The organism is Nonomuraea sp. NPDC001636, from assembly GCF_040298265.1.
Classification (GTDB): Bacteria; Actinomycetota; Actinomycetes; order Streptosporangiales; family Streptosporangiaceae; genus Nonomuraea.
In genome coordinates this window covers 733928-791252 of record NZ_JBEOZT010000001.1, presented here as the reverse complement: position 1 = coordinate 791252, position 57325 = coordinate 733928, and the positions used below count along the sequence as shown (strand labels likewise).

The window sequence follows — 57325 nt, the reverse complement described above, 5'->3', positions numbered from 1 at the left end:
CGCAGGTCGCCGGCGATCTGGTCGTAGACGGCCTCGGCGGACATCGTGCCCAGCGACTGGTCGAACAGCAGCCCTTCGGGCATCTCGCCGACGCCCATCTCGACCAGCCAGCCGTTGATCACGTAGTCGCAGGCGACGTTCCACAGGTACGGGTCGCGCATGCCGGCTCGTTCGCCGTGCCGCAGGGCGGCGTGCAGCATCTCGTGGGCGAGCACGAAACGCCATTCGTGCTCGGTGTGCGTGGCCAGCGGGTTGACGTAGATCTCGGCCGCCTCGGCGCTGACGGCTGCGATCGAGATGTCCCAGGCCCTGGCCAGCTCGGCGTCCGCGACGATCTTCATGCCCGCGGCCAGCGCGCCGAGCAGCGGGTACGACGACATGAACCAGCGCAGGGCGCCGTCCCAGGGGCCCTTGACGTGGCCTTCGGCGGGGGTGCGCGGCGCGCCGGCCTGGTCGAGCGCGGACGTGGCGGACCAGGCGACGCCAATCGCGAAGCCGCGCGGGAAGTCGAAGCGCTCGGCGTCCTCCTCGGTGCCGATGTGGAAGTCGGCCGGGCCGAGCGGCTGGAACCGGGGCGGGACGCCGGTCCTGCGCCACCGTTCGGAGAGCGTCACCTCGTCCTCCTCGGGCAGCTCGGCGGGCAGCGGCGCGGGGCAGTGTCCGATCTTGACGGTGCGCAGGAAGCGGTCGACCGCCAGGCAGCAGGCGGCGTGGTAGGCGGGGTCGGGCAGGTCGCCGTCGACGTCCTTGGGGGCGCAGGCGCGCGGGTCGGCGTGACCGAAGCCCAGGTGGAGCAGCAGGTGGGCGAAGACCCATGCCCACTCCTCGGCGGGCGCGCGGCGTTTGGGGTGGAAGGTGACGTCGCCGTCCTGGCTGACGACGGCCCACGTCTCGGGCGGCAGCCGGCCGTGGGCCGCCTCCAGCAGGGTGCCGTGCAGGCCGGCGAACAGCGGGTGGCGGTTGACGGTGGCCCAGCCGTGCATGACCTCGGCCCGCCAGGGGTCGGCCTTGGGCTTGCGGCGGATCACGAGCGGGCCGCCATGAGCCGGGGCACGTCCCTGCCGATCTCGACGAGGAACCAGGTGGGCAGCGCGGGCGCGCCGTCGGCGTCGTTGGCGATGACGAGCTGAGCGCATTCGAGGGAGATCTCGGCCAGCTCGACGAGCAGTGTCTTGGCGCGGAAGCCGAGGTCGCGGCCGCGGGCCGAGGCGCCGCGCTTGTCGGCGGGCAGCTCCTTGATCAGGCGGGCGCGGAAGGTCTCGGCCAGGAAGTAGAGCAGGTCCCGCTCCTCGGGGCGGCGCGGCCAGGGCGCCTCGCCCTTGAGCACGGCGTCGAGGTCGTAGGCGTGCCGGACGGTCCGGACGTAGGCGCGGAAGGCGGAGGCGTGGGCGGTGGTGAGGGTGCCGAAGGCGAGCATCGCGAGGGTCTCGTCGCCGACGTCGTCGCCGTAGGAGGTGAGCACGTCGGAGAGCATGTGCCAGGCGCGCGGCGAGGAGAACGGCTCCTCGGTCTTGGGCGGCGGGCTCCACAGGTGGTCGGGGCGCTGGACGAGGTAGTCGACGATCCAGGGGTGGATGCCCTGGGCCGCCGCCCACTTCAGCCAGTCGTCGGCCGAGGCGCGCAGGTGCACGTGGACCAGGCGGTTGATCAGGGCCGAGGCCATCGGGCGGGCCAGCGCGTTGTCGGTGGCCCGGTTGCCGGCGCCGATCACGACCGAGCCGGCGGGCAGCTCGTACGTGCCGATGCGGCGGTCGAGGATCAGCGAGTAGAACGCCTTCTGCACCTCGGGGGCGGAGGCGTTGAGCTCGTCGAGGAACAGGCAGTAGGGCTCGTCGCGGGCGATGGACTCCGGCGGCGCGAACCGGCTGCGCCCGCCGACCAGCTCGGGCACGCCGATCAGGTCCTCGGGGGCGAGCTGGGTGCCGAGCAGGGTCACGCAGTCGAGGCCGAGCGAGCCGGCGAACTCGCGTACCAGCGAGCTCTTGCCGATGCCGGGCGCGCCCCACAGGAAGACCGGGCGGACCACGGCGACGTGCAGCAGCACCTCAGGAAGCTGCGCCGGGGTGACGGTGACCGTTGCCTGCATGCGTCCAAGGGTGACGAAACGGGCGTGCCCGCGCATCACATTTAATCGTTTGCCCTGGTGGCGCCGCCCGCCCTACTGTCGGCGCCATGTGTTCCATGTTCTGCACCGTGTTCATCCGCATCCGCCGCGGCCGGGCTCTGGCCCGCTAGCGGACGGCTGACACCGCGCGTCCGCCGGCGCGCCCAGGGCCCTTCGAGACCTGTTCATCTCGAGGACCCGAAAGGGCAGTGCTGTGGCGCAGAACTTCGCGCACGGAAACTATTCACACACCCAGAAGAACGTCAGGAACGGCGGCGGCGGTCGTACGCCCACCGACCGGCTCAGGCGTGAGCTCTCGCAGAACTTCCTGGCCGACCGGCATGCCGTGGACCTGATGATCAAGGCGGCGGCCCCGGAGGGGCTGGTGCTCGAACCCGGCTCCGGGCCGGGGGCGCTCACGCTGGCGCTGGCCGAGGCCGGGGCGCGCGTGATCGGCTACGAGCTCGATCCCCGGCTCGCCGGGCGGCTGGCCTCGCGTACGCGCAACGATCCGCGGATCGAGGTGGTCAGGGGTGACTTCACGGCCGCGCGGGCGCCGCGTGAGCCGTTCGCGGTCGTGGGCAACATCCCGTACTCGATCACGTCCAGGATCGTCGACTGGTGCCTGCGGGCGCGGGAGCTGACCTCGGCGACGCTGCTCACCCAGCGGGAGTACGCGCGCAAGCGCACCGGCGACTACGGCCGGTGGAGCCTGGTCACGGTGTCGTCGTGGCCGTGGTTCGACTGGCGGCTCGGCGACACGATCGGCAGGGAGAGCTTCCGTCCCGTGCCGTCGGTGGACTCGGCGATCCTGCGCGTGCGACGGCGGCCCGAGCCGCTGGTGACCGATCGCGCGGGCTACCTGGAGCTGGTCGAGCTGGGCTTCGGCGGGGTCGGCGGCTCGGTGCGCGCCTCCCTGCGCCCGCGCTACTGGGGGGTGGACGCGGCGCTCGGCGAGGCGGGCGTGGCCCGCGACGCCGTCGTGGGCCACGTGCACCCGGACCAGTGGGTGAGCCTGTGGCGGCGGCTAGAGCGCCGTTGAGGTGACCTTCGGCGGGACGGCGCCGACCCTGGCCTGCGCCGTCGAGACGCGACGGGCCCAGGGCATCGCCAGCAGCAGCACCGGCAGCAGCACGATGGAGGCCCGTGACCAGTCGCGGTGGAGGTACCACCAGTCGTTGACGCTGAACTGCGTCATGTACAGGTAGCCGTAGGCGGCCCAGAAGGAGGCGCCGATGATGGCCGGCCAGGCCCACCTGGTCGGCCTGGCCACCAGGAACGGCATGAACCACAGCAGGTACTGGGCGCCGAGGCGGGGCGTCATGACCATGAAGACGAGCAGGATGGCCGTGGTCAGGTCGATCGGGTCGGCCCGCCGCCACAGCAGCAGGACGCCGATGACGCTGACGTAGATGAGCTTCGTGCCGAACGAGGCCAGCCCCGGCATCAGGGCCCAGTCGCCGCCGGTGAACCACGGGGTGTAGCCCCATTCGCCGACGATGGGGCGGATGTCCTGGATGGTACGGATGACAGCCGGGATCTCGTCGAGCGTGGTGCCCGCGAAGATCGGCGAGGTGACCAGGAAGAACACCGGGACGATGCCCGTCACGACGAGCGCGGCGATCCTGGCCCGCAGGTGGGGCAGGAGCAGCAGCATGCCGGGGATCAGCCAGATCGGCCAGCTCTTGGCGCACAGCGCGAGGCCCATGAGCAGCCCGGCCAGCATGGCGCGCCGCAGGTCGGCGCGGTCGTGGGAGCCGGGCATGAGGGCGCGGCGCAGCATGGCGACGGGGCGGCGCGCCGCGGCGCCGAGTCCGGCGGCGTCGATGGCCACGCCGGGACGGTCGGGCGCGCCGGGCCCGCGGGCCACCACGAACGCGGCCACGCCGAACACGAGCGCGACCGGCTCGACCTGGCCGTGGACGCTGGCGATGAGCACGGCCAGCGGGTTGAACGCGTACTGGAGGGCGCGCAGGGACGCCTTGGGGCCGCCGGCCAGCTTGCCGACCAGCGGGATCAGCACGATGTCGGCGACGACGGTGACCAGGCGGCCGGCGTACTCCCACGGGATGCCGAGCCACAGCAGGATGCCGTAGACGTAGGGGATGGTCGGCAGGAAGTGCCAGCCGCCCTCGCTGGCCAGCACCGGGTCCTTGCCCTGCAGCACCGCCTCGCCGGCGGGCTTGAAGCTCTCCATGAAGTCGACGGGTTGCCATGAGTCGATCGCGGAGGTGTACATGATCAGCACGCGGACGGCGATGCCGACGAGCACGGCGACGTAGAGGGGCGGACGCCAGTCGCGCCACTGCGCGACGAGGGCGAGGACGACACCGGTGACGAGGACGACCCCCGTGAGAACTGCGTAATCCATGGCGGCCCCTAGCCTGCCGTAACAATCTGAGTGCCGCCACCTGGGTTTCCAGTTCTTATCCCCGACATGCGGACACGTAACGCGATAGAACATGACTGTCTGTGTTGAACTTTTTCCATGGGGGGATCGCAGGTCAACCAGGCACTGGTCAGGCTCTATTTCGAGGTGAGGGACGGGGTCCGTGACCCGGTCGCGGCCTGGGCGAAACTCACAGGCAACTCTCAGGTCTACCAGGCGCGGCGCGGGGAGCGGCGCGTCCCGCTGGACGACGCCACGGCGGCCGAGCTGGCGGCGGCGGCGATCGTGCACACGGCGTCGGAGCACGGCGCGGACCGGGTGGCCGCGCTGGCGACGTCGCCGCTGGCGGGCGTGGTGGACGGGCTGGGCGGCGCGCTGCTGACCGAGCATCCGTGCGCGTCGGAGCAGGTGCTCGGGCCGCGGTTCACGGGGCCGGGGGCCGAGGACTGGGCGCGGGCGGCGTACGTGCTGCTGTGGGGGGAGAACAACCGGCTGGCCCGGACGGCGGACACGCCCTGGGTGATCGCCGGGCGGTACAAGGGCCAGAAGGTGGTGGCGATCGGCACCCATCCGACCCGGTTGTCGGACGAGACGCTGGTCGTGCGGCCGGGCACGGACGGCGCGCTGGCGATGGCGATGGGCCACGTGCTGCTGAAGGAGTTCTTCCTGGACCGGCCGCCGTTCGCCGCGCACGCGATGGAGCGGACTGACCTGCCGTTCCTGGTGCGGCTGCGTGAGCGCGAGGACGCGTACGTGCCGGGCGGGCTGCTCGGCCGGGCCTGCGACCGGCTCAGCGTGTACGGCGGCGAGGCGGTGCAGGTGCTGCTGCCGCGCTTCGATTTCGGGCCGGGCGTGCTGCGGCGCGGCGTGCCGGTCGTCAGGGACGGCGGCGAGCTGGTGACCACGGTGTTCGACCTGCTGCTGGCCGCCTACGGCGTGGCGCGGGACGGGCTGCCGGGGGTGTGGCCGCAGGGGTACGGGGACCGGGAGCCGTACACGCCGGGCTGGCAGGAGATCTACACCGGGGTGGCCGCCTCGCGGACCGTGAAGACGGCGCGGGAGCTGGGCGTGACGGCGGAGAAGACCGGCGGGCGGTGCATGATCGTGCCGGGCCGGCTGGAGACGCCGCACGCCGACACCGCCTACCGGGCGATGCTGGCGCTGCTGGTGCTGACGGGGTGCGGCAGCGGGTGGGCGCAGCCGGCGGGCGGCGCGGGGATCCCGCTGGTGCCGTACCTGTGCCTGCACGCCTGCGGCGAGGACCGCGCCGACGTGGGCGCGCTGAGCTGGGCCCTGTGCGAGGGCCTGTTCGCGCGCCGCACGTCGCGGTCGGTGCTGCTGGAGGCGGTGCGCGACGGGTGGCCGATGGCTCCCTCGCCGCGCGTGCTGGCCATCCCCCGGCCGATCTACCCGCTGCCGCCGGAGGTCGACCTGCTCATCGGCCCCGACGAGCAGTGCGACCTGGCGCCGCCGGACGCGGGCCTGGTGGCCGAGGCGGTGGCCCGCCTGGCCGGGCGGACGTCCCGGGCGGACCCGGACGGCACGCCGGCGGACGGGCGCATGCGCCTGCTGGTCGACCACGCCTGGATGCACGAGTACGGCGAGGCGCTGCCGACCTACCGTCCGCCGGGGTTGGGGGTGCCGCTCAAGCCCACCCAGCTCGTCCGGCCGTTCACAGGCCGTTGAGGTAGGCCCGGTGGCTCCTTGAGAACTCGAAGGCGTTGTACCTGTCCCAGTTGATCGACCAGGTCATCAGGCCGCGCAGGTTCGGGTAGACGCCGCGGGGCTTGTAGGTGCCGCAGTTGCTGCCCTTGGCCAGGCAGTCGAACGCCTTCTGGACCTCGGCGACGGTGGTGAACCCGTTGCCCGCGTTGGGCGAGGCGGGCAGGCCGATGGCCACCTGGTCCTGGCGCAGCGGCGGGAACACGTTGTTCGGGTTGCCCATGATCGGGAAGCCGGCCAGCAGCATGTCCGTCATGGCGACGTGGAAGTCGTGGCCGCCCATCGTGTGGTACTGGTTGTCCAGGCCGGTGATCGGGCCGGAGTTGTAGTCCTGCACGTGCAGCAGGGTCAGGTCGTCGCGCAGGGCGTGGATGACCGGCAGGTAGGAGGCGGCCCTGCTGTCGGCCGAGCCGTTCGGGCCGGGGCCGTAGAACTGGTAGCCGAGCTGCACGAAGAACGTCTCGGGCGCCATGGTGAGCACGAACTTGGCGCCGTAGCGGCTCTTGAGCGCGCGCAGCGCGGAGATCAGGTTGACGACGACGGGCGTGGTGGGGTTGGCCAGGTTCGTGTCGCCCTGGTTGAGGTAGAGGGAGTGGCCCTCGAAGTCCACGTCGAGGCCGTCCAGGCCGTACCTGTCGATGATGGCGGCGACCGACTCGACGAACTTGTCCCTGGCGGCCGTGGTGGTGAGCTGCACCTGGCCGTTCTGGCCGCCGATGGAGATGAGCACCTTCTTGCCCTGGGCCTGCTTGGCCTTGATGGCGGCGACGAAGTCCGCCTCGGGTTCGACGTTGGAGCACTCGGCGGCCGGGCACTGGCGGAAGCGGATGTCGCCGGAGGTCACCGAGGTGGGCTCGCCGAAGGCGAGGTTGATGACGTCCCATTCGGCGGGCACGTCGGCCATGCGGATGTAGCCGGAGCCGTTGGCGAAGGAGGCGTGCAGGTAGCCGACCAGGACGCGCTTGGGCAGTCCGCCTCCCCCGCCGCCGCCCGCGGTCGTGGTGCCGGTGGCCTCGGCGGTGTAGGGCGAGCAGTTGCCGGCGACGTCGCAGGCGCGGACCTTGAAGCGGTAGGAGGTGGAGGCGGCCAGGCCGGTGGCGGTGTGGCTGGTGGCGGTCACGGCGACCGGGGCGCCGCCGTCGCGGGAGACCTCGTACCGGTCCACGCCGACGTTGTCGGTGGCGGCCGACCAGGTGGCGGTGAGCGAGCTGCTGGTCGCGCCGCCCACGGTCAGGTTGCCGGGGACGGTGGGAGCCTGGGTGTCGCCGCCGCCTCCGCCGCCGGGCGCGCCGTCCAGGACGACGTCGTCGGCGAGGTAGGCGCTCTGGCCGTACCAGGAGTTGAGGTAGATGGTCACGGACGTGGTGGCGGCGCCGGTGGTGAACGTGGTGCGCAGCTGCGTCCAGGCCGAGCCGGGCGAGCCCCACGTCTGGGGGTCGGTGCCGCCGGTGCCGGTCGCGCCGAGGAAGACGTAGCCGCCCTGCACCCAGGCCGACAGCGTGTACGACGACGACGGCTGCACCTTGACCTGCTGCTGGCAGCGGGCGAGATCGGCGCCGGCCGGGGTGGCCTTGAGCGCCTTCGTCCCGCCGTGGACGGGCGAGGTGACGGCCGCGGCGCCCGCGGAGGCGCTGCAGGTCCAGCCGGTCAGCCCGTCCTCGAAGCCGGGGTTGACGGCGATGTTGGCCGCCAGGGCGGGGGTGGCGGTCAGGCCCGCCGTGCCGAGGGCGAGCGCGACCGCCGCGACGGCGGTGCGCCACCTGAAGATGCCGCTCATCCGGTGAACCCCTTGAAGATGTTCGTGAACTCGTAGCCGGACTGGGAGATCCCGCTGCAGGTCGGTGAGACCTGGCCGTTGGGGCAGCCGCCGTTGTCGCGGGCGGCCGACCAGAAGCCGACGAATCCGATGTGGTTGCTGCTGGCCCAGGTCAGGAGCTTGCGGGCGTCGGCCTGGGTGGTGGTCATGCCGGTGTCGTTCTTGCCGATCATGGGGGTGACGCCGAGCGCGCGCCTGAGCTGGGCGTCGCTCCTGGCCGGCCGGACGCCCTTCATCCGGCCCTCGTGCGGGGGTCTCATGCGGGTCCTTTCGGGGGGTGCGGACCGCGCGCCGGTGCGGCCCGCCACCGGGGGTGGCGGGCCGCCTCAGCGGGTCAGAAGCCAGCGGTGATCTTGGTGAACTCCCAGTTGTCCTGGGCGATGCCGCTGCAGTTCTCCGCGACGCCGCCGCCGGGGCAGGGGCGGTCGCGGTTGACCGACCAGAACGCGAGCCTGGTCAGGCCGTGGGAGTTGGCGTAGTCGCGGATCTGGGTCCAGGTGCTCTGGTTGGTGAGCTCCTGCTGGTCGGACAGGCCGTTCATGCCGGAGATGCCCATGTGGGCGTACGCCTGGGCGTCGGTCCAGCCCTGGGCGGTCTTCAGGGCGTTCTTGAGCCCTTCGGCCGCGTTGACGGTGTTCTGGTACATGTTGGCGCCGCCGCCGAAGTCGAACGGCATGATCGTGTAGTTGTCGATCGGCACCGCCAGTTCCTTGGCGCGGTTGATCAGGCGGGTGCCGTAGTAGGTCGGGCCGGTGGTCGCGGTGCCGAAGGTCACGGCGATCTTGACGTTCGGGTTGGCCGCCTTGACGATCTTGAGGGCGTTCAGGATGCGGTCCTGGACGGTCAGGTTCTCGAACTCGTCGGTGTTCTCGATGTCGAAGTCCACCACGGCCGGGCCGACGGCGTTGATGACCTTCTGCACCGCGCCGGCGAACAGTTCGGGCGTGGAGCAGTTCGGGCCGAGCTTGTTGCCCTGCCAGCCGCCGAAGGACACCTGCACGCTGCCGCCGGCCGCCTTGATGGCCGAGATGGCCTGCGCGTCCTGGCCGCCGGTCAGCGGGCGCTGCCCGTCCCAGGCCGGGTTGCAGCCGTTGCTGGCCAGGATGAAGGCCATCGTGAACGACTTGATGCCGGTCGCGCTCATCACCGTGGTGGGAGAGGGCGGGTCGCCCCAGCCGGTGTAGAGGTAGGGGGCGCCGGGCATCTTGCCGCCGGTCGGGCAGCCGGTCGTGGTCGCCGAGACGTCACGCCCGGCCGACTCGCCGACCGAGTTGTACGCCTTGACGGTGTAGGTGTGGCTCTGGCACGCGCTCAGCCCGGAGATCGTCGTGCTGGTCCCGGTGACCTCGGCCTTCTGGGTCGCGCCCTCGTAGACGCGGTAGCCGGTCACCGTGCCGGAGGAGGCGCCCCACGACAGCGCGATGCTGGTGTCGGTCACGGTCGTGGTGACCGTGCCGGGCTGGCCGGGCGCGCCGGTGCCGCCGGGGGTGGTCACGCTGAGCGCGTTGCTGACGCCGGACAGGTTCCCCGCGGCGTCGCGGGCCCGCACGGTGTAGGAGTAGGTGGTCGAGGCCGTCAGCCCGTTGTCGGTGTACGTCGTGCCGGTCGCGGTGCCGACCTGGGTGCCGCCGCGGTAGACGTTGTAGCCGGTCACGCCGACGTTGTCGGTGGAGGCGTCCCAGGCCAGGCCGGCGCTGGTGGCGGTGACGCCGGTCGAGCGCAGGTTGCCGGGCACCGACGGCGGTGTGGTGTCGCCTCCGCCGCTGCCCTGCTTCCACAGCGCGGGCACGTTCGGCGGCTCCCAGCCGGGCTGGGAGGTGTGCCCCTGGAGGGCCACGTAGTCCACGCCGTTGTAGGTGACGGCGGCGCCGGTGGCGTAGGCGGTCCACGGCGCCCAGGCGGCGGCCAGCTGCTGCTGGGCGGCGGCGCCGTAGGCGGTGGGGACGCCCGTGGCCAGGCCGGCCCCGGTGAGGGCGATGGCCAGGCCGGCCACCGAGCTGATCAGTCTGCTGCGTAATCTCATGGCATCCCCTGAAGGTGCGGCTTGACGGTCTTGGAGAAGGACCAGTTGTTGCTGGCGTCCCAGTTGATGGACCAGGTCATCGCGCCCCGGATGTCCGGGTAGGCGCGCGGCGGCACGAAGGATCCGCAACTGGTGCGCTTGGCCAGGCAGTCGAGCGCCTGGTTGACGAGGGAGGGCGAGACGACGCCGCCGCCCGCGGCGCCGGGCCCGGCCGGCAGGCCCAGGGCCACCTGGTCGGGGCGCAGGCCGTTCTCCAGCTGGATGCAGGCCAGGGCGGTCATGAAGTTGACCGTCCCCTGCGAGTACGCCGCGGACTGGTCGCAGCCGAGCATGGAGCCCGAGTTGTAGTACTGCATGTTGACGACCGTGAGGATGTCCTTGATGTTCAGGGCGAGCTTGAAGTACTCCATCCCGGTCGACTGCATGTCGATGGTCTGCGGGGCCATCATGATGATCAGTCCGCTGCCCGCCTTCGCGCGCAGCGACCGCAGGGCCTGGCCCATGTAGGTGGCGTTGAGGCCGTTCTCCAGGTCGATGTCCACGCCGTCGAAGCCGTAGCTCTGCATCAGCGCGTACACCGTGTCGGCGAACTTCGTGGCGGCCGCGCCGCTGGCGACCTGCACGCGGCCGGCCTCGCCGCCGACCGACAGGATGACCTTCTTGCCGCGCTGGTGCAGGGCCTGCACGTCGGCCTTGAACTGGGCGTCGGTGTAGCCGCCGAGCGCGGTGGAAAGGCCCGGGTCGACCGAGAAGACGACCTCGCCCGCGGTGGAGGTGGCCTCGCCGAAGGCGACGGCGACGACGTCGTACTCGTTGGGCACGGCCGACAGCTTGAGCTCGGTCGCGGCGTTGACGAAGTTGTGCCAGTAGCCGGTGAGGAAGTGCTTGGGCAGCGGGTCGGTGGTGCAGCCCGGGGTGGTGAAGGCCGCGGCGTCGCTGGGCGGGCCGTCGCCTGCCGCGTTGGAGGCGGTGACCGTGACCGAGTACGAGGTGCAGGCGGTCAGGCCGGTGAGGGTGTAGGAGGTGCCGGTGACGGTGGCCACCTGGGAGCCGTTGAGCCGGACCTGGTAGCCGGTGGCTCCGGCGACCGCCGGCCAGGTGGCCGTGGCGCCGGTCTGGGACGTGCCGGTCACGGTGACCGGGCCGGCCTTGCCGGGCACGCCGGTGCCGCAGCCCGTGGTGGTCGCGGTCACGGCGTCGCCGGCGGCCGACTCGCCCGCCGTGTTGTACGCCTTGACGGTGTAGGTGTGGCTCTGACAGGTCCCGAGGCCGGAGATCGTCGCCGTGGTGCCGGTGACGGTGGCCTTGACCGCGCTGCCTTCGTAGACGCGGTAGCCGGTCACCGTGCCGGCGGAGGCGCCCCAGGACAGGGCGATGCTGGTGTCGGTGCTGGTCGCGGTGGCCGGGCCGGGCTTGCCGGGGACCTCCACGGTCGTGCCGCCGCATGAGGAGCCGTTCAGCGTGCAGCCGGTGATGCCGGGGAAGTTGCCCGGGGCGCCGTTGAAGCCGAAGCTCGTGCTCGCCCCGGCCGCCAGCGGTCCGGCCCAGCTCGGCGCGGTGAACGTGTAGTGCTGGCCGCTCCTGGTCAGGACGGCGTCCCAGGCGGACGGGATGGAGAACCCGGCCGGCACGTCGAACTGCACGTTCCAGGCCAGGGGGGCGGTGGTGCCGTTGACGACGGTGACCTTGCCCTCGAAGCCGGACCCCCAGTCGGCGACCTTGACGAAGGTCGCGGTGGCGGCGGCGGCGTGGGCGGGCAGGGCCAGGAGACTCAGTGCGAGGGTCGCGAGCGCTAAGAAGATCGCGCGAAATCTCACTGTCGATTTCCGTTCTTCTGGCGTGCCGTACGGCTTGCACCGGGGGGTGAGAGCGCAAGCCGTACGGCACGGACCCGTGGAGGTGAGACACGGGCCTTTTCGGGGGGTGTCGGCGCAGGCCGGTGGAAAAGCAGGCGCGCGCGGAGCTTGCAGCGGCAGTCAGGGCCGGTGCGTCCGGCCGGGCCGCGTGACCGCTCCAGCGGCTGGGAAAGGGTGGGGGGGTGTGCACGCCCGCAGCGCCGGGGGCGTGGAAGAAGGGGCCGTTCGGGCGGATGTCTCCGCAGCTCAGCAGCGAGTCATGCGGGTGGCGAGCGAGTCATGGGCCATCCGATCCATGATTTCTTTTAGGAAAGTTTCCTAAGAGTTGTCGCGATCGTAGCCTTGACACCCTGTGCTTACAAGACCCAATCACGTGACGGCCGGTGACGTGCCGAAACGCCGGGTGCCACAGGCAACGGCAGCGCCCCCTCGCCCGGACCGGGGTCCGGGCGAGGGGGCGCGGCGGTCGGGTCAGGGCTGCTGGGTGATCTTGACGTCGTCCACGCCCGCCTCCACCAGGGAGGCCCCGGAGGCGTCGGCCGCGTCGATGAGGATGCGGACCGTCTGGCCCGCGTAGGCGGTCAGGTCGGCTGTCGCCACGGCCCAGGCGCCGTTGCGGTTCGAGGCCGCGCCGGCCTGCTGGAACACGGTGGTCGTGGTGCCGCCGACGACGCGGACCCGGAAGTAGTCCGCGCTGGAGGCGTTCGAGCCGTGCGCCAGGTACCACGACAGCGACAGGCTCAGCGTGCCCGTCGAGGGCAGCGTGATCGGCGGCGACTGGATCGAGCTGACGCCGCCGTCGAGGTCGTAGTCACCGGCCGCGGCGCCCGCCAGGCGGCCGGTCACCAGGTCGTTCGTGCCGCTGACCGTGGCGCCGAGCTGCTTGACGCCCGACGAGGTGGTCTCCTCCGGGTCGCCGCGCTCCCACGCGCCCGTCGTGGCGGTGTCGGTGCCGGACGGGTTCGCCGTCCAGCCGGTCGCCGTCTCGAACGTGTCGGACCAGACCGTCACCGGCGGCGTGCCGGTGCCGCAGTACTGGGACTCCTTGCCGATGATCCGGTAGACGCAGTCGGAGTACTCCAGGAAGCGCAGCACGGCCTCCTTGTTGCGGGTGGTCTGCGGGACGATCTGCTCGTCCGGCGGGTAGAAGCCGGGGCTCGCGCCGACCGGGTACATCTCGAACGTGAAGCTGAAGATCTTGTACTGGCCCCACATCCAGTCGTCGATCGTGCCGTCGGTGATGTAGAGGTCGCTGGACTGCTCGGGCGTGTAGCCGTTGGTGCCGGCCATGTTCTGGCCGAGGGTGGCGTGGGCGTCCCGGTCGTCCTGGGTCAGGCCGGGGGCGGTGTCGTTGAAGGTGTAGCCGTAAGGCCACAGGACCAGCTCGCTGTAGGTGTGCCAGTCGAGGTTCGTCCTGATCTGCTGCACGCCGCCGACGACCCGGCTGCGCACCCAGTCGGCCGCCGCCTTGACCTCGGGGGCCGACTCGGCGCTCGCGCCGCGGTAGGTCTCGCTGGAGGTCGTGCCCGAGGAGCCGCCGCAGCAGCCCCACTGGTAGGCCCAGTTGCGGTTGAGGTCGGTGCCGACCGCCGAGGAGCCGGAGTTCGGCTGCCGGTTCTTGCGCCAGGAACGGTAGGTGCCGCTGGCGATGTCGTACTCGCCGCCGTCCGGGTTGAGGTCCGGCATGATCCAGATCTCACGGGTGTTGACCAGGTTCGTGATCCTGGCGTCGGTGCCGTAGTTGTCGGCCAGCAGGTGCATGATGTACAGCGCCATCTCGACCGTGAGGTGCTCGCGGGCGTGCTGGTGGGCGGTGAACAGCACCTCGGGCTCGGCCTCGTCCGTGCCCACGTTGTCGCTGATCTTGACCAGGCGCATCGGCCGGCCCTCGTACGAGGTGCCGAACGTGCTCTGGCTCATGATCCCCGGATGGGCCGCGACCATGGTGTTGATCTCGGCCGTCATCTCCGCGTAGTTGTGGTAGCCGGAGTCCGACGGCGGGAAGTCGAACGTCCCGACGGCGTCCGGCGGCGCCGGGCGCCGGGCCTCCGTCACCCGGTAGCCGAGCCGCCTGATGGCCGCGATCTCCGCTCCCGTGGCGGTGACCAGCACCGAGTCCGGCTGCACGTCCTCGATGGCGGCGCCCGTCGCCGCCACGGCGCTGCGCTGCCGCGCGTCGGCCGGGCCGGAGACCCGGTACTGCTTGTTCGCCGGTGGTTCCGCGCCGGCCCCGGCGCCGGTCATGCCGGTGAGGCTGACCATGCCCAGGACCGCCAGCAGGATGAGTAATCGGCGTTTCACCTCGTCCTCCTCGCCCGCGCGGGACTGGGGGGTTTGACCCGCGCCTGAACTGAGAGTGAAGACGATGGGTGCCCTAGGAAAGGCCCAATTTTCCGTCGAACCGGATCAGGGCCTCTTCCAGCGGTTTCCTGGCGAGGTCGGGCACCTCGGCGTCGGGGGCGGCGTACCCGACGGGGAACAGGATGTAGGGCCGCTCGTTGGCCGGGCGTCCGCAGATCTCGCTGAGGAAGGCCATCGGGTTGGGGGTGTGGGTGAGCGTGGACAGGCCCATGGCGTGCAGGGCGGTGATGAACAGGCCGCAGGCGATGCCCACGCTCTCGTTGACGTAGTAGTGCTTGACCTTGTGGCCGCCGGGGCGCACGCCGTACTTCTCGGCGAAGCACACCACCAGCCACGGCACGACCTCCAGGTAGCCCTTGTCGGAGGTCGTCTCCAGCGGGGCCAGCGCCTCGCGCCACTCCTGCGGCAGCCTGCCGCCCTCGTAGTTGCGGCGTTCCTCCTCCTCGGCGGCCTCGCGGATGCGCCGCTTGACCTCCGGGTCGCCGATCACCACGAACTTCCACGGCTGCTGGTGCGCGCCCGACGGCGCGGTGTTGGCCGCCCGCACGGCCAGCTCGACGCACCGGTACGGCACCGGCTCGTCGCTGAAGAAGCGCACGCTGCGCCGCCGGTCGGCCAGCGCGTGGAACTCCTCCCCGCGCTTGATCATCTCGTCGGCGTCGTAACGTTCGGGCCGGTAGGGGACGAACGGAAACTGGTGCTCCATAAGATCCGCAGTCTCGGCACGACCGGCGGGTCTGACAACACCGCGCGCCGTATGCTGCCGATCTGACAGCCGAATCGGCCTTTGGGAGGCGAATATGCCGGCACGTCGCCGCGGGCTCGACGATCTGGACCTGCGCGTCCTGCGGCTGGTCGCCGACCGGCCGCGCAGCGGGCTGCTGGAGATCGCCCGGCTGCTCGGGGTGGCGCGGGGGACCGTACAGGCCAGGCTGGACCGGATGGCCGCGGAGGGCGTGATCATCGACTACGGCCCGAACCTGTCCCCCGCCGCGCTCGGCTACCCGGTGCAGGCGTTCACCACCCTGGAGGTCGAGCAGGCCGCCCGCGAGCACATCTCCAGGACCCTGGAGTCCATCCCCGAGCTGCTCGAAGCCTGCATCGTGACCGGACCGGGCGACGTCTGGTGCCGCGTCGCGGGCCGCGACAACGAGCACGTCCAGCAGGTGATCGACCGGATGCTGACGATCCCCGGCGTGCGCCGGAGCACCACCGTCATCGCGCTGTCGACCGTCGTGCCGCACCGGGTGCTGCCGCTGGCGGCGGCTGACAGGTAGGTGTCAGGCCGCTGCCAGCGCCCTCCGCGACCGTAGGGGCATGACATACGCGATCGAAGCGGAAGGGCTCGTCAAGCGGTACGGCGACAAGACCGCCCTGGACGGCGTCGGCCTGCGGGTCAGGACCGGCACCGTGCTCGGCGTGCTCGGCCCCAACGGCGCGGGCAAGACCACCGCCGTCCGCATCCTGGCCACCCTCGCCGCCCCCGACGCCGGCCACGCCACGGTCGGCGGGCACGACGTCGTCACCCAGCCCCGCCGGGTCCGCGAGCTGATCGGCCTGACCGGCCAGTACGCCTCGGTCGACGAGAAGCTGACCGGCACCCAGAACCTCGTGCTCGTCGGCCGCCTGCTCGGCCTGTCCAGGGCGGCCGCCAGAGCCAGGGCCGCCGAGCTGCTGGCCAGGTTCGGCCTGGAGGAGGCGGCGGGCCGGGCGGCGGCCGGCTACTCGGGCGGCATGCGCCGCCGGCTGGACCTGGCGGTCAGCCTGGTCAGCCGGCCCCGGATCCTGTTCCTCGACGAGCCGACGACCGGCCTCGACCCGCGGGCCCGCGGCGACCTGTGGGACGTGGTCAGGGAACTGGTCGCGGACGGGGTGACGGTCCTGCTGACCACCCAGTACCTGGAGGAGGCCGACCAGCTCGCCGACGACCTGCTGGTCATCGACCGCGGCCGGGTGGCGGCGAGCGGCACGCCGGCCGAGCTCAAGTCGCTGGCCGGCGGCCACCGGCTGGACGTCCGGCCGCTGCACGCCGCCGACCTGGAGAAGGCCGGCTCGATCCTCGGCGCCACAGCCGTGGACGGGCTGGTCAGCGTGCCCGTGCACGACCTGGCCGCCCCGCCCGACCTGCTCAGGCGGCTGGACGACGCCGGGATCGTGCTGGCCGAGCACGCCCTGCGCCTGCCCTCCCTCGACGACGTCTTCCGCACACTCACCGGAGCAAGCTCATGACCACCGCGCTCTCCCAAGGGCTGACGCTCGCCTGGCGCAGCCTGATCCCTCTGAAGAACAACCCCGGCCAGCTCGCCGGGCTGCTGCTCCAGCCCGTCTTCATGATCGTCATCTTCGTCTACCTGTTCGGCGGGGCGGCCGGCGGCGACCGGGCGGGCGCGGTGTCGTACATGCTGCCCGGCGTGCTCGTCCAGGTCGCGCTGATGGCGACGATCACGACGGGCATGAACCTGGCCACCGACATCGGCAACGGCGTCTTCGACCGGTTCAGGACCATGCCGATCGCCAGGTCGGCGCCGCTGGCCGGGCGCATCATGGCCGACCTGCTGACCCTGCTGATCACCATCGCCATGTCGCTGGCCGTGGGGTACGCCGTCGGCTTCCGCGTGCGGACCGATCCGCTGAGCGCGCTGGCCGGGATCGGCCTGGTGCTGCTCATGGTGACGGCACTGAGCTGGGGGTCGGCCTGGATCGGGCTGGTGGCCAAGTCGGTCGCCTCGATGCAGGGCATCGCCACCGCCGTGCTGCTGCCGCTCACGTTCGGCAGCAGCGCCTTCATCCCCGCCACCGACCTGCCGGGCTGGCTGACCTGGTGGATGGGCGTCAACCCGGTCTCGCACCTGGCCGGCGCGCTGCGCGGGCTGCTGGTGGGCGGCCTGGCGGCGTCCGACGTGTGGATCACGCTCGGCTGGGCCGCCGCGCTGCTCGCCCTCTTCGCCCCCTTCGCCCTTCGTGCCTACAACCGGAAGGTGCGGTGACCGGGCTCTCCTACGTGGTCCCGCGGGCCATCGCGCAGAGCTCGTCCGGCGGCAGGGCGGCGCCCTCGGCGAAACGGCGGTCGAAGAGCTCGTCGCCGAGCGCCTTCCTGGCCGCCGCGCGTCCCTCCGTGGTGTCGGGCGAGGTGTCCTGGGGGACGACCGCCGACGCCCCGCCGAACAGCACCGCCGCCCGTTCCTGGTCGCCCGCGGCCTGCGCCGCCAGCGCGAACCCGGCCAGCGTCATCGACAGCAGCGGCCGGTCCGGGCTGACGTCGCCGAGGACGTCGAGCGCCTGGCGGTGCCGGGCCAGCGCGGCCTCCAGGTCGCCGGCGCGGGCCAGCGCCCGGCCGTAGGAGGTCAGGTACACCGCCGTGATCTGCGGCACCCGGGGAGCCGCGGCCACGACGCCGTCCATGTCCCGGTAGATCGCCAGGCTGCCGGCCAGGTCGCCGCGCCGCTCCTCGTACGCGGCCTCGGCCAGGCCGAGCATCACCTGCGTCCACGGCGACGTCTCCTCGCCCACCCGGGACCTGGCCATGGCGAGGTCGGCGCCCGCGCCGTCCAAATCGTCGACCCGCAGGCGCAGCTGGGCGAGCCGGATCAGGGTGGAGATCGACTCGTCGTCGCTGACCCATTCGCTGGTCAGCGACCTGGTCTCGGCGATCAGGTCGTCGGTGCCCGCGCCGCGCTCGGCCCGCAGGTCGGCCAGGCCCAGAAGCGCCTCGCTCAGCCCCCAGCGGTCGCCGAGCCGCCTGAACCCCTCGACCGCCCGTTCCAGCTCCCGCTCCCGCTCTTCCCCCGACCGCAGCCGGCCGCCGATCATCAGGGCGGCGGACGACAACCACAGGTCGTCGCTGCCGGCGTAGTCGCCGATCAGCGCGGCCGCCCGCTCGTCCTGCCCGGCCGCCGCGGCCATGACGACCCTGCTGATCAGCAGCAACGGGTGCACCGGCCCCTCCCGGACCGCCCGCTCCACCAGCTCCTCCATCCGGGCCGACAGCTCCAGCATGGCCGGGCGGTCGTTGCTGATCGTCCCGAACACGTCGACGCCGTAGGCGAACATGCAGGACGTGTACGCCTCCGCGAGCCCCGGCGGCGGCGTGTCCCCCGCCAGGTCCAGCGCCTGCCTGGCCCAGGCCGCGCTCTCCCGGCGGTAGCCGCACATCCACCAGTACCAGTTGAGCGCCCCGCACAGCCGCAGCGCGGGCCCGGCGTCCCGCCGGTCGATCAGCCAGCGCAGCGCCGCCGCGAAGTCGTCGCGTTCGGCCGCCAGCCGTTCGATCCACTCCACCTGCGTGGCGGTGCGCAGCTCGGGCACCGCGCGTTCGGCCAGGTCGAGCAGGTGGCGGGCGTGCCGGTCGCGGTACTCGGCGGTCTCGTCCGCCTCGGCCAGGCGTTCCAGGGCGTAGGCGCGGATGGTCTCCAGCATCGAGTAGCGGCCTTCGGGCGACAGGCGCACCAGGGACTTGTCGGCCAGCGCGCCGAGGACGTCGGCCGTGCCGCCGCACACCTCCTCGACCGCCTCCAGGGACGCGCCGCCGGCGAACACGCCGAACCGCCTGGCCAGCACGCGTTCCCGCTCGTCGAGCAGGTCCCAGCTCCACTCCACGACCGCCCGCAGCGTCTGCTGGCGCGGCAGCGCGGTACGGCTGCCGCCGTCGAGCAGCCTGAACCTGTCGTCCAGCCGGTCGGCGAGCTGGCGCGGCGTCATCGTGCGCAGGCGGGCGGCGGCCAGCTCGATGGCCAGCGGCATGCCGTCGAGCCTGCGGCAGAGCGCCACCACGGCCGCCGCGTTGCCCTCGTCCACGGCGAACGACGGCCGGGCCGCCGCCGCCCGGTCGACCAGCAGCCGCACCGACGGATAGGCCGCCGCCTCGGCGGGCCCGGCCCCCGCCGGCGGCGGTTCGAGCGGCGGGAGGGGCAGCAGCCGCTCCCCCGGCACGTTGAGCGGCTCCCTGCTGGTGGCCAGCACGCGCAGCTCGGGGCACTCGTCGAGCAGCCGCTCGACCAGCACGGCCGCGGCCGTCACCACGTGCTCGCAGTTGTCCAGGACGACCAGCGCGGGCCGCTCGCCCAGCGCCTCGGCGACCTGCTCGACCACGTCCCTGGCCGCTTCGGGCGGGCGGTAGCCGGGGCGGTCGTCGCGCAGGCCGAGCGCGTCGAGCACGGCTCCGGGCACGCCGGCCGGGTCGCTGACCGAGGCCAGCTCCACCATCCACGCCACGACCGCCGGCCGGTCGCGTGGCTCCCCTGCGGCACCGGGCCCGGCCTCTGCGACCGTCCGGGAGGTGGGGGGTTCGGTGGCGGGCGCGGTTTGGGGTTCGGTGCGGGGTTCGGTGGACAGTTGGAGGGCCGCCTCGGTCGCCAGTCTGGTCTTGCCGGCGCCGCCGGGTCCCACGAGCGTGACGAGCCGGTCGTGGCGGAGCAGGCCGGTGAGCCGTCCGAGCTCTGCCTCCCGGCCGATGAAGCTGGTGCGCGGCCTGCGTACGTTGCCCTTCGGCCGGCTCCTCGGCCACGCGACCGCAGGCGGCTCCGCCGACAACACGGCCAGGTGCGCGGCCCGCAGCTCGGCGCCGGGATCGACGCCCAGCTCGTCGGCCAGCCGGTGGCGGGTGCGTTCGAACAGCTCCAGCGCCTCGGCCTGCCGTCCGGACGCGGCCAGCCCGCGCATGGCCAGCCCGACCAGCCGCTCACGCAACGGGTGCGCCGTCACCTCAGCGGCGAGCTCGACCGGCCGCCCGGCCGCCAGCAGGCGCTCGGCCCTGGACTCGACCGCCGCCAGCCGCTCCTGCTCCAGGGCGGTCGCCGCGTCCGCCAGGTACGGGACCGAGGTGAGATCCGCCAGCGCCGCGCCACGCCACAACGCCAGCGCCCGGTCCGCGTCCTCGCCCGCCAGCCGCCGGAACGCCAGCGCGTCCACCTGCTCGGCGGGGAGCGCGAGGGCGTACCCGCCGGGACGGCTGTCGATCACCTCGTCCGGCCTGAGCGCCGCCCGCAGCCGTCTGACCAGCGTCTGCAGCGCGTTGGCCGCGTTGGCGGGCGGCTCCTGCGGCCAGAGCACGTCGATCAGCCGCTCCGCCGTGACCGTACGGCCCGCTTCGAGCGCCAGCACGGCCAGCAGCGCCCGCAGCCGGAGACCGCCGACCACGACCGGTCCCCCGTCGCCCTCGACCTCCAACGGCCCCAGGATGGATATCCGCACCCACCACATCCTGCCCTGCCTGCGCACATGCTCCGGTAGAGAACTTTCCCCCGCCCGTTTCCTACCGGGGATGAACTCTTTCCACCTTGGCGCTCCCTCCGTCCTTTTTTCGCGGACACAGAGTGTCATCGCTCGCTAACGTTCCGCCCGTGATCTCCTCCCAGCACGAGGCGCTGCACCGCGTCTTCCGTGACAATCCAGAGCTCTGCACGAGCGTCTTCAAGGTGCTCGACATCCCCTTCCCGTCACCGACCGAGGTCGCGGTGGTGGACACCGACCTGACCGAGATCAAGCCGATCGAGCGGCGCGCCGACACGATCATGATGTTCACGTCCCTGGAGGGACAGCACGCGGTCATCACCGAGTCCCAGTCCAAGCCCGACGACCGCAAGACCGCCGCCTGGGCGCACTACATCAGCCACGTCCACGTCAAGTTCGGCTGCCCGGTGACGCTGCTGGTGATCTGCCAGGACGAGGCGACCGCCACCTGGGCCGCCCTTCCGAAGACGATCGGCCTGCCGGACCGGCCGACGCTGTCCGTCCACGCGGTCGTCGTGGGCCCGCACAACATCCCCGTGATCGACGACCTCGCCGAGGCGGTGAACGACGTGGTGCTCACCATGTTCTCGGCGCTGACCCACGCCCGTTCCAAGGAGGTCGCTGCCATACTGGAAGTCCTGGCAGACGCCTTGGACACCACCGACACGACCAGCGCGGGACACATCGCCGAACAAACCGAAATAGGCCTCGGAAACACCGACGCCCGACGAATCTGGAGAGACCTGATGGCGACCAAGACCTACCGCTACCAGTCCGAGTACGCCCAGATGCTGCGCGCCGAAGGCGAAGCCAAAGGCGAAGCCAAGGTGCTGCTGATGATCCTCGACGGCCGTGGAGTGGTGATCCCCGACGAGGTGCGCCGGCGCATCACCACCTGCGCGGACACCACCGTCCTCGAAACCTGGTGCAAGCGGGCCATCCACGCCACCAGCCTCACCGACATCTTCGGCACGGACGACGAGCAACCGGAACAGGGCTGACGGGCGGCCATGACCTACCGCTACCGGTCCGAGTACGCCGAGATGCTGCGCGCCGAAGGCATGGCCAGGGGGCTCTTGTGGCTGCTGGGCGGGCGAGGCGTGGAGGTGCCCGATGATATGCGGGAGAGGGTCACCGCCTGCACGGACATCGCCCTCCTCGAAACCTGGATCGACAGGGCCGTGCACGCCGACCGGCTCTGCGAGGTGTTCCGGTCAGGCCTGGAGGAGGGTGAGGAGACCGGCGGCGATCAGGGCGGCGGCCCACATGCGGTCCACGTTGAACCAGGCGCGGCGCAGGATCGTCAGGCCGAGCACCTCGTAGACCACCAGGGCCACGACGCCGGCCACCACGAACATGGCCAGCGTGTGCAGGGCGGCCACCGCCAGTCCGCCTGAGACGGCGTGCCCCGCGTGGCCCTCGGCGCGCAGCCCGGTGAGTACGGGCAGCAGCATGAGCCCGGCGCCGTGGGCCGACGACATCAGGAACGACCAGCCGGCGAGCTGGGCGAGCGACAGGCGCATGCCCACCCACCGGAAGTGGCGGGTGGACAGCAGCCGCCACAGCCCGAACGCCACGAGCACCAGCCCGCCGACCACCGGCAGCGCCGCGCCCGTCACCAGGGAGCCGGTGGCGGCCACGACCAGGGCGACCAGGGCCACCGACGCCAGGTGGCCCAGGGCGATCACGGGGATCGACTGGAGCAGCAGGTCGCGGCTGCGCTCCTGCAGGCCGCGGGCCACCGCGAAGAGCCAGCCCATGGCCGGGTTCAGGCCGTGGAAGGCTCCGAGCAGCAGGACCGTCGCGGTGCTCATGGCGGGCATCGTGGCGGGCATGGTCACGGGTAGCAGTAGGAGTCGGAGGAGGCGTCGCCGCCCTGGAGGCGTACCTGGTGGGGGCGCAGGCCGCGGAAGGCGTCGCCGTGGGGGAAGAAGGCGGTGTCGAAGGTGAAGGAGTCGGCGTCGACCTTGGCGAGCCAGGCTCCGACGCCTTCGGGGTAGAACTGGTCGTCCCAGGAGCCGTACAGGGAGTTGGTGAGGTAGACGCGGCGGCCGTCGCGGCTCACCTCGACCATCTGGGGGCCGCCGCGCAGCGGGAGGCCGGGCTCGGCGGGGTGCGGGGTGCGCCGGGTGATGCCGCCGATCCGCAGGGATCCCAGTTCGACCGGCTTGTACGGGTCCGACACGTCGTACTGCTTCAGCTCCCCGGTGCCCCAGCACGAGACGTACAGGCGCTGGTCGTCCACGGAGAGGGCGATGTCGGTGACCAGCGGCGGCACGGCGGCGAACGGCTGCAGCACGGGCGGCAGCAGGGCGGGGTCGGCCGGTTCTGCGGGGATGGTGATGACCTTCCGCGCCTGCCAGCGGCCGTCCTCGTGGAACCACAGCCAGACGGAGGCCGACAGGTCCTCGACGCTGGTGACCACGCCGACGAAGCCGTACAGGCGGGTGGGGTCGTGGGCGGGGCGCAGCTCCAGCGGCATCTGGTGCTGGTCGCCCAGGTCCACCTCCTGGACGTGGCGGCGCTTGCGCAGGTCCCAGAAGTGCAGCTTGTGGCCGTACTTGCGGCCGAGCAGCAGCTCGCCGACCACGCCGTCCTCGATCATGGACGGCGTGCCCCACTCGGAGGTGATCAGCACGTCGTGGTTGATGTGCCACCAGAAGTCGTAGGCGAGGTACTGCGGCCCGCGGTCCAGCTCCCACCGGCCGAGCACCTCGAAGGAGGTGTGGTCGAGCACGGCGATGCCGCCGGGGCCCTCGGCGCCGTCCGCGCCGCCGAGCGCGGAGACGTACAGACCCTCGGGGCCGCAATGGACGGTGTGCGGGCGGGAGTAGCCCGCCCGCCTGGCCAGCGACTCGGCGTCGATCACCTTGACCAGTTCGGGGCTGATCCGGTCCTTGGTGTCGTAGATGTGGATGCGCGAGGAGCGCAGGCCGGGGACGACCAGGTAGCGCCGCTCGACGTGCGGGTGCGGCGCGTTGGGGCACAGGGCGCTGCTGCAGGCGTTCCAGCCGAAGTGGTGCAGCTCGTCGCCGGTGCCGGGCAGGTCGGTCCAGCCGATGACGGTGCCGTAGGCCGGGGAGGCGGGGTCGGTGTCGAGCACGGCCAGCGCGTCCGGACGGTTCGCCGACCGGTCGAAGGCGGCGACGTAGGCCAGCTTCTCCACGGGGGCCTCGACGGCGTCGCGCGGGGAGGGGTAGAACGTGGGGTCGGGGGTCCAGAGAGCCATGACACCAGATATTCACGAGTATCCCTACTGGGTCAATAGGCATCAGCGCCGCAAAGCACAACCACCGACCGACTGAATCGGCACATATCACGCGATACCGTTAAGCGTGTTCTTCGGTATCACGGACATCTGGACCTATGTCATCGGCGCGTTCTTCATCGTGCTGCTCCCCGGCCCCAACTCCCTGTACGTCCTCAGCTTCGCCGCCCAGCACGGCGTCCGGCAGGGCTACCGGGCCGCGGCCGGCGTGTTCCTCGGCGACACCGTCCTGATGGTGCTCGCCGCCGCCGGGGCCGCGTCCCTGCTGCGCGCGACGCCGATGCTGTTCACCGTCGTCAAGTACGCCGGCGCCGCCTACCTGGCCTGGCTCGGCTTCCAGATGATCCGCGGCGCGGTACGGGCCTGGCGGGCCCGTCCGGCGGCGGACGAGTCCGGGGCGGCCCCCGTGCGGCAGGCCAGGCCGTTCCGCAAGGCCCTGACGATCAGCCTGCTGAACCCGAAGGCGATCCTGTTCTTCCTGTCGTTCTTCATCCCGTTCGTGGACCCCGGGTACAGCGCGCCCTGGTTGTCGTTCCTCATCCTGGGCGCGGTGATCCAGATCTTCAGCGTGCTCTACCTCACCACGCTGATCTTCTCCGGCACGTTCCTGGCCGGCCAGTTCCGCCGGCACAGGAAGCTGAGCGCGGGCCTGACCTCGGGCGTCGGCGCGCTGTTCCTCGGGTTCGGCGCCAAGCTGGCCACGGCGTCACTCGGCTGAAAGCCGGGTTCAAGGGTGAGCTGGTTTCGTATGGAACAGATGGAACGCGGCAAAAGCGGCAGTCCTACTCGCCGGGCTCCGGTACGGTAGGCCACCGGCCTTCGGAGTCGCACCCGGCGGTGACGACGACCGGTCCATCCGGCAAGCCTGGACCCCCGAAGCCCGGGTAGACGCTGATCGTCGGCCTATCTGCGGAGCAGTCTTGAACCACCATCCGGTCGCACTCCCCCGTCTGACCGCGCTCGCCCGTCAGGCGGCTCCCCGCCTGCTCGAAGGCGTGGTCGCCCCCCTGCTGGTGTTCTACCTCGCCATGGTCGTGCTGGGCTTCAAGTGGGCCCTGGTTGCCACGGTCTCCTGGGTGTACCTCGGCGTGGCCTGGCGGCTGGCCAGAGGGATCAAGGTGCCCGCCACCATGTTCCTGGCCGCGTTCGCGGTCACGGTGCGGGCCCTGGTGTCGTTCTGGACGGGCACCTGGATGTGGTTCTTCATCCAGCCGGAGCTGGGCACGATCTGCATCAGCATGGTCTTCCTGGCCTCCGTCCGGCTCAACCGGCCGCTGGTGCAGAAGCTCACCCTCGACTACATCCACCTGCCGTCGGCCGTGCTCAAGCACGAGCGGGTGCGCCGGTTCTTCGCCAGGATCACGCTGCTGTGGGCGTTCGTGCTGCTGGCCAACTCGACGCTGAGCATCTTCCTGGCCGTCTACGAGAAGCTGGAGGGCTCGCTCGGCGCGTTCATGGTGCTGCGCACCTCAGCGGTGGCCGTGATCAGCGGGCTGGCGATCACCTTCTCGATCCTGGCGTTCAAGCGCGTCCTGGCCAGGCTGCACGTGGCCCACGCCTGACCGTTCGGCCAGCAGGAACGCTCCACACATCCCCATCACCAGCCCGGTCAGCATGCCGAACAGCTCGGCGAAGTCCGCGACGCCCGTGCCGCCGTAGGCCAGGGGGCCGCCCGTGGACCTGACGATCATCGAGAACAGTCCCCAGCCGAACAGCGAGCCCGACCCGAGCCAGGCCAGCGCCAGCGGCCGCCAGAACGGGCCGTTCCCGCGCCGCCTGACCAGGGCCACGAGCGCGGCCGCCCCGCCCACCGCGAGCAGCGCCTTCAGCCCGTTCTGCACGGCCTGGACGGCCCCGTCGAACGCCATGACGACCCGCAGCGCCCCGACGGCGGTCGCCACCAGGAGCGCGCCCCACGCCACGACCTCCTGGAACGATCTGGTCGCGCTCGGGAACGGCAGCCTGACCGGGGTGGCGAAGACGGCGGGCCAGCGGTCGCGGGCGTAGAGGGCGAAGGCCGTCATGAGGGCGATGCCCAAGGTGATGAAGCCGCCGTAGACGACCATATAGACCCAGCTCTGGATCGGGCCGCCGCGGAAGATCGCCAGGCCGCCGATCAGCACGATCAGCGGGGTCGTGACGGCCAGCACCGACAGCAGGCCGGTGCCCACCCACAGCGGCAGCAGGACCAGCCAGGCGGGCAGCCGCATGCCCCAGCGCATGGTGAAGGCCAGCGCCAGCAGCAGCCCGGCGGCCTCCATGGCGAAGGTCAGCGCGTTCATCCCGAGCATCTGCCCGTTGTCCATGAGCGCCGGGTCGGAGACGCCGACGGGGTCGCCGGTCAGCCAGAGCGTCTTGATCGTGAGGTAGGGCAGCGTGGCGGCGACCGCCACGATCGCGGCGGTGAGCCGGCCGATGCCCGCTCGCTGTTCTGTCGTGCCCCGCTGTTCTGTCATGCCACGATCGTGCGCCTCAGGCGGGCCGGTCCCCTCCCGACCGGCGGGGATCCGCCTCCCCCTCGCGGGGGAGCTCGACGGCCAGGCGGAAGCCGTCGCCGTCGGGGCCCGCGGTCAGCGTCGCGCCGGCCAGCCGGACGCGCTCGCGCAGCCCCGCCAGGCCCAGCCCGCCGCGGCGGGCGCTGGGACGCGAGCTCGGCGGGCCGTTGCGCACGACCACCCGGTGCGGCGCGACCGACACGGCGACCGCCGCCCCCGGCGCGTGCTTGGCCGCGTTCGTCAGCCCCTCCTGGACGACGGCGTGCGCCAGCTCCGACGACGCCCCCGGCGCCAGCTCCAGGGTGATCGACATGCCGGAGTCCCTGGCCCGGCCGACCAGCTCGGCGACGTCCTCGCCCACCGGGGACAGCGGGGCCTCCTCGGCGTCCTCGCGCAGCAGGCCGATGATCTGGCGCAGCCGCTCGGTCGCGTCGGCCGCCGCCATGCGCAGCTCGCCGGCCGCCTTGACCTGGGCCGGGCCGAGCCCGGGGGCGACTTCCAGCCCGCCGGCGCGCACCGCGATCAGCGCCAGGTCGTGGCCGAGCGAGTCGTGCATCTCGCGGGCGATCCTGGCCCGCTCGCGCAGCCGCGCCTGCGCCTCGACCGACAGCCGCGCCTGCCGCCGCTGCTGGAGCACGCCCCGCCGGAGCAGCCCCAGCAGGTACGGCACCAGGTACGTGCCGACGAGCCCGGTGCCCATCGACACCCACAGCGCCAGGTCACCGCCCTGGAGCAGCACGACCCCGCAGCCGATGGCCGTGATCAGGCAGAACACGGCGCCCGCGGGCCACAGCCGGGTCATGCGCCGGCCGGTGAGGTAGGCGTACCAGATGATGAACGGCGAGGTCGCGAGCAGCGGCAGGATCTTCACGTCGCGCCGGGGCAGCAGCCACGTCAGGTCCACCGTCGCGAAGCCCTCGGTGAAGGTCCACGGGCCGAGCGGCAGCAGCAGCACCAGCGCCGCCAGCGGCCAGGGACGGCCCACGAGCACGGCCAGCGCGGCCAGCCCCACCCTGGGCAGCGTCACCAACGCGACCCCGGCCGGATCGACGAACGGGTCGGGGCCCATGGCGGTCACGAAGATGCTCAGCACGGCCCACAGCAGCAGGTCGAGCACGACCTGACGGCGGCTCTCACGACGCAGACGGTTCACGCCCCGACGGTATCCGCCGCCCGGCGCGGCCGGTCCCGCCCGAAGGTCATGCGGCGCCCCTGACGAAAGTCAGGGTGGGGCCTGGTGCAGTGATCACGGTGGGGCTATCCCCACCTGAAAGGCGGATACCTCCTCTCCTGTTTCCGGGGCCCGCAACCGGTTTGATCGTGGGTGTCACGCGGAAGTCGCACGTCCGCCCCTGACGAAAGTAGGGGGTGGCGCGTGCCGATGGGCCGATGTGCCACGACCTGCGGAATTTCTACCTTCATGGGGTAGGCGGCCCTGACCCTCCTAGGGGACGGGCCCGCGTTCGACCGGGGGCATCCCCGATGTCCCCGGTCCGCTCACACCGACAGGCTTTGTGAGTGCCCTGACGATCGGAGTCCACGCATATGTCGCACGCCATTCTCGACCTCGTCCAGCAGGTGATGTCATCGCCATGGCTGTACGTGGCGCTGTTCGCCCTGGCGCTGCTCGACGGGTTCTTCCCCGTCGTGCCCGCCGAGACGTCGGTCATCACCGCGGCGGTGTTCGCCGCCTCCGGCCAGACCAACCTGGCCCTGGTGATCGTGGTCTCGGCGCTCGGCGCGTTCGCCGGCGACCACATCTCGTACCTGATCGGCAACAGGTCGGCGGGGCGGCTGCGGGGCAAGAAGGCGTTCGTCTGGGCGCGTGGCGCGCTGGCCGAGCGGGGCGGGCTGGTGCTGGTCGTGGCCAGGTACATCCCCGGCGGCCGGACCGCGACGACGCTGACCATGGGCGCCGTCGGTCATCCGCTGCGCTCGTTCACGTTCTTCGACGCCATCGCGGCGAGCTCGTGGGCGGTGTACTCCGGGCTGATCGGCTTCTTCGGCGGCATGGCCTTCGAGAACGACCCGATCAAGGGCCTGCTGCTGGGCCTCGGGATCGCGCTGTCGATCACCGGGCTCGTCGAGCTGGTGCGGTGGGCCAGGAAGCGGCGCGCCACCCAGCCTTCCCCGGAACGCCTTCCGGTGGACACGTCCGTTTGACCCTGTCCGGCAACCATCCGTCTGAAAGGAGTGCGCATGAGTGTGCTGGCCGCGGCGATCGCGCTGGTCGGTTCGCTGTTCTTCGCGCTCGGGGCCGCGCTGCAGCAGTTCGAGGCGGCGGGCTCGGCGAAGCCCGCGCTGCTGACCCTGCTGCGCAGGCCGCGCTGGCTGCTCGGCGGCGCCTCCATCGTGACGGGCGGCGGCCTGCACATCGTCGCCCTCGGGCTCGGCCCGCTGACCGTGGTGCAACCGATGGGGGTGGCCAGCCTGCTGTTCGCGCTGCCCATCGCCGCAGCGCTGCACGGCCGCCGGCCCTCCCGCAAGGAACTGGCCGCGGCGGGCGTGGTCGCGGCCGGGCTGATCGGCCTGGTGCTGCTGGTGCCCGAGTCCGACGGGCCGACGTACCTCGCGCCCACGGGCGTGCTCACCCTGCTCGCCGTGGCCGGTGTCGCGGCGGTGCTGCTGTGGGCGGGCTCGAAGGCGGCCTCCCCCGCCGGCCGGGCCGCGCTGCTCGCCACCGGCTCCGGCGTCCTGTACGGCGCGACCGCCACGCTCATGCGCGTGCTCGTGGACGGCGGCTGGAACTGGTGGTACCTGCTGGCCCTGCCGGTGCCGCTGCTGCTGGCGCTGGTGATGCTGCAACGCGCCTACGCCGTCGGGCACTTCGGCGTCTCCTTCGCCTCGCTGCAGATCGCCGACCCGCTCACGGCGGTGGCCTTCGGGGCGCTGCTGCTCGGCGAGCCGCTGCCGTCCGGCCTCGCGCCGATCGCGGCCGCCGCCCTGACCGCGGCGGGCACGTTCGCCCTGGCCCGGACGTCCCCGCTGGAGGCGCGCAACGACGTCGCCTGATCCCCTCCCCTGACCGAAACCCCCTGTTCGTCCCTCGGCCCTCCCCCAGCCGTCCCCCCTTGTGAAAGCGGAGTCACCGTCATGGCCATGCCCCTGCGCAACGTCACCGACCACGCCCAGCTCGCCCCCGCCCCCGAACGTCCCCGCCGCGTCCTGATCTCGACCGACACCTATCCCCCCGACGTGAACGGCGCCGCCTACTTCACCCACCGCCTGGCCACCGGCCTGGCCGCGCGCGGCAACGAGGTGCACGTGGTGTGCCAGTCGGAGGCCGGCCCGGCCAGCGCCGACGTGGTGGACGGCGTGATCGTCCACCGGCTGCGCTCGGCCCCGCTGCTGGTGCACCCGACCATGCGGGTCACCGTGCCGACCAGGCTCGACCGGCTGGTCGCCGACATCGACCCGGACGTGCTGCACACCCAGGGCCACTTCGTGGTCGGCCGGGCCGCCATCGCCGCCGCCCGGCGCCGCGGCGTGCCGGTCGTGGCCACCAACCACTTCATGCCCGACAACCTCTTCCAGTTCGGGCACGTCCCCGAGGCGCTGCGGGCCAGGGCGGGCCGGCTGGCCTGGCGCGACTTCAGCCGCGTCTTCAAGCGCGCCGACCACATCACCACGCCGACCCCGCTGGCCGCCAAGCTCCTGTCCGACCAGGGCTTCTCCCGTGACGTCGAGGCCGTCTCATGCGGCATCGACCTGGCCAGGTTCCACCCGCACGCCGAGCCCAAGTCGTGGGCGCGCCGGCGGTTCGCGCTGCCCGACCGGCCGACCGCCCTGTTCGTGGGCCGCCTGGACGAGGAGAAGCACCTCGACGAGCTGATCCGCGCGCTGCCCCTCGTGCTCAACGAGACCGACGCGCAGCTGGCGTTCGTGGGCCGCGGCAACCAGCGGATGGAGCTGGAGAAGCTGGCCAAGCGCATCGGAGTGGGCGACCGGGTGTTCTTCGTCGGGTTCGTGCCCGACGAGAGCATGCCGCAGGCGTTCGCCGCCGCCGACGTGTTCGCCATGCCGGGCGTCGCCGAGCTGCAGAGCATCGCCACGCTGGAGGCCATGGCGTCCGGCCTGCCCGTCGTGGCCGCCGACGCGATGGCCCTGCCGCACCTGGTGGACGGCAACGGCTACCTCTACCAGCCGGGCGACGTGGTCGCGCTGGCCAGGCACCTGACCGCCGTCCTCACCGACGACGACCTGCGCGCCCGCCTGGGCAACGCCAGCCGGGCGCTGGCGCTCACCCACGACGACCAGGTGTCGCTGGCCCGCTTCGAGCAGATCTACGACGAGGTGGCGCGATGACCTGGCGTGGCGTGCTCGCTCCCGTGGCCGGAGCCGTGGCGGCGGTGGCCGCACTCGGCTACGCGCAGGTGACCCTGCCCGAGCAGCCGCTGATCAGCGACTACGCGCTCGTCCCCGGCGGCATGCCGCCGGTGCTGGCCGGGACGCTGGCGCTGGCCGCCGCCTGCCTGTCGCTGGCGTACGGGCTGGCCGCCCGGGAGCCGGGACGGACCGCCGCGACCCGCGTGCTGCTGCTGGCGGGGGCGGCCGGGCTGATGCTCAGCGCCATCTTCCCCACCGATCCCGGCATGTCGGACGTCAGCACGCTCGGCGGGGAGATCCACCGCTGGTCGGCGGCCGTGGTCTTCACCGCGCTGCCGGTCGCCGGCTGGACCCTGGCCAGGGGACGGGCGGCGGCCGCGCGCTGGAGCGCGGTCAGGGCCCTGAGCGTGACGTCCGGGCTGACGCTGGTCGCGTACCTGGCGGCCCACCCGGCCGCCGTCACCTCCTCGCTGATCGGCGGCGAGGCCTACTACGGGCTGCTCGAACGGGGTCTGGTGCTGGCCGAGATCGTGCTCGTCGTCGCCATGGCGCTGGCCTGCGCACCGGGCCGCGCCGCCGTACAGGTGCAGGGCACGCGGGCCACCGGGGCGCCCGCGCAGCCCGAGAGCCCGCAGCGGCTGGCGGCGTGACGGCGATGCGCAGCCATACTTCGTCCGCCGTCGAACGGTCGGCGGCCTAGCGTGGACCCATGCTCATCACCCACCACGCCGAAGCCCGGGCGGTGCTGGCCGACGGCCGGTACGTGCCGCCGCCCGTCCCGCAGGACGGCGAGCCGGGGACGCTCGCCTGGCTGCGGGCCCACGTGTCGCGCTTCAGCACCGGCGAGACGCACGCCGAACGCCGCCGCCTGGTCGTCGAGCGCCTGTCCGCCCTGGACCCGGCCGAGCTGCGGACGGCCGCCAGGGCCGCCACACGCGACCGTGACGGCGACTGGCGCGGCGTGCCGACGGCCGTGCTGGGGGCCGCGCTCGGCGTGCCGGACACCTCGGCCGTGCCCGCGGCCGCCAGCGGCTACCTGTCGGGCGAGGGGAGCCCGCAGGCCGACGCCGCCGTCGCCGAACTGCTCGGCCTGACCGACCTGCCGGCCGTCACCCTGCTGCTCCAGGGCCACGCCGCCACCGAGGCACTCATCGAGAACGCGCTCGCCCACGCCGTGCCGGGCGACGACCCCGAGGCGGTGCTGCGCGAGACGCTCAGGCAGGACCCGCCGCTGAAGGCCAGCCGCAGGCTCGACACCCGCACCGGCGAGGAGATCACGATCGACCTGGTCGCGGCCAACCGCGATCCCGGGGTGTTCGCCGACCCCGACCGCTTCGACGCCTCCCGCGACCCCGCCCCCCACCTGACGTTCGGGGACGGCCTGCGCCCCTGCCCCGCTCCCGCCCACGCCCTCGCGCTGGCCGCCGGCGTGCTCGACGCGCTCCTCGAAGGGACCCGCCGATGAACTTCCACGACCTGCACAAGCCGGGCGACCCGCTGCTGCTGCCCAACGCGTGGGACTACGGCTCGGCCGCGATCCTGGCCGCGCACGGCTTCCCCGCGATCGGCACCACCAGCCTCGGCGTGTCCGCCGTGCACGGCAAGCCGGACGCCGCCGGCGCGACCAGGGCCGAGACGATCGAGCTCGCCGAGACGGTCAAGGACCTGGGCGTGCTGGTCACGGTGGACATCGAGGGCGGCTTCAGCGACGACCCGCAGGAAGTGTCGGACCTGGTCGCGAGCCTGGCCGCGCTCGGGGTGGCGGGCGTGAACCTGGAGGACGGCCGTCCCGACGGCACGCTGCGCCCGGTCGAGCTGCACCGGCGGATCATCGAGGCCGCCAAGGGCCACGGCGTGTTCGTCAACGCCCGCACCGACACCCACTGGCTGGGCATCGGCGACTGGCGCGAACGGGTGGACGCCTACGAGCACGCCGACGGCATCTTCGTCCCCGGGCTCTCGGATCTCGCGGAGATCGCCGAGGTCGTCGCGCGTACGCGGCTGCCGCTCAACGTGCTCTACCAGCCGGGCGGGCCGACGCTGGACCGGCTGGCCGAGGCGGGGGTGGCCCGGGTGAGCGCCGGCTCGCTGCTCTACCGGGCCGCGCTCCAGGGCGCTCTGGCCGCCGTGCTGGGCGCGCAGGGCAAGGACGCCCCGGCGCTGCCGACGTACGGAGAAATCGCCGCACTCCTCCCGCAGACCCGATAATCGGGGCATGCGCTTCGAGATCCTCGGACCCACCAGCGTGCTGGACGAGGACGGCGCGCCGGTGGCGCTCGGCGGGCCGCGGGTGCGCGCCCTGCTCACCCTGCTGGCTCTGAACGCCGGCCGTGTCGTCGGCGCCGGCCAGCTCGTGGACGACCTCTACGGCCCCCACCCGCCGGACGGCGTGGCCAACGCGCTGCAGTCGCAGGTGTCCAGGCTGCGCCGGGCGCTCGGCCGGGACGTGGTCGAGTTCCACCCGGCGGGCTACCGGCTGGTCGCCGACCCGCACGACGTGGACGCGCGCCGCTTCGAGCTCCTGGCCCTGGACGGGCGGCGGGCGCTGGCCGCCGGGGACGCCGGGCGGGCGGCGGCGCTGCTCTCCGAGGCGCTGGAGTTGTGGCGCGGCGCGCCGCTCGCCGACGCGCCGCACGCGGTGTCCGCCGCGGCCGGGCTGGAGGAGCTGCGGCTGGCGGCCGTCGAGGACCGCCTCCAGGCCGACCTGGCGCTCGGGCGGCACCGCGACCTGGTCGCCGAGCTGCGCCGGCTCACCGCCGCCCATCCGCTGCGCGAACGCCTGCGCGCCCAGCTCATGCGCGCCCTGTACGGCAGCGGCCGGCAGGCCGAGGCGCTGGCCGTCTACGACGAGGCGCGGCGGCTGCTCGACCGGGAGCTGGGCATCGAGCCGGGCGCCGAACTGGCCGCCGCGCACCTCGCCGTCCTGCGCGCCGACCCGTCCCTCACCCCGCAGATCACCCCGCAGATCACCGCGCCGAACCCCCCGCCGGTCCCCTCGTCCCTTCCCACACCCGGAGCGTCGCCGCGCGGTGGGTTGAAGCAGGGGTTGCGGGCGCAGCTGACCAGTTTCGTGGGACGGGCGGAGGAGCTGGCGCAGGTGGGCGCGCGGCTGCGGGACAGCAGGCTCGTCACGCTGATCGGCCCCGGCGGCGCGGGCAAGACCAGACTGGCGCAGGAGGCGGCCGCCCAGGAGCCGGGCGACGTGTGCTTCGTGCCCCTCGCCCACGTGGCCGGCGCCGCCGGGGTGCCCGGCGCGGTGCTGGTCGCGCTCGACATCCGCGACGCCCTGCTGCCCGCGCCCCAGCGCGCCGCGGTCGGCCCCGTCACCCGGCTGCTCACCGCGCTGGCCGAGCGCGACCTGCTGCTCGTCCTGGACAACTGCGAGCACCTGGTCGCCGCCGTGGCCGAGCTCGCCGACGTGTTGCTGGCCTCCTGCCCGGGGCTGCGGGTGCTGACCACCAGCCGCGAGGCGCTGGGCATCACCGGGGAGTCGATCCTGCCGGTGTCCCCGCTGCGCCTGCCGCCGCCGGAGCCGGACGACCCGCTGGAGTACGCCGCCGTCCGGCTGTTCGCCGACCGGGCCGCCGCCGTGCGTCCAGGGTTCGCCGTGGACGCCGGCAACGCCGCGGACGTGGTGCGCATCTGCCGGGCGCTCGACGGGCTGCCGCTGGCCATCGAGCTGGCCGCGGCCCGCCTCCGCACGCTGTCGGTCGCCGACGTGGCGGCCCGCCTGGACGACCGGTTCCGGCTGCTGACCCGCGGCAGCCGTACGGCGCTGCCCCGGCACCAGACGCTGCGCGCGGTCGTCGCGTGGAGCTGGGACCTGCTGGACGACGCCGAGCAGCGCCTGGCCGCCCGCCTGAGCGTGTTCGTCGGCGGCGCCACGCCCGAGGCGGCCGAGCGGGTGTGCGGGCTGCCGGAGGAGGTGCTGTTCTCGCTGGCGGAGAAGTCGCTGGTGGAGTACGTCGGCGGCCGGTACCGCATGCTCGACACGATCCGGGCGTTCTGCGCGGAACGCCTGGCCGACTCCGGCGAGACCACCGCGATCAGGGACGCGCACACCGCCTACTACCTCGACCTCGTCCTGACCGCCGACCCGCTGCTGCGGACCGCCGACCAGCTCGTCTGGCTGGCCCGCCTCGACGAGGAGAGCGACGACCTCGAAGCCGCCGTGCGCTGGACGACCGCGTCCGGGCAGCCGGAGACCGGCCTGCGGCTGCTGGCGCACAGCGCCTGCTACTGGTGGATGCGCGGCCACCGCGGCGTCGTCGCCGGGCTGGCCGCCGCGCTGCTGGCCAGGATCGGCGACGCCTGCCCCGCGGGCATGGAGGAGGAGTACGTCATGTGCCTGCTCGTCACCGCCTGGACGGGCGTGGCCGACGACGTCGTGCGCGAGCGGCTGGCCGAGGTGCGCGAGCTGCTGCCGATCACCCACCTGCCGGAGCGGGTGGAGTTCCTGATGATGATGCGGTCGATGTTCACCGGGCCGCCGGGCGACGTCGAGCAGATCTACCACGAGCTGCAGGCCCACATCGACGGGCTGCCGCCCTGGCAGCGGGCGTTGTCGTACAGCGGCGCGGCGTTCGTGCTGCAGATCCTGGGGCGGGTCGAGGAGTCGCTGGCCACCTTCCGGCGCGCCCTGGCCGCCTTCCGGACCATCGGCGAGCGCTGGGGGACGGTGCTGGTGCTGTCGGGCCTCGGCGAGCTGGCCTCCCGCGAGGGGGACTACGCGGCCTCGTACGCGCTGTCGGACGAGGCGCTGACGCTGGCCCGCGAGCTCGACGCGCGGGCGGAGATGGCCGAGGCCCTGTGCCGGCGCGGCGACGCGCTGCTCGGCATGGGCGAGCCGCTGGGCGGGCGGGCCGACTACGAGGAGGCGGCCGAGCTGGCCCGTCGCGTGGGTTCCATGGACATGCTGGCCTGGGCGCACCTCGGGATGGCCGAGGTGGCGCTGATCGGCGGCGAGCGCGACGCCGCGCTGTCCCTGCTGGCCCAGGCCCGCGCGGAGTGCCCCGACGACTGGTACAGCACCGAGGACATCCGCAACCGCATCGACGAGGCCCTCGGCCGGGCGGTCAGCGAACGGTAGGCGGCCCGTCAGCCGTCCTCGCCACCGTGGACGGCATGACGCGAAAATGGGCCTGTCTGGCCATCGCCTGCCTGGCGACGCTGCTGCTCTCGGTCGATCTCACCGTGCTGCACCTGGCGCTCCCCCGGCTGGTCGCCGACCTCGGTGCGAACTCGACGCAACTGCTCTGGATCGGCGACATGTACGGGTTCGCCCTGGCCGGGCTCCTCGTCACCATGGGCAACCTCGGGGACCGCGTGGGCCGCAAGCGGCTGCTGCTGATCGGCGCGGCCGGTTTCGGCGCCGCCTCGGTGGTGACCGCCTACGCCCCGAACCCCGAGCTGCTGATCGCCGCCAGGACGCTGCTGGGCGTGGCGGGTGCGATGATCATGCCGTCCACGCTCTCGATCGTCAGGAACGTCTTCGCCGACCCGCGCGAGCGGACCGCGGCCATCGGGATCTGGAGCGGGATGAGCGCGGCCGGGTTCGCGCTGGGGCCGGTCGTCGGCGGCGTGCTCATGGACCACTTCTGGTGGGGGTCGGTGTTCCTGATCAACGTGCCGATCATGGCGCTGGTGCTGGTCTGCGGGTTCCTGGTGCTGCCGGAGTCGCGCGGCCCCGCCGGGCGGGTGGACGGGCCCAGCGTGGTGCTGTCCTTCGCCGGTGTCGTGACGGCGGTCTACGCGGTCAAGGAGGCCGCCCACCAGGGCCTGGCGCACGCCGACGTGCTGGGGGCGGCCGTGGTGGGCGCGGTGTGCCTGGTGCTGTTCGTCCGGCGGCAGGGCCGGCTGGCCACGCCGCTGATCGACGTACGGCTGTTCCGGCGGCGGGCCTTCAGCGCGTCCGTGGGCACGAACCTGCTGGCGATCTTCGCGTTGTCGGCCATGAACCTGCTGTTCGCCTGGTACCTGCAGCTCGTCCTGGGGTGGACCCCGCTCCAGGCCGGGCTGGCGCAGCTGCCCGGCGGTCTCAGCGGCGCGGTGGGCGGGGTGCTCGCGGCCCGGCTCATCGGCCGGCTCGGCAGGAACGGCGTGGTCGCGCTCGGCCTGGCGCTGAACGCCGGCGCGTTCGTCCGGTACGCCATGCTCGGCACCGAGCTGGACTATCTCACCCTGCTGCCGGTGATGATGATCGGCGGGCTCGGGGTCGGGCTCACCTTCACCGTGAACAACGACAACATCCTGGCCACCGCGCCCAAGGAGCGGGCGGGGGCGGCGGCCGCGGTGTCGGAGACGGCGTTCGAGCTGGGCGGGGCGCTGGGCATCGCGGTCCTGGGCACGGTGCTCAACAGCGTCTACCGCGCGAACCTGCTGGTGCCCGCGGGGGTGCCCGGCCAGGCGGCGCGGGAGTCGATCGCCGGGGCCACCGCCACGGCGGCGGAGCTGCCCCCGCAGGCGGCCGGGGAGCTGATGCGCGCGGCGCGCACGGCGTTCGTGTCGGGGATGCAGGTGACGACGCTGGTCACGGCGGTCCTGCTGGCCGTGGTCGCGGTGTTCGCGCTGGCCTGGCTGCGCGGCGTGCCGAAGGTCATCCAGGAAGAGCAGCCGGTCCCTCGGTGAGCGACGGGGTCTCCGCCGCGGGCCCGGCGGGCAGCGGGCGCAGGCTGCGCACCCTGGCCAGCACGAGCAGCGCGGCCACGCCCGTCGCCACCGGCGCGACGACGAACGCCAGGGACGCCCCGAAGTGGTCCACGAGCTGCCCGGCGACCGACGACCCGGCCGCGATGCCGAGGGCGATGCCGCCGTTCAGCCAGGTGAACGCCTCGGTCCGGACCTCCGCCGCGACCAGGCCCTCGACCAGGGTGTAGCCGGTGATCACCACGGGGGCGATCACCAGGCCGGCCAGGGCGGCGGCGACGTACATGTGCGGGACGGCTCCGGCCAGCGTGAACGCGCTGGCCGCGACCGCGAGCAGGGCCAGCCCGGCGACCAGCCGGGCGCGGGCGGAGGACCGCCAGCGGACCGCGCCGTACAGCAGGCCGCCGAGCATGCTGGCGCCGGAGAAGACGCCGTAGACGGGTCCGGCGGCGGCGGGCGCGTGCAGGGCGGTGGTGAGCGAGGTGACGCCGACCTGGAGGCTGCCGAAGACCGACCCCATGGCCAGGAAGGCGGCGGCCAGCAGCGCCACGCCCCGCCGGCGCAGCACGCCCTTGGAGGCGGCGATCCTGACCGGCACCGGCTCGGGCGCGCCCGTCCGGACGGCGGCGAAGACCACCGTGCCCACCAGGATCAGCACGAGCCCGCCGAGCAGCGCGACCACCGGCGAGTACGCCGTGGACAGGCCCACCAGCAGCACCGGGGCCAGCGTGAACGTCAGCTCGTCGGTGATCGACTCGACCGCGAACGCCGTGTTCAGCCTGCCGGTGCCGCCGAGCCGGTGCGCCCATCGGGCCCGGACCATCGAGCCGACCTGCGGTCCCGACGCGCCGACGAGGGCGGCCATGGCGACCAGCGGCGCCAGGTGGGCGTGCGCGGCGGCCAGGGCCAGCAGGCCGCCCATGGCCAGGGCGTGCACGGCCACCTGCGGGAGCAGCACGCGGGCCTGGCCGTACCGGTCGGCCAGGCGGCCCGTCTGGGGGCCGATGAGGGCCTGGAAGACGGCGGAGGCGGCGGCGGTGATGCCGGCCGCGCCGTAGGAGCCGGTGGACCACTGGACCAGCAGCAGGATGCCCATCTGGGTCATCGCGAACGGCACCCGGGCCAGCAGCGCGGGCACGAGGAACCGCCAGGCGCCGGGGGTGGCCAGCACGTCGAGGTAGGACTTCAAGGGTCTCCGTCCAGATCATGACGGAGTCCTCCCCCGGGGGAGCGCACCGTCGGAGGTGGGCTTCGACCGGGGTAGATACCGGCGGGTGCCGGCCGCCGAGCGGTCAATCAGTTCACTTCAGTCAAACGCGACGAGAGCCGATCCTATTGCAGGAAACGGGCGACTTACTTCATCTGTCGTCGACCTCAGCTCCGGGAGGCCGGGGAGGTCCCGGAGGCCGGGCGGGAGGTCCCGGAGGCCGGGCGGGAGGTCTCGGAGGCCGGGCGGGAGGCCGGGTGGGGCGCCGTCAGGGGGCCGGGTTCCTCGGGCAGGACCGGAGCATCGTCGGCGACAGCTCGTCGAGGCGGGAGCCGATCATCCTGGCCACCCCCTCGACGGTCTCGATGCCCGCCCCCTCCCCCGGCTGCTCGTCGGTCTGCACCGCCAGCAGCAGGTCGCGCCCCGGCCCGACGACGCGGCCGTAGCTGGTCACCGCCCAGCTGTTGCGGCTGAACGGGCGCGGCGTCCAGCCGTTCTTCAACGCCACCCGGTCCACCGGGCGGGCGGCCGCGCTGACGCCCCACGACTGGTCCTTGACCACGCGTCCCATCAGGCCGAGCACGAGGTCGCGGTCGCGGCCGGACAGGCCCTCGCCGCCCTCCACCAGCACCCGGAGCAGGCGGATGCGGTCGGCGGGGCTGGTGTTGGTGCCGCCCCAGAAGACGCCGGGCCCGGGGACGGTCTCGGTCAGGCCCATGCGCCGGTAGAACTCGCCCATCGCGCCGCCGAGCCGGCCCCACAACGCGTCGGCGGCGCCGTTGTCGCTCTCGATGATCATGCGCTCGGCCAGGTCGCGTTCCTCCTCGCCCAGGACGCCGCGGCCGAGCACGAGCGCCGTCAGGATGTCCACCTTGACGCCGCTGGCGGTGATCATGTCGTGCTGGTGCTCGCCGCGGCCCAGGGTGATGCCGCTGTCGAGCTCCAGCATGCTGTAGGCGACCCGTCCCGGGCGTTTGGACAGGTACTGCTCGATGTCGTGCTCAAGCCGGTCGCGGGCCGCCCTCCCAGCCTTCTTGTCCGGAAATTTCAGGACGCATCGGCCGACCGTCACCGGCGCCTTCCGCACGCCGGGCACCTCGGGCAGCCGTCCGGCCGCACACCCGGCCGCACCCCCGGCCGCGAGCCCCCAGACCACCACGACGACCAGCCGTCTCCACCACACACGCAAACCCCCGCGATCAGCACGTCCCGGGGGTTTTGATCACCTTCTGCCCAGTGGAGCAATGGCCACACCCTGCGCGTCAGGGCAGGAGCACCACCTTTCCGACAGTTCGCCGTCCGGCCAGGTCGGCCACGGCCCGGCCCGCCTCCGCCAGCGGGTACTCGCCGCCCACCAGCGGCCGCAGCCGCCCGGCCGCGGTCAGCGCGAGCAGCTCGCCCAGCGGGGGCCCGACCATCTCCCGCCGCCCCCGCAGCGGACGCAGCCAGAACCCGAGGACGGCGAGGTTGCCCGCGGTGAGCCGCCCGACCTCGACCGGCGCGGCCTGCTCCCCCGACGAGGACCCGTAGCTCACCAGCCGTCCGAAGGGGGCCAGCACGGTCAGCGCCGCGTCGAAGACCGCGCCGCCCACGGCGTCGAGCACGACGTCCACCGGCCGGTCGCCGTTGGCCTCGATGACGCGCTCGGCGTACCCGTCGGCCTTGCCGTCCACGGCGGCGTCCGCGCCGAGGTCGAGGGCGAGCGAGCGTTTGTCCTCGCTGGAGGCGGTGGCGATCACGCGTCCGGCCCCGAACACCTTGGCGAGCTGCACGGCCAGGCTGCCGACGCCGCCCGCGCCGGAGTGGACGACCACGCTCTCGCCCTCCCTGAGCCGCGCCGACGAGCGCAGCAGATGCCAGGCGGTGAGCCCCTGGACGAGCAGCGACAGCGCCTCCCCGGCCCGCAGCGAGCCGGGCACGACCACGACGTCGCCCTCGTCCAGGACGGCCCTGGAGGCGTAGCCGTTGGCGGTGAAGCCCATCACCCGCCGCCCCCGGGGATCGAGCCCGACGACCTCGCTGCCGGGGATATGCGGCAGGCGGTCGGGGGCGGAGTAGTGGCCGGAGATCTGCCGCACGTCGGCGAAGTTCACCCCCGCGGCCTCGACGTCGACCAGCACCTGGCCCGGCCCCACCACCGGGTCGGGCACCTCGGCCTCTTCGAGCACCTCCGGGCCGCCGAAGCGGGTGAACTGGATGGCACGCATGAATCCCCCCATTCCGCGCGATACCCCCCAGCGTAGACGTCAGGCTCCGGAGCCGCCCGGCCGGAGGTGCTCGGCGAGGAAGTCCGCGGTGGCCTCCACGGCCTGCGACACGTACGGCTCGCGGTCGTAGAGGTCGATGTGCTGCTTGGCGTCCACCCAGACGAGCCTCTTGGGCTGATCGAGCCGCCTGAACGCCTCCTCGGCCCCCTCCGGCGGGCAGAACCTGTCGATCACGCCGTGCACGATCAGGGCGGGCTTCGGCGACAGGAAGTCGGCGCCCATCATGTTGTCCATGGTGATCAGCTCGCGCAGCCCCGCCCGGGTCGCCGCGTTCCGCCAGGAGGCGGAGGCCCCGCGCTCGGTGCCGTAGTAGGCGAACGGCTCGTCGCCCGGCATCGCGGCCTCGCCCTCCTCGGCCACGGCGGGCAGGTACTCGACCGGGCCGCCCCGGTCCTGCCGCTCCAGCACGCCGGCGAACCCGGCCAGCGCCGCCTGGTAGTCCATGCCCGACCGCATCGTGTACGGGTTGTTGTAGGCCCCGGCGATGCCCGCGAACGCCCGTACGCGCGGGTCGAAGGCGGCGAACCTCAGCGCGTACCCGGCGCCCAGGCAGATGCCGACCGCGCCGATCAGGTCGCCGTCCACCTCGGGGCGCGACCGCAGCAGCGACACCGCCGCCCGCAGGTCGGCCAGCTTGCCCTGCGGGTCCTCGTGCCCGCGCGGCTCGCCGCCGGACTCGCCCCAGTTGCGGTGGTCGAAGGACAGCGTCACGTAGCCGCGCCGGGCCAGCCGTTCGGCGTACAGGCCGGTGACCTGGTCGCGCACCCCGGTGAACGGCCCGGTGAGCACCAGCCCCGGCCAGGGGCCCGTGCCCTCGGGCGTGCGCAGGTCACCGGTCAGGCGCACGCCGTCGGCGGCGAACTCGACTTTCATGGTGACAAGTGTGCGCCAGGCCCGCGGCAGGCGGGCCCGGCGCCCCCTCGGAACACCGGATCAGGAGTCGAACCCGAGGCCCATCTTGTCGAGCGTGCGCAGCCACAGGTTGCGCTTGCCCTGATGCTGGTCGGCCTGGGCGATCGACCACCGGGTGAACTGGATCACCCCCGACCGGACCGGCTCGGGTGGGAACGGCACCGGCTTCTCCTTGACCATCCGCAGCTCGGTCCGCTCGGTGGCCTCCCCCGACAGCAGGTCCAGCATCACGTTCGCGCCGAACCTGGTGGCCCCGACGCCCATGCCGGTGTAGCCCACGGCGTAGGCCAGCCGGCCGCCGTGCGCCGTGCCGTAGAAGGCGCTGAAGCGGCTGCAGGTGTCGATCACGCCGCCCCAGCGGTGCGTGAAGCGCACCTGGGAGAGCTGGGGGAACGTGGTGGCGAAGTGCTCGGCCAGCTTGACGAACGTCTCGTCGCGCTGCTCGTACTCCGGCTTGACCAGGCCGCCGTTGTAGTAGACCGCGTCGTAGCCGCCCCACAGGATGCGGTTGTCGTCGGTGAGCCGGTAGTAGTGGAACTGGTTGCCCGAGTCGCCGACGCCCTGCCGGTTGTGCCAGCCCACCTCGGCGAGCTGGGCCGCGCTCAGCGGCTCGGTCATCAGGGCGTAGTCGTACACCGGGACGACGAAGTGCTTGAGCCTGCGCAGCAGGGGCGGGAAGACCCCCGTGCCCAGCGCCACCCGGCGGCCCACCACCGACCCGTACGGGGTGCGCAGGGTGATCGTCGTGCCGTCGTCGCGCAGCGAACGCACCGGGCTGCGCTCGAAGACCCGGACGCCGAGCCGCAGGCACGCCTCGCGCAACCCCCAGGCCAGCCGCGCCGGGTCCAGCATGGCGCAGCCGCTGCGTTCCCACAGGCCGCCCAGGTAGGTCGGCGAGTTGACCTCGGCCCGCACCTGCCGCTCGTCCATCGGCACGTAGTCGAGGCCGAGCTCGGAGATTAGGTCCAGGTGTTCGCCCAGCGAGTCGAGCTGCCACGGCTCGGTGGCCACGTGCAGCTCTCCGGTGCGCTCGAAGGAGCAGTCGATGCCGTGCCGCTCCAGCGTGCGCTCGATCTCGTCGAGGTTGTCCACGCCCATGCGTTCGAGGCGGCCGATCTCCTCCGGCCACCGTTCCAGGCCGTTGGCCAGGCCATGGGTGAGGGTCGCCATGCAGAACCCGCCGTTGCGGCCGGTCGCCGCCCAGCCGATCCTGCGTCCTTCGAGCAGGACGACGTCCAGCGAAGGGTCACGTTCCTTGGCCATCAGGGCCGTCCAGAGCCCCGAGAAGCCTCCGCCGACGACGACCAGGTCGGCGTCGGTGTTTCCGATGAGCCGCGCGCGCGGCTCGGGTCTGGCCGGGCTGTCCAGCCAGTACGGCTTGCGCTCCGCGTCAGCCAGCGCCTTCAGCGGATCCACAAATCCCACTTCCCTACGAAAGTCTTAGTTGTTCTTTGTTGATTGCGGGATCCAAAAGCATGATGTGATCACGCGCGGGTTCCCCCCGCCGAAATCCGATCTCGCCTCCCTGTTCTTGGTCGGAATACACCAATCCCCCCGCCGGATCGCGGGGGGAAAGCCTGTTGGAGCAGATCCTAGGCGCGGCGTCTGGCGGCCACGGCGTTCGCCACGGCGATCAGCACCCCGATCCCGAAGATGAGCGTACCCATCACGTTGACCTGCGGTGGAATGCCGGTCTTCACCGCACCCACGATCCACAGGGGGAAGGTGACGGTCGAGCCGTTGACGAAGCTCGTCACCACGTAGTCGTCGATCGACAGCGCGAAGGAGAGCATCGCGCCCGCGAGCACGCCCGGCATGATCGAGGGCAGCGTCACCTGCCGGAAGGTGCCCCAGGCGGTCGCGCCGAGGTCCTTGGCCGCCTCCTCCAGCGACGGGTCGAGCGTGATGACCCGCGCCCTGACCGTCACCACGACGAAGGAGAGCGAGAACAGCACGTGCGCGAGGATGATCGTGTTGCCGTCGCGCGGCACGTTGCCCGAGACGAACAGCGACAGCAGCGAGGCGCCCATCACCAGCTCCGGCGTGGAGATGGCGGCGAAGACCAGGAAGTTCGTGGCGCCGAGGCCGCGGAAGCGGTACCGGCCGACGGCCAGGCCCAGCATCGTCCCGATGACGACCGTGATGACGGTGCTGGCCAGGGCGATCACGATGGAGTTGCGCAGCGCCGTGGTCAGGTCGGAGATCTCGAAGAGCTCGCCGTACCACTTGAGGGTGAAGCCCTGCCAGCTCGTGTTCGACTTGCTCTTCTTGTCGTTGAAGCCGAACAGGATCATGACGGCGATCGGCGACGACAGCCACACGATGATCAGCCAGGTGTAGACGTGCAGCAGGCGGTCGCCGAACCTGCCCCGCGTGCCCCTGCTCATTGCTCGCTCACCGCTCATCGCGCCGCCGCCTCCAGGACGTTCTCGGTGCCGAGCGCGCGGGCGTAGACGAAGATGCCCACCAGCAGGATCGCCATCAGCGTGAACGACAGCGCCGAGGCGGTCGGGTAGTCGAGGTTGGTCAGGTACTCGGTCTGGATGATGTTGCCGATCATGGTGTTGGCCGTGCCGCCGAGGATCTGCGCGTTGACCGGGTCGGCCGTCGCGGGCACGAACGTCATCAGCACGCCGGCGAAGACGCCGGGCAGCGACAGCGGCAGCACCACCCGGCGGAAGGCTCCGGCGCGGGTGGCGTACAGGTCCTGGGCCGCCTCCACCACCCGCGGGTCCACCCGCTCCAGGGCCACGTAGATCGGCAGGATCATGAACGGCAGGAAGTTGTAGGTGAGCCCGCCCACCACGGCCACGGTCGTGGCCAGCACGTGGAAGCTCTCCGGCAGCAGCCCCCAGCCCTTCAGCGTCCCGAACAGGATGCCGTTGTCGGCCAGCAGGAAGTTCCACGAGATCGTCCGCAGCACGAACGACACGAAGAACGGCAGCAGCAGCAGGAACAGGTACACCGACTTGCGGTTGCCGCCCTTGAAGGCGATCCAGTACGCCACCGGGTAGCCGATCACCAGCATGGCCACCGTGGCCAGGCCGCCGTACAGGAGCGAGCGCAGCAGCTGGTCGCTGTACCTGCCGAGCGCGTCGGCGTAGTTGGAGAAGCTGAACGTCATCGCGTAGCCGTCGATGGCGTTGCCCGTCTGGAGCGAGACCGACGCCATCGCCACCATGGGCACGACCAGGAAGATCGCCAGCCACAGCCAGCTCGGCAGGGCGAGCAGGTAGGGGGTGAGCCGTTTCATGGCTATGCCTGGGTGATCGACTGGAAGATGGAGTTGAACACCTGCTCCTGCTGGGTGGTCAGCGTGGTGTAGGTGCGCAGCTTGGCGTAGTCGGCCTCCGAGGGGAACATGAGCGGGCTGTCCACCATGTCCTCCAGGGCCTTCTTGTCCTCGCCCTTGGCCGTCGCGGCCTTCTCGCGCAGGAGGTCCTGCACGGCCGGGATCGGGGTGACGAACTGGATGAACTCATCCAGGTCGGCGGCCACCGCGGGCTGGTACAGGTAGTCCATGAGGGTGAGCGCGTCCACGGGGTTGGCCGCGCCCTTGGGGATGAGCATGTTGTCGGTCCAGATCGTGCCGCCCTCCGCCGGCACCACGAACTTGACCGGCTCGCCGGCGAGCTGCCGCTGGAAGACGTCGCCCGACCAGGCCATGGTCAGCCAGACGTCGCCCTTGGAGACCGCGTCGATGTAGCTCTGGTCGTAATATTTCCGGACGATTCCCGCGTCGCGCTGCTGCTTGAGCTTCTCCCCGGCCTTCTTCCAGTCGGCCTCGGTCGACTTCTCCGGATCGACGCCCAGCGCGAACATCGCGAAGTTGCCGATCTCCTGCGCGTCGGCCATCATCCCGACCCGCCCCTTGTACTTGGGGTCGAACAGGGCCTCGATGCTGGTGATGTCGTCCTTGACGTACTTGGTGTTGTACGCGATGCCGGTCACGCCCGAGGTGTAGGGCATCGTGTACTGGTTGCCCGGGTCGTAGGCGCGTTCCTTGTACTTCTCACCGGCGTTGGCCAGGAAGTTCGGCATCCGGCTGTGGTCGAGCGGCACGATGTAGCCGAGCTCGACCATGTGCTGGAGCTGCACGCCGTTGGTCATCACGATGATGTCGTAGCCGAGCGACTGGCCGGCGCGGAGCACGGGGTCGGCCTTGCCGAAGAACTCCGCGTTCTCCTGGATGACCTCCTTGTACTCCACGGAGATGCCGGTGGTCTGGGTGAACTTCTTCAGCGGGGCCTGGTCCTCGGGCATGTACTCGGGCCAGTTGGCGAAGACGAGCTTGCCGTGCTTGCTCTGCTTGGACCAGTAGTCCTGGACGGCGTCGGCCTTCGGAGGGGCGGCCTTCTGGCCCTGGACGCCACAGGCGGCGAGCGCGAGGCCGGCGGCGGACAGGCCGGTGACACGGAAGAAGTCGCGGCGGGTGCGGGGCTGGGTCATGCCCCTCAGGAGGGCGGGGGTGATCTGGCGGGGGTTCATGGGGTGCTATCAACTTCCAATCACATAAGAGTGCTGCGCCTCCCACGACAGCCACACGGAGTCGCCCCGCTCCGCGGTCGCCGTCGCGTCATGCGCGTTCTGCTCGAAAACGGTCATCTCGGCCCCGTCGGCGAGCTGCACCGCGTAGCTGTTGGAGGTGCCCAGGTAGACCATCTCCGTGACGGTCCCGGGGACGGCGCTCAGCCCGGGTCCCGGCTCGTCCGCGCAGATCGTGATCTTCTCGGGGCGGACGGTCACCGTCACGTCGCCCTCGTGGTCCGGCACCAGCACCCGGCCGCCGCCGATCGCCAGCACCCCGCCGGTCACCGTCCCGGTGATCAGGTTGGAGGTGCCGATGAACCCCGCCACGAACGCGGTGGCCGGCCGTTCGTAGATCTCCCGCGGGCTCGCGAGCTGCTCGACCAGCCCGTCGTTCATCACGGCGATCCTGTCGCTCATGGTCAGAGCCTCGTTCTGGTCGTGCGTCACGTACACGAACGTGATGCCGACCTCGCGCTGGATGCGCTTGAGCTCGATCTGCATGGCCTGGCGCAGCTTGAGGTCGAGCGCGCCCAGGGGCTCGTCGAGCAGCAGCGCCCGCGGCCGGTTGACTAGCGCGCGGGCCAGCGCCACGCGCTGCTGCTGGCCGCCGGACATCTCGCGCGGCCGGCGCTTCTCCCGGCCGGTCAGGTCGACGATCTCCAGCATCTCGCCGACCCGCCGCCGGATCTCCTCCGGCGGCGTCCTGCGCTGCTTCAGGCCGAACGCCACGTTGTCCCACACGCTCATGTGCGGGAACAGGGCGTAGGACTGGAAGACCATGTTGACGTCGCGCTTGTTCGGCGGGACGTCGGTGACGTCCTTGCCGTGCAGCCGCACGAGCCCTTTGGTGGGCTCCTCGAAGCCGGCGATCATCCTCATGGTCGTGGTCTTGCCGCAGCCGGACGGGCCGAGGAGGGAGAAGAACTCCCCCTCGGCGATGTCCAGCGACACACCCTTGACCGCCTGGACGACCTCGCCGTGCGAGAGGTACTCCTTGACGACGTCCTCAAGCTGAATCGCGGATAGCTCGGTCATGTCCAGGGCTCGTCCTTATTCGCCGATGTAGTGCATGACGTGCTTGACCCTGGTGTAGTCGTGCAGACCGAACACCGACAGGTCCTTGCCGTACCCGGAGTGCTTGAAGCCGCCGTGCGGCATCTCCGAGACGAACGGGATGTGCGTGTTGACCCAGACCACGCCGAAGTCGAGGCGGTTCGACATGCGCATGGCGCGGCCGTGGTCGGAGGTCCACACCGAGCTGGACAGGCCGTACTTGACGTCGTTGGCCTTGGCCAGCGCGTCTGCCTCGTCGGTGAACGTCTGGACGGTGATGACGGGGCCGAAGACCTCGTTCTGCACCATCTCGTCGTCCTGGCGCAGGCCGTCCACGACGGTGGGGGCGAAGAACCAGCCCTTGTCGCCGACGCGGTGACCGCCGGTGAGCACCTTGGCGTGGCCGGGGACCCGGTCCATGAAGCCCTGGACCCTGGCGAGCTGGTTCTCGTTGTTGAGCGGGCCGTAGAGCGCTTCCTCGTTGCCCAGGTCGCCGGTCACGGTCGCGGCGGCGGCCTCGGTCAGCGCGGCCACGAACTCGTCGTGCACGCTCTCCTGGACGAGCACGCGGCAGGCCGCGGTGCAGTCCTGGCCGGCGTTGTAGAGACCGGCGGTGGCGATGTCGGCGGCGGCCTTGGCGAGGTCCTTGACGTCCTCGAAGACCACGACCGGCGCCTTGCCGCCGAGCTCCAGGTGCACCCGCTTGAGGTCGTCGGCGGCGCTCTTGGCGACCGCCATGCCCGCGCCGACGGACCCGGTGATCGCCACCATGGCGGCGGTCGGGTGGCCCACGACGAGCGCGCCGGTCTCGCGGTCGCCGGTGACGACGTTGAAGACGCCGGGCGGCAGCACCGAGCCGACGATCTCGGCCAGCTTGAGCGTGGAGGCCGGGGTGGTGTCCGACGGCTTGAGGACGATCGTGTTCCCGGCGGCCAGCGCCGGGGCGATCTTCCACACGGCCATCATCATCGGGTAGTTCCAGGGGGTGACCTGGCCGACGACGCCGATGGGCTCGTGCCTGATGACGCTGGTGTGCTCGGCGAGGAACTCCCCGGCCGTGGGCCCCTCCAGGGTGCGCGCGGCGCCGGCGAAGAAGCGGAAGTGGTCGGCCGCGACCGGGGTCTCGTCCTCGGCCATGCGGGCGCGCGGCTTGCCGGTGTTGAGGCACTCGGCCTCGTTGATCTCGTCGGCCCGGGCGTCGATCGCGTCGGCGACCTTGAGCAGCAGGTTCGCCCGCTCACCGGGGGTGGTCCGACCCCACGACTCGAACGCGGCGGCCGCCGCGGCGTAGGCCGCGTCGACGTCCTCGACGCCGGAGACCGGGGCCTGAAGGTAGGCCTCTCCCGTGCAAGGGTCGATGATGTCGGAGAACCGGCCGCTCTGGGCGTCCACGAACTCACCGTTGATGAAGTTCTGCAGACGGGTGGTCAATGCACGACCTCCTCGTTGAGGTGGCTGAGATGCCGCGACTCTTACAGAGCAGATGCATCTGGACAAGGGATTTCGTGGTGAAGATATCAAATTGCTACGAATTCGCTTGACACACCGCCAAGAACTGACAACATGTCGCACCAGGACGGCAATCGAGCGGGAACGCCCCCGTAACGCCGGACCGCTAGGAGGATTCCTCTGACATGACGACGCCGCCCCGCGTACGACGAAACAACGCCAGTTCCGGGCCCGTCGTGCTCGACGATCTCTCCAAGCAGATCATCGAGCAGCTCCAGTCAGACGGGCGCATGCCCTACGCGGCGATCGGCAAGGCCGTCGGGCTCTCCGAGGCCGCGGTCCGTCAGCGCGTCCAGCGGTTGCAGGACGCCGGGGTGATGCAGATCGTCGCGGTCACCGACCCCCTCACCCTCGGCTTCCCCCGCCAGGCGATGATCGGGGTCAACTGCGAGGGCGACCTGGAGTCGGTGGCCGACGAGCTGTCGGCCATCGAGGAGATCGACTACGTGGTGCTCACGGCGGGCTCCTTCGATGTGATCGTCGAGGTGGTCTGCGAGGGCGACGGGCACCTGCTGGAGATCCTCAGCAAGATCCGCGCCATCCCCGCCGTCCGGGCCACCGAGTCGTTCGTGTACCTGAAGCTGCGCAAGCAGTCGTACTCCTGGGGCACGCGCTAACCGATCCGCGCCACGGCCCGCACGGGCGCGCCGTCAGCGCCGTCGAGCCGCAGCGGCATCATCCAGACCTCGATCGGCCGCCCTCGGGCCTGGGCGTCCAGCAGCCGGTCGAGGCCGGTGAGGTTCTCGGCGATCACGGCGTGCGCCCCGCACAGGACGCGGTGGGCAGGGAAGTCGTCGGCCGGCGTCGGATCGACGCTCAGCGCGTCGATGCCGACCGTGCGCACGCCCCGCTCCACCAGCAGCGTGGCGGCCTCCTCGGTGAGGAAGGGGTGGGCCTGGTAGGACTCGCCGCCCCAGTGGGCCGACCAGCCGGTCGCGACCAGCACGATCGGCGCGTCGCCGCCGGACGGCCAGGCCGGGCCGTCGAGCAGCCCGGCCCCGATCGGCGACCGGGGCGCGAGCCCGCGGGCGTCGGCCACCACGGCGGGCCCGGCGAAGCGGGACAGCGGCAGGTCGCCGAGCGCCGGCAGCGCGTCGTCGATGTGGAAGGGGGCGTCGACGTGGGTGCCCGACTGCGAGCCGAGGTGCAGGCCCAGCACGTTGACGCCGTCGCGGGCGACGGTGAGCGCCGGGACGACCGAGACCTCGGGGTCGCCCGGATAGACCGGCATCCCGGTCTCGACGGGCACCGACAGGTCGACGAGTTCCATCACGCCATCGATTCTGCCGCGTCCACGATGGGCAGGATCGGCGTGTCGGCCGAGCGCACCAGGCGCGGGCCCTGCGGGCCGTACACCTCGCGCGGTTCGGGGAAGAGCGCGAGCAGCGTCAGGTAGAGCACGGCCGCGACCGCGAGGCCCAGCGGCAGCGAGACGTCCACGCCGCCGGCCAGGTCGCCCAGCGGCCCGACGAACTGGCCCGGCAGGTTCACGAACGTCAGCGCCACGGCGGCCGCGAGCAGCCACGCGGTGAGGCCGCGCCAGTTCCAGCCGTGGGTGAACCAGTACCGCCCGCCGCGCTGCCGCCGGTTGAAGACCTGCAGCGCGTCGGGGTCGTACCAGCCTCTGCGGGTCACGTAGCCGAGCATCATGATCACCATCCAGGGCGCGGTGCAGGTGATGATCAGCGTGGCGAACGTGGAGATGCTGGCCGTCAGGTTCGCCGCGAAGCGCCCGACGAAGATGAAGACGATCGACAGGGTGCCGATGAACACGGTCGCCTGCACCCGGGAGAAGCGCGGGAACACGCTGGAGAAGTCGAGCCCGGTCCCGTACAGGGAGGTGGTGCCGGTGGACATGCCGCCGATCAGCGCGATCAGGCAGACCGGGACGAAGTACCAGGCCGGCGAGATCGCCAGCAGCCCGCCCACGTAGTTGGGCGCGGCCGGGTCGACGTACTCGGCGGCCTTGGCGGCGATGATCGAGGCGGTGGCCAGCCCGAAGAAGAACGGCAGGATGGTGGCGAGCTGCGACAGGAAGGCCGCCGCCATCACGCGGGAGCGCGGGGTCGAGGCCGGGATGTAGCGGGACCAGTCGCCCAGGAAGGCGCCGAAGGACACGGGGTTCGACAACACGATCAGCGCCGCGCCGATGAACGACGGCCAGAACAGCGGGTCGCCGGCCGCCAGCGTCCCGGGGTAGGACGGGTCGAAGTCCCCGGCGAAGGCGAACAGCCCGAGCACGAACAGCAGCGACGCCGCCGCGACCGCGATCTTGTTGACGAACAGCATGAAGCGGAAGCCGTACACGCAGACCACGAGGACGAGCAGGGCGAAGACGGCGTAGGCCACACCGTAGGACAGGTCGGTGTCGGGCAGGCCGACGAGCCGGTGCGCGCCGCCCACCAGCGCGTCGCCCGACGACCACACCGAGATCGAGAAGAACGCGATGGCGGTCAGCAGCGACAGGAACGAGCCGACCACCCGGCCGTGCACGCCCAGGTGGGCCGAGGAGGAGACGGCGTTGTTGGTGCCGTTGAGCGGCCCGAACAGCGACAGCGGGGCCAGGATCAGCGCCCCGACCACCAGGCCCAGCACGGTGGCCGCGAGCCCCTGCCAGAACGACAGGCCGAACAGGATGGGGAAGGCGCCCAGCACGCAGGTGGCGAACGTGTTCGCGCCCCCGAAGGCGACCCTGAACAGGTCGAACGGCCCGGCGGTGCGGTCGGCGTCGGGGATGCGCTCGACGCCGTAGGTCTCGATCTCGGTGATGCTCATGTCTTCTCCTGCATCGCCAGCAGGCTGACGAGGTCGTAGGCCACGTGGGAGGCGGCGACCGAGGTGATCTCGGCGTGGTCGTAGGCGGGCGCCACCTCGACCACGTCGGCCCCGATCAGGCGGCAGCCGGCCAGACCGCGGAGGATCTCCAGCAGTTCCCGGCTGGTGAGCCCGCCGGCCTCCGGCGTGCCGGTGCCGGGGGCGTGGGCGGGGTCGAGCACGTCGATGTCGACCGAGACGTAGAGCGGGCGGTCGCCGACGCGCTGCCGAAGCACGTCGATGACCTCGTCCAGGCCGCGGCGGAGCACGTCGGCGGCGGTCAGGATGCCGAAGCCGAGCCGCCGGTCGTCCTCCAGGTCCTTCTTGCCGTACAGCGGGCCCCGGATGCCGACGTGGCTCAGCGCCTCGGTGTCGAGGAGTCCCTCCTCGACCGCCCGGCGGAAGGGGGTGCCGTGGGTGTACTCGGCGCCGAAGTAGGTGTCCCAGGTGTCGAGGTGCGCGTCGAAGTGCAGCAGCGCCACGGGGCCGTGCTTCCTGGCCGCCGAGCGCAGCAGCGGCAGCGCGATCGTGTGGTCGCCGCCGATGGTGACCAGCCGGGCGTCCAGCTCGTCGGCCGCGGCCTCGATGGTCTCGACGGCCTCGCCGATGTCGAACGGGTTCGCCGCGATGTCACCGGCGTCGGCGACCTGGACGCGCTCGAACGGCGAGACGTCCAGTCCGGGATGGTAGGGCCGCAGCAACCGGCTGGCCTCCCGTACGGCGGCGGGGCCGAACCGGGCGCCCGGACGGTAGGACACGCCCGCGTCGAAGGGCACGCCCACGACGGCCACGTCCGCCCGCTCGACCTGGTCGAGCCGGGGCAGCCGGGCGAAGGTGGCGGGCCCGGCGAAGCGCGGGACCCGGGAGGAGTCGACGGGACCGATATGCATGTTCGTCAGTGTTCGTCACGCTTCTGACCTGCGGCAATTGTTACTCCCACAAAGTAATACGGTGTGTGTTGTGGCTGACCACAAGCTGACGGTCGAAGACCTTCTCCGCTCCCCCGCTCTCCAGCTCCGGGTGCTCGCCGGCGAGGCCGGGCTGTCCCGCTCGGTCTCGTGGGCGCACGTCAGCGAGCTGGCCGACCCGACGCCCTGGCTGCTCGGCGCCGAGGTCATCATGACGACCGGTCTCGCCCTGCCGCGCTCGGCCGCCCGGCAGCGCGCCTACCTCGAACGCCTCGACGACGCGGGGGTCTCGGCGCTCGCCCTGTCGGCCCAGTTGCACGTCCCGCCGCTGCACCGGGCGTTCTACGAGGCCGCCGAGGAGCGCGGCATGCCGGTGCTGGAGGTGCCGCTCGCGGTGCCGTTCATCGCCGTCTCGCAGGAGGTGGCGGCGGCGCTCCAGGAGGACGCCAGCCACCGGCTGGGCGCCCAGCTCCAGGTCTTCGGCGCGCTGCGCTGGCTGGCCGCCGAAGACCTCGACACGGTCACCCTGTTCAAGCGCCTGGAACGCCTGTCCGGCTACGACGTCTACCTGTGCACCCCGCAGGGCCGGCCGCTGCTGCCCGGCGTGCCGGTCCCCTCGCTGGACGTCCTGCCGGCCGAGCCCGACGCGCCGCCCACGATCCCGGGCGGCTTCGCGCTGCCGGTGCCCGCGCCCGGCGGCCCCGCGGGTTTCCTGGTGGCCTTCGAGCGGGAGGGCGCGCGGCCCGCCGGGCTGGCCGTGGTCCAGCACATCGCCACCGTGGCCGCCCTCCAGGTCGCCATGGCCAGGCACGAGCGCGAGACCCTGCGCCGAGAGGGCGCCGAGACGCTGGCCGAGCTGCTCCAGGACGTGCTCGACCCGCCCGCGGCCCGGCGCCGGCTGGCCAGGATGGGCCTGTCCCTGGAGACCGGGTCGGTGCTGCTCGTCGTGCGGCACGCGCCCGACGACGCGCTGCGCCGGGCGGTGGGCGAGCTGTCGCACCTGCTGCTGCGCCGCGGCGACGACCACTACCTGCTGGGGCCCCCCGAGCTGGGGCCGGCGGTGGCCGCCGTGCCCGGGGTCAGCGCGGGGGTGAGCCGGCCGTTCCCGCCGGGCGAGTCGCTGCGGGTCGCCCAGCGCGAGGCCGTGTGGGCGGCCGCGCACGCCGCCGAGTCGGGCAAGGCGCTGGTCCACTACGGCGACGACACCACCGGCCGCTGGCTGCCCGACGACCCCTCGACGCTGTCGGCCCTGGTCGACCACGTGCTGGGCGAGGTGCTGGCCTACGACGAGGCCCACGACTCGCGGCTGCTGCTGTCGGTGCGCACGTGGATGGAGCGCAACCGCCACGTCGAGGACGCGGCGGCGGCGCTGCACGTCCACCCCAACACGCTGGCCTACCGGCTGCGCCGGTTCGCCGCGCTGAGCGGGCGCGACCTGTCGTCCAGCGCGGCGTTCGCGGAGGTCTGGCTGGCCGTGCGCGCGGCCCGTCAGCTCGGCCTCTGCTAGGGCCGCGGGGTCAGCGGAGCTGGACGGTGGCGATCTCCCACGGCCTCAGCGGCAGCCTGAGCGTGCCGTCCGCCGTCTCCAGCGGCTCGCCGGGGCCGCCGGTCAGGCCGGCCCGCCGGGCCTCGGTGAAGGCCCCCCGCACCACGGCCTCGGTGCCGGACGCGGTGAGCGCCACCAGGCGCAGCTCCTGCCAGTCGTCGCGGCGGCGCAGCGAGCTCATCGTCACGCCCTGACCGGACACCGACAACCCGTGCGCCGCCGGCGGCGGGGTCAGCTCGCGATCGCCGCCGCCCGGCACCACCAGCAGGTCGTGCCGGTACAGCTCCGCCTGCGGCGGCACGTCCCGCCAGTCCAGGTACGGCATCAGCGCCAGCGACACGGTGTGCGGCCCGCGTGACTGGGCGGCGGGGGTCGGCAGTTGCGGGCCGGCGGGCTCGGGGCGCAGCCTGTTGTGGTTGCGCGACAGGTAGCCGACCGAGCGCAGCAGCGTGAGCGCCAGCTCGTACCCGTCGTCCAGCAGCTCGTACTCGGTGACGTGCTCCAGCAGCGCGGCGACGCCGCCGGCGGCCACCCAGCCGGAGGCGGGGAAGGTGGGCAGCGGGGTCTCGCCGCAGCCGCCCTCGGCTTCGAGCTCCCGCCGCACGATCGCGAACTGCCCCTCGGCCAGCGAGTGGTCGGCCCGCCTGGGCAGCGGCACGTGAAAGCGCACCCGGTGGTCCGCGCACCGGTTGTCGAACGACACCCGCAGCCGGACGAACGGCTCGCCCGCGCGCAGCTCGACCCGCATGGTGACCACGATGTCCTCGGTCGCGCCGGTGCGCGCGGGCGGCGGCAGCTCCGGCGTGTTCGGGACGGGCTCGCCCGCCGCCGGCCACAGGTAGACCCGGGTGATCTCCACGGCGGCGACGAGCGGGCCGCCTTCGATGATCTCCGTGTCGATCGAGATCGGCTCGGACACGACCAGGTCGTCGGCGGGGGGCGCGTGGTTGTAGGTGTCGCCGGAGTCGCCGCCGTCCTCGATGCGGCCCACGCCGGTGATCGTCCGGCCGTCCTCGCCGAACAGGCCGAGGGTGCCGTCGGGCTCGATCTCGACCCGCAGCAGCCCGTTGTCCATCACCGTGGGGCCGGCCTTGACGGGCAGGACGCCGGTGTCGGAGGAGAGCCAGCAGTGCTGGTGGTGGCGGTTGGTGCGGACCTCCGCCAGCGGCGCGGGGTGCGTGGGCTCGGGCGGGCCGGGGCGCAGGCTCGTGTGGCCGAGCGCGGGCACCTCGACGAAGGCGGCGACCGTGGCCCGGGGCTCGGCCTCGACGCGGACATAGGTCACGCCGTCGAGCGCGCGGCGCACCTCGGCCTGGTCGAACGGCCCGCGCGGCTCCCTGCCCACGGTGAGCAGGAGGATGTCGTCGAACACCTGCCAGCTGATGATGTGCTGGCCGTACAGCTCGGTGCCGTGCACGAAGCCCAGCACGGTGAGGGGGTCGATGCGCTCGTCCAGCAGCAGCACCGGCGCGCAGTCCAGGGGCTGGGTGGGCACCGGCGCGCCGGAGGGGCCCACCAGCGGCCCGCTGCCGCCGGCCACGTCGGCGAGCACCACGCCGCCGCGCACGGCCGGCGTCGGATTGACGACGAGCACGCCGTCGGCCGGCACCGCCGCCGCCAGCCGCGCGGTCACCATGTCGCGGACGGCCTGCCCGAGCTGCTCGGCCTCGGCGATGCGGGCGGCGACCTGCTGGGCGGTCTCGTCCACGCCGCAGCCGGTGACCGAGTCGTGGCCGCTGGCCTCCACCAGCCGCCGCCAGGCCATGTCGAGGAACCGGCCGGGCCACGGGCCGCCCCAGAGCGTGGCCAGGGGCTCGGCGTAGCGCTCGACCATGCGCTCGGCCCGGCCCATGGCCTGCTTGACGGCGACGCGGGCGGAGATGACGCCGGGCAGGATGTTGGCGCGGGCGTGCGAGCGCAGCTCGCCGACGACCTGCGGCAGCCCCGCGGTGTCACCCGAAAATTTCTCGATATATCCAGACAAGGTGTCCATGCGGGCGCCGACCGCCGCCACCATCTCCGGCAACCCGCGCACGGGGGCCGAGTGGTCGGTGCCGTACATGGCCAGCAGCTCGCCCTGCGGGCCGTGCCAGGCGCGCATGGTGGCGACGAACTCCGCCGCCCGCTCCTCCAGCCCCTTGACGTCGGAGAACAGATGGGCGCCGTTGCCGTAGCCGCCCTCGGGCAGGTACTGGGTGCGGATCGCGGTGCCGTCGGGGGCCACCCAGGCGAAGGCGTCGGTCGTCACCGACGACGGCACCCCGCGGTAGACGCAGGCGTGCTCCAGCCCGGCCCTCCGCAGGATCTGCGGCATCTGGGCGGTGTGGCCGAACATGTCCGGCAGGTAGCCCACCCGCATCGCGCCGCCGAGCGCGTCCGCACCGGCCAGCCCGAGTTCGAGGTTGCGCACGATGTTCTCGCCCGAGCACAGGAACTCGTCGAGCAGGATCTGCCACGGCCCCACCGCCAGCCGCCCGGACTCGACGAGCGCCGCGACGCGGTGCCGGTTCTCCGGGCGCACCTCCAGGTAGTCGTCCACGCAGGCGAGCTGGCCGTCGAGGGTGAAGTGGTAGGCGGGCTCGCGTTCCATGGTGTCGAGCACCTCGTCGAGGAGGTCCACCAGCCGCAGCCTGAAGCGCTGGAAGGGCTCGTACCACTCCCTGTCCCAATGTGTGTGCGGTACGACCACTATGTCCATGCCGCTGCCTCCCCTCCGATGGGCAGCCGATGCTGGACGGCGTAGCGGGCGGCGATCCGCTGAGCCGTCACGATGTCCTCCAGTGCGCCGGCCGCGTCGGTGAGCGGCGGGCTGCCATCGTTCACATAAGCATGGAAGGCCGTCAGTTGTACCTCGAACGCCTCGGTCACCTGGCGGTGTTCGGCGCGGGTCTCGGCCCCGGAGACCACGGTGAGGGTGGTGGGCGCGTTCATCAGGTAGGGCGTGGGGAAGACCAGCTCCAGCGTGCCCCCGTCGTGGTGGATCGCGACGGTCTCGCGGTAGGCGGGGTAGCCGTCCAGGTAGTGCCAGCGGATGTGGAACCGGCCCGCCACGGGCAGCGGCCCGGAGATCTCCACGGAACCGGGCGCCGGCCCCCAGCTGTCCACGTACGTGATCTCCCGCGGCGCTCCGGTGAAGCGCCGCAGCAGCGACAGGTCGTGGCAGATCGAGCCCAGGGACACCGCGTACACGTTGCGCAGCGACTCCGGGGCGGCCTGGCCCAGCGCCCGGGAGACGAGCGCGTCCTCGGTCTCGCGCAACGAGCCGAGCACGCCGGGATCGACGTCGCCGGCCCGTGCCAGGTTCGCGAACGCGAGCTGCGACTCCCCGCTGGGATGCAGCACGGTC

Annotated in this window: 47 protein-coding genes (2 of these 47 cut by a window edge); 18 read left to right on the top strand and 29 right to left on the bottom strand. The window is 72.3% G+C overall.

The genetic code is table 11. The features are described from left to right. Together ABT158_RS03645 and ABT158_RS03640 are read right to left on the bottom strand one after the other, a co-directional pair. On the bottom strand, nt 1-1028 hold the 5' portion of the coding sequence (locus ABT158_RS03645; RefSeq protein WP_352350453.1) for a vWA domain-containing protein. The gene continues 748 nt to the left of window position 1, outside the view; 1028 of the gene's 1776 nt are visible here — the first part of the coding sequence; the start codon lies at nt 1026-1028; its stop codon lies beyond the left edge, outside the window. Next, nucleotides 1025-2086, bottom strand: a complete 1062-nt coding sequence (locus ABT158_RS03640; RefSeq protein WP_352350451.1) for an ATP-binding protein — start codon at nt 2084-2086, stop codon at nt 1025-1027. Before ABT158_RS03640 ends, ABT158_RS03645 begins: the two co-directional genes overlap by 4 nt. 232 nt (nt 2087-2318) lie before the next feature. On the opposite strand from ABT158_RS03640, the gene erm reads away from it, so the two are divergent. Further along, nucleotides 2319-3146: an ErmE/ErmH/ErmO/ErmR family 23S rRNA (adenine(2058)-N(6))-methyltransferase gene (erm, locus tag ABT158_RS03635; RefSeq protein ID WP_352350449.1), complete on the top strand. Its 828-nt coding sequence runs from the start codon at nt 2319-2321 to the stop codon at nt 3144-3146. Here the strand turns inward: erm and ABT158_RS03630 are convergent. Then, nucleotides 3132-4475: a putative hexosyltransferase gene (locus tag ABT158_RS03630; RefSeq protein ID WP_352350447.1), complete on the bottom strand. Its 1344-nt coding sequence runs from the start codon at nt 4473-4475 to the stop codon at nt 3132-3134. The genes erm and ABT158_RS03630 overlap by 15 nt on opposite strands. 117 nt (nt 4476-4592) lie before the next feature. Here ABT158_RS03630 and ABT158_RS03625 point away from each other — a divergent pair, with 117 nt between their 5' ends. Next, nucleotides 4593-6179 carry a molybdopterin-dependent oxidoreductase gene (locus ABT158_RS03625; RefSeq protein ID WP_352350445.1) on the top strand — a complete coding sequence of 529 codons (1587 nt, stop codon included), beginning with the start codon at nt 4593-4595 and terminating at the stop codon, nt 6177-6179. On the opposite strand, the gene ABT158_RS03620 is transcribed toward ABT158_RS03625, so the two are convergent. The 6 genes from ABT158_RS03620 to ABT158_RS03595 all read right to left on the bottom strand — a co-directional run bounded on the left by ABT158_RS03620 (nt 6166) and on the right by ABT158_RS03595 (nt 14977). After that, nucleotides 6166-7992 carry a chitinase gene (locus tag ABT158_RS03620; RefSeq protein WP_352350443.1) on the bottom strand — a complete coding sequence of 609 codons (1827 nt, stop codon included), beginning with the start codon at nt 7990-7992 and terminating at the stop codon, nt 6166-6168. The two genes, ABT158_RS03625 and ABT158_RS03620, sit on opposite strands and share 14 nt — an antisense overlap. Next, nucleotides 7989-8291: a glycoside hydrolase family 18 protein gene (locus ABT158_RS03615; protein ID WP_352350441.1), complete on the bottom strand. Its 303-nt coding sequence runs from the start codon at nt 8289-8291 to the stop codon at nt 7989-7991. The genes ABT158_RS03620 and ABT158_RS03615 overlap by 4 nt, the downstream gene beginning before the upstream one ends. Nucleotides 8292-8365: 74 nt before the next feature. Further along, nucleotides 8366-10054, bottom strand: coding sequence for a fibronectin type III domain-containing protein (locus ABT158_RS03610; RefSeq protein WP_352350439.1), 1689 nt, complete (start codon nt 10052-10054; stop codon nt 8366-8368). Further along, nucleotides 10051-11871, bottom strand: coding sequence for a cellulose binding domain-containing protein (locus ABT158_RS03605; protein ID WP_352350437.1), 1821 nt, complete (start codon nt 11869-11871; stop codon nt 10051-10053). The genes ABT158_RS03610 and ABT158_RS03605 overlap by 4 nt, the downstream gene beginning before the upstream one ends. Nucleotides 11872-12381: 510 nt before the next feature. Next, complete coding sequence (locus tag ABT158_RS03600; RefSeq protein ID WP_352350435.1) at nt 12382-14211, bottom strand: M14 family metallopeptidase; 1830 nt, start codon at nt 14209-14211, stop codon at nt 12382-12384. Nucleotides 14212-14284: 73 nt separating this feature from the next. Next, nucleotides 14285-14977 carry a nitroreductase family protein gene (locus ABT158_RS03595; protein WP_352350433.1) on the bottom strand — a complete coding sequence of 231 codons (693 nt, stop codon included), beginning with the start codon at nt 14975-14977 and terminating at the stop codon, nt 14285-14287. A 94-nt stretch (nt 14978-15071) separates the two neighbouring features. On the opposite strand from ABT158_RS03595, the gene ABT158_RS03590 reads away from it, so the two are divergent. The 3 genes from ABT158_RS03590 to ABT158_RS03580 are packed head-to-tail and all read left to right on the top strand — an operon-like array spanning nt 15072 to nt 17258. Beyond that, nucleotides 15072-15548: an Lrp/AsnC family transcriptional regulator gene (locus ABT158_RS03590; RefSeq protein WP_352350431.1), complete on the top strand. Its 477-nt coding sequence runs from the start codon at nt 15072-15074 to the stop codon at nt 15546-15548. 40 nt (nt 15549-15588) lie between these two features. Then, the gene (locus ABT158_RS03585) at nt 15589-16500 is read left to right on the top strand and encodes an ATP-binding cassette domain-containing protein (RefSeq protein ID WP_352350429.1); all 912 of its coding nucleotides are present in this window, start codon (nt 15589-15591) and stop codon (nt 16498-16500) included. Next, on the top strand, nt 16497-17258 hold the full coding sequence (locus ABT158_RS03580) for an ABC transporter permease (RefSeq protein WP_352350427.1): 762 nt from the start codon (nt 16497-16499) through the stop codon (nt 17256-17258). Before ABT158_RS03585 ends, ABT158_RS03580 begins: the two co-directional genes overlap by 4 nt. Nucleotides 17259-17268: 10 nt before the next feature. Here the strand turns inward: ABT158_RS03580 and ABT158_RS03575 are convergent, their stop codons facing one another. Beyond that, nucleotides 17269-20460, bottom strand: coding sequence for an AfsR/SARP family transcriptional regulator (locus ABT158_RS03575; protein WP_352350425.1), 3192 nt, complete (start codon nt 20458-20460; stop codon nt 17269-17271). Nucleotides 20461-20684: 224 nt separating this feature from the next. Between ABT158_RS03575 and ABT158_RS03570 the strand changes: the two genes are divergently transcribed. Continuing rightward, nucleotides 20685-21500, top strand: a complete 816-nt coding sequence (locus ABT158_RS03570; protein WP_352350423.1) for a hypothetical protein — start codon at nt 20685-20687, stop codon at nt 21498-21500. A gap of 213 nt (nt 21501-21713) precedes the next feature. Here the strand turns inward: ABT158_RS03570 and ABT158_RS03565 are convergent, their stop codons facing one another. Then, nucleotides 21714-22313 (bottom strand): hypothetical protein, encoded by a 600-nt coding sequence (locus ABT158_RS03565; RefSeq protein WP_502911468.1) that lies wholly within the window; start codon nt 22311-22313, stop codon nt 21714-21716. A 23-nt stretch (nt 22314-22336) separates the two neighbouring features. Further along, nucleotides 22337-23728, bottom strand: coding sequence for a selenium-binding protein SBP56-related protein (locus tag ABT158_RS03560; RefSeq protein WP_352327571.1), 1392 nt, complete (start codon nt 23726-23728; stop codon nt 22337-22339). A 106-nt stretch (nt 23729-23834) separates the two neighbouring features. On the opposite strand from ABT158_RS03560, the gene leuE reads away from it, so the two are divergent. Then, nucleotides 23835-24485 carry a leucine efflux protein LeuE gene (gene leuE, locus ABT158_RS03555; protein ID WP_352350421.1) on the top strand — a complete coding sequence of 217 codons (651 nt, stop codon included), beginning with the start codon at nt 23835-23837 and terminating at the stop codon, nt 24483-24485. Between the two features lie 202 nt (nt 24486-24687). Beyond that, nucleotides 24688-25329: a VC0807 family protein gene (locus tag ABT158_RS03550; protein WP_352350419.1), complete on the top strand. Its 642-nt coding sequence runs from the start codon at nt 24688-24690 to the stop codon at nt 25327-25329. Here the strand turns inward: ABT158_RS03550 and ABT158_RS03545 are convergent. Both ABT158_RS03545 and ABT158_RS03540 read right to left on the bottom strand, forming a co-directional pair. Next, nucleotides 25237-26223, bottom strand: a complete 987-nt coding sequence (locus ABT158_RS03545) for a hypothetical protein (protein ID WP_352350417.1) — start codon at nt 26221-26223, stop codon at nt 25237-25239. The genes ABT158_RS03550 and ABT158_RS03545 overlap by 93 nt on opposite strands. Before the next feature lie 16 nt (nt 26224-26239). After that, nucleotides 26240-27415 (bottom strand): sensor histidine kinase, encoded by a 1176-nt coding sequence (locus ABT158_RS03540; protein WP_352350415.1) that lies wholly within the window; start codon nt 27413-27415, stop codon nt 26240-26242. 392 nt (nt 27416-27807) lie between these two features. Here ABT158_RS03540 and ABT158_RS03535 point away from each other — a divergent pair, with 392 nt between their 5' ends. From ABT158_RS03535 to ABT158_RS03500, 8 genes are all read left to right on the top strand, one after another. Continuing rightward, complete coding sequence (locus ABT158_RS03535; RefSeq protein WP_352350413.1) at nt 27808-28425, top strand: DedA family protein; 618 nt, start codon at nt 27808-27810, stop codon at nt 28423-28425. Between the two features lie 36 nt (nt 28426-28461). Then, nucleotides 28462-29274 (top strand): DMT family transporter, encoded by an 813-nt coding sequence (locus ABT158_RS03530; RefSeq protein WP_352350411.1) that lies wholly within the window; start codon nt 28462-28464, stop codon nt 29272-29274. Nucleotides 29275-29355: 81 nt separating this feature from the next. Continuing rightward, entirely contained in the window at nt 29356-30567 is a 1212-nt protein-coding gene (locus ABT158_RS03525) for a glycosyltransferase (RefSeq protein ID WP_502911467.1), read from the top strand. Then, the gene (locus tag ABT158_RS03520) at nt 30564-31238 is read left to right on the top strand and encodes a DUF998 domain-containing protein (RefSeq protein ID WP_352350407.1); all 675 of its coding nucleotides are present in this window, start codon (nt 30564-30566) and stop codon (nt 31236-31238) included. The genes ABT158_RS03525 and ABT158_RS03520 overlap by 4 nt, the downstream gene beginning before the upstream one ends. 59 nt (nt 31239-31297) lie before the next feature. Beyond that, entirely contained in the window at nt 31298-32053 is a 756-nt protein-coding gene (locus ABT158_RS03515) for a cytochrome P450 (RefSeq protein ID WP_352350405.1), read from the top strand. Continuing rightward, on the top strand, nt 32050-32796 hold the full coding sequence (locus tag ABT158_RS03510) for an isocitrate lyase/PEP mutase family protein (protein WP_352350403.1): 747 nt from the start codon (nt 32050-32052) through the stop codon (nt 32794-32796). The genes ABT158_RS03515 and ABT158_RS03510 overlap by 4 nt, the downstream gene beginning before the upstream one ends. A 7-nt stretch (nt 32797-32803) precedes the next feature. Beyond that, complete coding sequence (locus ABT158_RS03505) at nt 32804-35677, top strand: AfsR/SARP family transcriptional regulator (protein ID WP_352350401.1); 2874 nt, start codon at nt 32804-32806, stop codon at nt 35675-35677. Between the two features lie 35 nt (nt 35678-35712). After that, entirely contained in the window at nt 35713-37215 is a 1503-nt protein-coding gene (locus tag ABT158_RS03500) for an MFS transporter (RefSeq protein ID WP_352350399.1), read from the top strand. Here ABT158_RS03500 and ABT158_RS03495 read toward each other — a convergent pair. The 10 genes from ABT158_RS03495 to ABT158_RS03450 all read right to left on the bottom strand — a co-directional run bounded on the left by ABT158_RS03495 (nt 37184) and on the right by ABT158_RS03450 (nt 48633). Next, nucleotides 37184-38422, bottom strand: coding sequence for an MFS transporter (locus tag ABT158_RS03495; RefSeq protein ID WP_352350397.1), 1239 nt, complete (start codon nt 38420-38422; stop codon nt 37184-37186). The two genes, ABT158_RS03500 and ABT158_RS03495, sit on opposite strands and share 32 nt — an antisense overlap. 286 nt (nt 38423-38708) lie before the next feature. Next, a complete protein-coding gene (locus ABT158_RS03490; protein WP_352350395.1) occupies nt 38709-39623 on the bottom strand; it encodes a serine hydrolase in 915 nt (304 codons plus the stop codon). A 79-nt stretch (nt 39624-39702) separates the two neighbouring features. Continuing rightward, nucleotides 39703-40647, bottom strand: coding sequence for a quinone oxidoreductase family protein (locus ABT158_RS03485; protein ID WP_352350393.1), 945 nt, complete (start codon nt 40645-40647; stop codon nt 39703-39705). A gap of 39 nt (nt 40648-40686) precedes the next feature. Then, complete coding sequence (locus ABT158_RS03480; protein ID WP_352350391.1) at nt 40687-41580, bottom strand: alpha/beta hydrolase; 894 nt, start codon at nt 41578-41580, stop codon at nt 40687-40689. 60 nt (nt 41581-41640) lie between these two features. Further along, complete coding sequence (locus ABT158_RS03475) at nt 41641-43035, bottom strand: NAD(P)/FAD-dependent oxidoreductase (RefSeq protein WP_352350389.1); 1395 nt, start codon at nt 43033-43035, stop codon at nt 41641-41643. Between the two features lie 176 nt (nt 43036-43211). Next, a complete protein-coding gene (locus ABT158_RS03470; protein ID WP_352350387.1) occupies nt 43212-44006 on the bottom strand; it encodes an ABC transporter permease in 795 nt (264 codons plus the stop codon). A 14-nt stretch (nt 44007-44020) separates the two neighbouring features. Beyond that, nucleotides 44021-44872: an ABC transporter permease gene (locus ABT158_RS03465; protein WP_352350385.1), complete on the bottom strand. Its 852-nt coding sequence runs from the start codon at nt 44870-44872 to the stop codon at nt 44021-44023. Nucleotides 44873-44874: 2 nt separating this feature from the next. After that, nucleotides 44875-46068, bottom strand: coding sequence for a polyamine ABC transporter substrate-binding protein (locus tag ABT158_RS03460; protein ID WP_352350383.1), 1194 nt, complete (start codon nt 46066-46068; stop codon nt 44875-44877). Nucleotides 46069-46116: 48 nt separating this feature from the next. Further along, nucleotides 46117-47184 (bottom strand): ABC transporter ATP-binding protein, encoded by a 1068-nt coding sequence (locus ABT158_RS03455; RefSeq protein WP_352350381.1) that lies wholly within the window; start codon nt 47182-47184, stop codon nt 46117-46119. A gap of 15 nt (nt 47185-47199) precedes the next feature. Then, nucleotides 47200-48633, bottom strand: a complete 1434-nt coding sequence (locus ABT158_RS03450; RefSeq protein WP_352350379.1) for a gamma-aminobutyraldehyde dehydrogenase — start codon at nt 48631-48633, stop codon at nt 47200-47202. Between the two features lie 203 nt (nt 48634-48836). Between ABT158_RS03450 and ABT158_RS03445 the strand changes: the two genes are divergently transcribed. Beyond that, nucleotides 48837-49328, top strand: a complete 492-nt coding sequence (locus tag ABT158_RS03445; RefSeq protein ID WP_352322709.1) for an Lrp/AsnC family transcriptional regulator — start codon at nt 48837-48839, stop codon at nt 49326-49328. Here the strand turns inward: ABT158_RS03445 and ABT158_RS03440 are convergent. The 3 genes from ABT158_RS03440 to speB are packed head-to-tail and all read right to left on the bottom strand — an operon-like array spanning nt 49325 to nt 52415. Then, nucleotides 49325-49981, bottom strand: coding sequence for a cyclase family protein (locus tag ABT158_RS03440; RefSeq protein WP_352350498.1), 657 nt, complete (start codon nt 49979-49981; stop codon nt 49325-49327). The two genes, ABT158_RS03445 and ABT158_RS03440, sit on opposite strands and share 4 nt — an antisense overlap. Next, nucleotides 49981-51486 carry a purine-cytosine permease family protein gene (locus ABT158_RS03435; RefSeq protein WP_352350377.1) on the bottom strand — a complete coding sequence of 502 codons (1506 nt, stop codon included), beginning with the start codon at nt 51484-51486 and terminating at the stop codon, nt 49981-49983. Before ABT158_RS03435 ends, ABT158_RS03440 begins: the two co-directional genes overlap by 1 nt. Next, nucleotides 51483-52415, bottom strand: a complete 933-nt coding sequence (gene speB / locus ABT158_RS03430) for an agmatinase (RefSeq protein WP_352322711.1) — start codon at nt 52413-52415, stop codon at nt 51483-51485. The genes ABT158_RS03435 and speB overlap by 4 nt, the downstream gene beginning before the upstream one ends. Before the next feature lie 70 nt (nt 52416-52485). Between speB and ABT158_RS03425 the strand changes: the two genes are divergently transcribed. After that, nucleotides 52486-53940, top strand: a complete 1455-nt coding sequence (locus ABT158_RS03425; protein ID WP_352350375.1) for a PucR family transcriptional regulator — start codon at nt 52486-52488, stop codon at nt 53938-53940. A gap of 10 nt (nt 53941-53950) precedes the next feature. On the opposite strand, the gene ABT158_RS03420 is transcribed toward ABT158_RS03425, so the two are convergent. Both ABT158_RS03420 and ABT158_RS03415 read right to left on the bottom strand, forming a co-directional pair. After that, the gene (locus tag ABT158_RS03420) at nt 53951-56677 is read right to left on the bottom strand and encodes a glycoside hydrolase family 38 N-terminal domain-containing protein (protein WP_352350373.1); all 2727 of its coding nucleotides are present in this window, start codon (nt 56675-56677) and stop codon (nt 53951-53953) included. Then, a protein-coding gene (locus ABT158_RS03415) for a Gfo/Idh/MocA family protein (RefSeq protein WP_352350371.1) crosses the window boundary here: on the bottom strand, nt 56668-57325 show its 3' portion. 431 nt of this gene lie beyond the right edge of the window; the window shows 658 of its 1089 coding nt (coding positions 432-1089); its start codon lies off the right edge, out of view; the stop codon is at nt 56668-56670. Before ABT158_RS03415 ends, ABT158_RS03420 begins: the two co-directional genes overlap by 10 nt.

What these genes read in the sequence shown, in the direction of transcription:
- ABT158_RS03640 (WP_352350451.1), bottom strand. Translation starts at nt 2,086, where the DNA reads ATGCAGGCAACGGTCACCGTCACCCCGGCGCAGCTTCCTGAGGTGCTG.
- ABT158_RS03630 (WP_352350447.1), bottom strand. Translation starts at nt 4,475, where the DNA reads ATGGATTACGCAGTTCTCACGGGGGTCGTCCTCGTCACCGGTGTCGTC.
- ABT158_RS03625 (WP_352350445.1), top strand. Translation starts at nt 4,593, where the DNA reads ATGGGGGGATCGCAGGTCAACCAGGCACTGGTCAGGCTCTATTTCGAG.
- ABT158_RS03620 (WP_352350443.1), bottom strand. Translation starts at nt 7,992, where the DNA reads ATGAGCGGCATCTTCAGGTGGCGCACCGCCGTCGCGGCGGTCGCGCTC.
- ABT158_RS03615 (WP_352350441.1), bottom strand. Translation starts at nt 8,291, where the DNA reads ATGAGACCCCCGCACGAGGGCCGGATGAAGGGCGTCCGGCCGGCCAGG.
- ABT158_RS03610 (WP_352350439.1), bottom strand. Translation starts at nt 10,054, where the DNA reads ATGAGATTACGCAGCAGACTGATCAGCTCGGTGGCCGGCCTGGCCATC.
- ABT158_RS03595 (WP_352350433.1), bottom strand. Translation starts at nt 14,977, where the DNA reads ATGGAGCACCAGTTTCCGTTCGTCCCCTACCGGCCCGAACGTTACGAC.
- ABT158_RS03590 (WP_352350431.1), top strand. Translation starts at nt 15,072, where the DNA reads ATGCCGGCACGTCGCCGCGGGCTCGACGATCTGGACCTGCGCGTCCTG.
- ABT158_RS03585 (WP_352350429.1), top strand. Translation starts at nt 15,589, where the DNA reads ATGACATACGCGATCGAAGCGGAAGGGCTCGTCAAGCGGTACGGCGAC.
- ABT158_RS03580 (WP_352350427.1), top strand. Translation starts at nt 16,497, where the DNA reads ATGACCACCGCGCTCTCCCAAGGGCTGACGCTCGCCTGGCGCAGCCTG.
- ABT158_RS03565 (WP_502911468.1), bottom strand. Translation starts at nt 22,313, where the DNA reads ATGAGCACCGCGACGGTCCTGCTGCTCGGAGCCTTCCACGGCCTGAAC.
- ABT158_RS03560 (WP_352327571.1), bottom strand. Translation starts at nt 23,728, where the DNA reads ATGGCTCTCTGGACCCCCGACCCCACGTTCTACCCCTCCCCGCGCGAC.
- ABT158_RS03545 (WP_352350417.1), bottom strand. Translation starts at nt 26,223, where the DNA reads ATGACAGAACAGCGGGGCACGACAGAACAGCGAGCGGGCATCGGCCGG.
- ABT158_RS03535 (WP_352350413.1), top strand. Translation starts at nt 27,808, where the DNA reads ATGTCGCACGCCATTCTCGACCTCGTCCAGCAGGTGATGTCATCGCCA.
- ABT158_RS03530 (WP_352350411.1), top strand. Translation starts at nt 28,462, where the DNA reads ATGAGTGTGCTGGCCGCGGCGATCGCGCTGGTCGGTTCGCTGTTCTTC.
- ABT158_RS03525 (WP_502911467.1), top strand. Translation starts at nt 29,356, where the DNA reads ATGGCCATGCCCCTGCGCAACGTCACCGACCACGCCCAGCTCGCCCCC.
- ABT158_RS03520 (WP_352350407.1), top strand. Translation starts at nt 30,564, where the DNA reads ATGACCTGGCGTGGCGTGCTCGCTCCCGTGGCCGGAGCCGTGGCGGCG.
- ABT158_RS03515 (WP_352350405.1), top strand. Translation starts at nt 31,298, where the DNA reads ATGCTCATCACCCACCACGCCGAAGCCCGGGCGGTGCTGGCCGACGGC.
- ABT158_RS03510 (WP_352350403.1), top strand. Translation starts at nt 32,050, where the DNA reads ATGAACTTCCACGACCTGCACAAGCCGGGCGACCCGCTGCTGCTGCCC.
- ABT158_RS03505 (WP_352350401.1), top strand. Translation starts at nt 32,804, where the DNA reads ATGCGCTTCGAGATCCTCGGACCCACCAGCGTGCTGGACGAGGACGGC.
- ABT158_RS03500 (WP_352350399.1), top strand. Translation starts at nt 35,713, where the DNA reads ATGACGCGAAAATGGGCCTGTCTGGCCATCGCCTGCCTGGCGACGCTG.
- ABT158_RS03485 (WP_352350393.1), bottom strand. Translation starts at nt 40,647, where the DNA reads ATGCGTGCCATCCAGTTCACCCGCTTCGGCGGCCCGGAGGTGCTCGAA.
- ABT158_RS03480 (WP_352350391.1), bottom strand. Translation starts at nt 41,580, where the DNA reads ATGAAAGTCGAGTTCGCCGCCGACGGCGTGCGCCTGACCGGTGACCTG.
- ABT158_RS03470 (WP_352350387.1), bottom strand. Translation starts at nt 44,006, where the DNA reads ATGAGCAGGGGCACGCGGGGCAGGTTCGGCGACCGCCTGCTGCACGTC.
- ABT158_RS03465 (WP_352350385.1), bottom strand. Translation starts at nt 44,872, where the DNA reads ATGAAACGGCTCACCCCCTACCTGCTCGCCCTGCCGAGCTGGCTGTGG.
- ABT158_RS03460 (WP_352350383.1), bottom strand. Translation starts at nt 46,068, where the DNA reads ATGACCCAGCCCCGCACCCGCCGCGACTTCTTCCGTGTCACCGGCCTG.
- ABT158_RS03455 (WP_352350381.1), bottom strand. Translation starts at nt 47,184, where the DNA reads ATGACCGAGCTATCCGCGATTCAGCTTGAGGACGTCGTCAAGGAGTAC.
- ABT158_RS03445 (WP_352322709.1), top strand. Translation starts at nt 48,837, where the DNA reads ATGACGACGCCGCCCCGCGTACGACGAAACAACGCCAGTTCCGGGCCC.
- ABT158_RS03440 (WP_352350498.1), bottom strand. Translation starts at nt 49,981, where the DNA reads ATGGAACTCGTCGACCTGTCGGTGCCCGTCGAGACCGGGATGCCGGTC.
- ABT158_RS03435 (WP_352350377.1), bottom strand. Translation starts at nt 51,486, where the DNA reads ATGAGCATCACCGAGATCGAGACCTACGGCGTCGAGCGCATCCCCGAC.
- speB (WP_352322711.1), bottom strand. Translation starts at nt 52,415, where the DNA reads ATGCATATCGGTCCCGTCGACTCCTCCCGGGTCCCGCGCTTCGCCGGG.
- ABT158_RS03420 (WP_352350373.1), bottom strand. Translation starts at nt 56,677, where the DNA reads ATGGACATAGTGGTCGTACCGCACACACATTGGGACAGGGAGTGGTAC.